This is a genomic window from Leptolyngbya sp. GB1-A1 (assembly GCF_039962475.1).
In the GTDB taxonomy this organism is placed as follows: Bacteria; Cyanobacteriota; Cyanobacteriia; order Elainellales; family Elainellaceae; genus Leptolyngbya_A.
On the sequence record NZ_JAMPLI010000006.1, the window covers coordinates 173,015 to 228,618 of the forward strand.

Sequence of the window (55,604 nt, forward strand, 5' to 3'; positions counted from 1 at the left end):
CCTGAGTACGCTGCTGGGATATGCTCAACTGCTCACCCGTAGCCCTAATCTGACTGCGATCGAGCGCGAATATCTAGAAGTTCTGAACCGCAGCGGCGACCACCTGACGCAAATTATTAACGATGTGCTGTCCCTTGCCCGGATCGAGGCAGGACGAGTCACGCTAAAGCAAAGCCCGGTTCATTTGCCCGATCTGCTGGGAAACGTTCAGTCAATCTTTCACATGCGGGCAAAGGCAAAGGGGCTACAGCTTCGCCTTGATCCTGCCGCTGATATTCCCACCTGGATCGAAGCCGATGAGGGCAAACTGCGCCAGGTGTTGATCAACCTGCTGGACAATGCGATTAAATTCACGCTTTATGGCAGCGTTACGTTGAGGGTCACGTTCAAGTCTCCTGCAATTCTTCAGTTTACCGTGATGGATACCGGAGTTGGCATGGCACCCGAAGACCTGAACTCAATTTTTGAAGCCTTTATGCAGACCGAGAGCAGCGAACGATCGCGTCAGGGCAGCGGCTTAGGTTTGACCATTAGTGCTCGTTTGGTTCAGCTTATGGGTGGTGAAATCAGTGCCGAGAGCCAGCCCGGAAAGGGAACAGCCTTGCAGTTTACGCTGCCTTATCAGCCAGCCCAGCGGCATGAGCAGAACCCAGCGACGCTTCAGAGCGATGGCAAGCAAATTTCCCAGCAGAATAACCGTTATGCCTATCTAAAAGTCAGACTCGCACCCGGTCAGCCTCCGTACCGCATTCTGGCGGTAGACGACATCGAAGCCAATGCCAATCTCGCTCAGCAGTGGTTAACCCTGGCAGGCTTTGAGGTGCAAATTGCCCACAGTGGGGTAAAGGCGATCGAACAATGGCAAACTTTCTCACCGCATCTGATCTGGCTGGATCTGCGGATGCCGAAAGTCGATGGACTAGAGACAACCGCTCGAATTCGTGCCCTGGAACAGCAGCAGCAGCGGCAAACTACGAAAATTATTGCGGTGAGCGCGACCGTGTTTGAAGAAGAACGACAGCGTGCCTTTGCTGCCGGATGCGATGACTTTGTCATTAAGCCCTATTCCGAGGAGGTTTTGCTGAATACGCTTCAGCAGCATCTTGGAGTGAAGTATTATTACGAACAATCCACAGCCGAGGTTTCAGCGAACTCAGTGAACTCAGCGAACGCTCGATCGGGTGCGATGCCTGTGCTCAATTCAGCAGATTTTCAGGGAATGCCTCAGGAATGGATTGCTCAAGTCAACTGGGCGGCGCGGGTTGCCCGGGATGAATCAGTCAGGCAGCTTCTTGATCAGATTCCAGCAGAGCAGCAGGCTTTGCGAGAAGCGATCGCCCATCTGGTTGACCACCTTCAGTTTGAGCAGTTAATCGAGATCACAGATGCCCTATGCTAGACAGCGACTCTTCCCCAGCCGTGCCGCCTTTGGGCAATGACAAAATGACGGGCGGCAATATCTTGATTGTGGATGATCTGCCAGATAATTTGCTGTTTCTGGCAACGCTGATAACCGATGCAGGCTACGATGTGCGAAAAGTTATTTCCGGGCAGATGGCAATCAGCGCGGCGCAGGCAGAAGTGCCCGATCTGGTGCTGCTCGATATTGTGATGCCGGGAATGAGCGGCTATAAAGTGTGTGAACTGCTGAAAGCCAATGCCATTACCCGCAACGTACCCGTAATTTTCCTAAGTGCCCTGGATGAGGAACTGGACAAAGTGCAGGCATTTCAGATCGGCGGTGTAGACTACATTACCAAGCCGTTCCAGGTGGTCGAAGTGCTGGCACGGATTGAAACTCATCTCAAAGTCGGCAGGCTCCAGGCTCAGCTTCAGCAGCAAAACGCCCAACTCCAGCAGGAAATTGATTCTCGTACGGCTGCCGAATCAGCGGTGCAAATGCTGAATCAGGGAATTGAGGAAGAGATTCAGGAGCGGATGACCCTGCTTAAAGCCAATCATGCCGAGCGACTCCAGCAAAAAACGCAGCTCGCAACCGCCCTGACCGAAGAGCATCAGCAAAATGCAATCAACCCTCAACGCCAGCTTATTTTATCCAGAGAATGGCAAATCACAATCGCTGCCCTTCAAACCGCAACTCAACGACTGCTTACCAGCAAAACCCCGCGATCGAAATCGGACGATCGCCATCTTGCCATCCTTGACGCAGCCACCCGGCGCATCCCGCAGCTCATGCAGCAAGCCTTATCCGCTCCCCTGGCTGTTTTCCCCACAGACTTTCAGCCGATCGCGATCGACCCAACGCAGCTTTGCCGTGACCTGATTGAACAGTTCTCCTCACCCGAAAATCTGCATCAAATTACCTTTGTCCCCTGGGGAAAAGCTCCCGGCAAGCTCTCGATCGATCCAGTTCTGATTCAGCAAGCCCTGCACCATCTACTTGATAATGCAATTTGCTACTCGCCCCCGGGTGGAACCGTGCTGCTGGAGCTATTTTATGAACCGACTCGACTGATTCTCCGCCTTCGGGATGAAGGCATTGGCATTCCGCCAGAAGAACAGGTGCAAGTCTTCAGCCCTTTCTATCGGGCAAGTAATGTAACGAGTAGCCCTTTTCCTGCAGGTTTTGGCATGGGCCTCGCGCTTGCTCAACAAGCGATCGACCTGCACCAGGGCACAATCGACCTTCAAAGCGAACTGGCACAGGGCACAACAGTAACGCTCACCCTGCCGCTCACCCTGGCAACCGAACCCTGATTTCTCGTCCTACCCTGAAAGAGATGAAGTTCGATCGCGCATTCGATACACTCAAAGACTGAACCTCCCATCCCCTGATCCTCTCACTCCCCTGATCCTCCCCTTTACTGACTCCCTCCCCGCCCGCTCCTGATGTACCTGAAAAGCCTTGACCTAAAACACTTTCGCAACTACCAGGAACAGCAGATTACCTTTTCTGCCCCTAAAACGATCCTGGTTGGCGATAATGCTCAGGGCAAATCGAACCTGCTGGAAGCCGTGGAGCTGCTGGCAACCCTTCGATCGCATCGGGCACTGCGCGATCGAGAACTGGTGCTGGAAGGAGAACCAATCGGACAAATCCTGGGCAGCCTGGAGCGAGACACAGGCACGATCGATCTATCGCTGATGCTTCGCAGCAACGGCAGACGCACCGTGAGCTTAAATGGGGAAGCCCTGCGACGGCAGCTTGATTTTTTGGGCGTGCTGAATGCGGTGCAGTTTTCCAGCCTGGATTTGGATCTGGTGCGGGGCAGTCCGAGCGAGCGGCGCGACTGGCTGGATACCCTGCTGACCCAGCTCGAACCCGTTTACGCCTACATTTTGCAGCAGTACAACACGATTTTGAAGCAGCGCAATGCCTTTCTCAAACAGCGCAGCGATGCCTTCGAAGGCGAAACCCCTGCCCCCGAACCCACTCAGCTTGCAATCTGGAATAGCCAGCTAGCGGCGATCGGCTCACGGGTGATTCGGCGACGGGCGCGAGTTTTGGAACGATTGGCTCCGGTGGCGCAATCCTGGCATGAAGCAATCAGCGATAGCAAAGAAATTCTGGAAGTGCGCTATTTGCCCAACGTGCATCTCGAAGCAGACGACCCGGACATTGTGCAGCAGACATTTTTGCAGCGATTAGAGCAGCGATCGATCGCCGAACTGCATCAGGGCACAACGCTGGTCGGACCGCACCGAGACGAGATCGAGTTTGCAATTAATCAAACTCCGGCGCGGCAGTATGGCTCTCAGGGACAGCAGCGCACCCTCGTCCTGGCATTAAAACTGGCAGAGCTAAAGCTGATTGAGTCGATCGTGGGAGAACCCCCCCTGCTGCTGCTGGATGATGTGCTGGCAGAGCTAGACCTGAACCGGCAGAACAAATTGCTTGAAACCATTCAAGATCACTTCCAAACGCTGATTACCACGACCCATCTCGGCTCGTTTGATGCCCAGTGGCTCAAGTCTTCGCAGATCCTCACGGTCAAAGCCGGACAAATTGTGCCTGAGCACTAACAAATTGTGCCTGAGCACTAGCAGATTGTGCCTAGGTACTCGTTTAGCGGCGTCCGATATCGCATCGCCCTGTCTCGCAAAGCCGTTGATTTCGCTCAGCCAGGATCGTCTTCAGGTTGGGTCGTCCGGTGAGCTGAAGTCGCCATTTTGCCCAGATTCCATAAACCGCATCCGCGATCCAGCCGACGATCGGCAGTTTGGTTATGGCATAAACCCAGCCCATACCCAGCACTTCATAGACGCGACGAAAAACTTCCACGTTTTGAATCACTGTGCCGTCGGGCAAAACGGCGTGAATTCGTGCCATTGCTGCTTCGTAATCTACACCACCGTGAAGCTGTGGGTCATAGTCGTCAGCCACTACATCCACAAAGGCAACCAACCCGCGATCGGCATCTTTGCGCCGCAAAAAGTTGACTTCGTGCAGACAGAGCGGACATTGACTATCGTAGAGAAGCTTAATTTTCCACGTGGGTTGCGCTTCAGGATTGCCTGCAAGATTAGCTTCAGGATTAGCCTCAGGATGGATAGCAGAATTCATTTGGAGGGTTTGCGGATTCGATGCGTGCAGGTTGGATGAGTGCATGGCAAAAGGCGATCGTCTTTTTCTGCATTCTGTCCTGTTTAGCAATGGATTTGCAAGAGCTGGTGTGAATTTCAGGAAAAACCTTGCGGCTCAAACTCCTCCCTGAGAACTAATAATTTATAGATTCAGTTCGGTACGATGACAAGAGGCTTCATTCACCGTTACACAGCATTTGCATCACGCATGTGATGTTTGATGAATCAGAAATTGAACAATCAAGTAAGGATTGAGTGAATACTGACAATGACTATCGCAATATTAGGCTGGGGATCGTTGATTTGGAAGCCGCAGAATTTACGCTATGAAGGTTCCTGGGAAACAGGTGGTCCCGTTTTGCCGCTCGAATTTTCCAAAATTGCTGAGAACAAGCGGCTCACAGTTGTGATTGATTCGCAAAATGGAGCAATGTGCCCAACACAGTTTGCAATTAGTACCTGTACAAACTTAGAAGATGCAATCGAGGATCTCAAACAACGCGAAGGAACGACCACAGAATATATTGGCTATATCGATCGAGCAAATAACCGAAGTTCGATCGAGGAATACCCAGCACAAATTAACGTGGATCAAACCGTGCGCGAATGGTGTGAGGCAAACCGAATTGCCGCAGTGGTTTGGACAGCCATTTTGCCAAATTTCCCTGATAAGATGGGCGTCCCGTTTTCGATCGATGCTGCGCTGCGTTATTACCAGAGTTTATCGGCAGCGGATCAAGCCAGCGTGATGGAATATATTGACAAAACTCCGGCTGAAACTGATACGCCTTTGCGTTGCCGAATGCAATGTCAAACTGTTATCCGCTAAATCCATCCATTGCAGATCTCACAGTCACGGATCTCACAATTGCAGATCTCACGATCGCAAATAGCTGGCTCCGTTGACATCCACGATCGCCCCGCTGAGAAACAGCGATCCCTCTGCAGCTAGGAACAAAATCGTGTGTGCAACTTCCTCCGGGGTAGCGACTCGTCCAAATGGGCTTTGCTGACGGATCGCTTCTCCCGCAGGACTTTCCAACACCGATCGCGCCATTTCCGTTTCCACAAATCCGGGTGCAACTGCCATCACGCCAATTCCATAGGGCGCAAGGTGCTGAGCGAGCGATTGACTAAGCGCATTTAATCCTGCTTTGCTAGCTCCGTAGGCGTTAGCGATCGGCTCTCCCCGAAATGCCCCGCGTGACGAGACGTTGATAATTCGTCCCTGTTGTCGATCGATCAGGTGACGCGCCACGCAATACGCTACATTTGCCGCCCCGATCAAATTCACGCCGATCGCCTCCTGCCAAATCTGCTGCCAATCGGTATAAGACGTTTGATTCAGCGGATGAAGCTGATAGACGCCAGCATTGTTCACCAGAATGTCGATCCTGCCGAGTTTGGCGATCGTTTCATTCACCATCTGTTCGATTGCGACTGGGTCAGTTAAATCTGCCTGCACCAGAATGTGACCCTCTCCTGCAAGCTCCTGTTTCACCTGGGCTGCGGCTTCCGATCGCTGACCATAATGTAGGGCGACGGTCGCTCCGGCTGCAGCAAAGGCGATCGAGGTTGCGCAACCAATGCCGCCCGATGCTCCGGTAATGAGAACTGTTTTGTCAGAAAAATCTTTCATGATATTGCGTCCTTTCCGAAGGGGGAGCCGGGCATCACGCACTCAAACAAATGCAAGCCAAATCGCTGTGATAGCTCCTCGCAGACCCTTACGCCTCTGGCGCTATTGCCTCTTGCATCCAGTAAGGGCGAGAAAACTGCAATTCCCAGGCGATCGGGCACAACCACAATAATGCCGCCGCTCACCCCGCTTTTGGCAGGCAGTCCCACTTTGTAAGCCCACTCTCCGGCAAAATTGTACATTCCGCAGGTGTACATAACGCTGAGGATATCGCGGACATAGCAGGCCGGAACCGCCTGAACACCAGTCAAAGGATTTTTGCCGCGATTTGCTAGGGTTGCTGCCATTGTTGCCAGGTCGCGACAGTCTACGAGCAGCGAACACTGCTGAAAATAAAGGTCTAATGCTTCGTCGATTTTCTCGTCGATCATGCCGAAGTTGAGCATGAGATGCGCCATTGCTCGATTGCGGTGCCCGGTTGTGCGCTCCGACATAAACGTGGGCATATCGATATAGGGTTCGTGTCCGATGTATCGCTGAAACATGGTCAGCATTCGATTCAGACGATCGGTTGCGCCGTTGCCCTTGATCAAACTGGTAGTCGCGATCGCTCCGGCATTCACCATTGGATTATAGGGACGCTTCGACTGTTCATCTAAAACGATCGCATTAAACGCATCTCCGGTTGGTTCTACACCAACTTTTGCCAGCACCCGATCGCGCCCATGATCTTCCAGTGCTAATCCATGCACAAACACTTTAGAAATGGATTGAATTGTGAACTGCTGCTCCCGATCACCCACGCCAAACTGCTGCCCATCTACCGTGGTGACGCAAATGCTAAACCAGTCAGGATTCATCTTCGCCAGTTCGGGAATATAATCTGCGATTTTGCCTGACTGTAGCGATCGATACTGAGCATAAAGCTCTTCCAACACCGATTGCAGCAGATCAATTGAAATTGGGGCAGGGGCAAAGCTGGGAGTCAAGCGAATATCGGGAGTCAGGGTCATAAGCTCGGTGTAAAGCAGGTGTTACCATTCTCCCATTTCTTTTTCTTCTGATTGCGTTTTTTATTGCAGAATCATGGTTCACTTGATTCCTGCGATCGTTCCCATTCCGGTCTCGCAACAGTACTTTTTTAATTGCTAAACGAATTAACATAACGTTAATTTTTTGTTTCTCTACCGAGCGGCACATCTCAATTTCAGTCCTTCCGCATAAGCTTGTAAAATGAGCTATGTAGATACTCTCAAATACACTGTTAAACAATACCAAAGCGGCAGAATTAGCCGTGATGAGTTTCGCGCCTGGCTGAAACACAGTTTGACCCTGCAAATGAGCATCCGCATCGAGCAAACCACCAAACGAATGCTGCAAAGCAAAATTCAGGCGGTTCGATCGCTGTTCTAAGTTAAAAATTTTTAAGAGAGCTTTTTAAGAAAGCATAAGCTGGGCTGGCAAAGCGTAACTCATGCAGCTTTGGAATTGCTGCGCTACTCAGGTACGTTACAACACTCTAGCAACTGCTGAGCAGGAGCGGTGCAGAATTCAGTCAACCGCTCAGATATGGCTCCGGTTAGCGCAGGCAGAATAAAGCTTAGGCAGGACAAGGCTGGCAGGACAAGAGGCTGGCTTTTTCCTCAACGCAGATTCCTGGACACAGCGTTTCTCCCTGTCGCCTGCTTCAAACTATAGGGGCTAGCTATATCAAATTTGAGCATTTTAGAGATTTGGAGAAATTGCAGAATCGTATCCCAGTTCTTTAGATAAACAATACTGCCAATTTTCCTGATCAGGGTGAGGCTGCGGTGTAGTTTGAAGAAGTGCGGATTTTCTAATCTAGAATTGCTAAGATCTTGCGGGATTTTGCGATCGATCTGGAATAGATTGCTGAAATGATGAGGTTTTACTCAAGACTTCAGTTCAACGCTTCCCGGTTTATCGTGTTTGACTGTTTAACTGAGCTTTTTTAGCTGCACTTTAGTTTTAGTTGCACTTTGTTTTAGCTGCACTCTGTAAAACCGTGAATTCCAGCAATTCTAAGGCAATGTCTCTCGAAGCGTGCATCCGACAAGCCCTAGAGCAGGGCGAACTCACTCCTGGTCTAGAAATCCGTATTGAGCAAATTGTAGAGCAGGGCAACCTGACTGAGCGCGATCGGCAACTGCTGCAATTGCTGCAAGATGCGATTCAGGACGACTGTATTCGCCGAGCATAGGCTTTTGTCTGCCTAGCCCGCCACGTCTCGCATCCGCCATTTCCAGATGCAGCTTGACACCAGATTTGTCACGATATGGGCCACCACGGGAACGAGCAAATTTCCGGTTTCTAGCGCGCCCCAGCCCAGCACTAGCCCGATCGTTGTTGCCCAAATCATATATGACCACTGCTCGCGGCCGCTAAAGTGCATTACACCAAAGCACAGGCTTGAAATCAGCAGTCCATACCAGTTCAACCCCACCGAGGGCAGCATCACCCCCCGAAACAGTAGTTCTTCGCTCAGTGCTGGCAGTAGCCCCAGCCAGATCAGATCGGGCAGGGCAAGCGGCTGAATAATCAGGGCTAGATAGTAATCTGCACTCTGACGATAGCCTGCCCAGAGCCGATAAGTAATCGAGCTAGCAGCCGTAATGCCAACGCCCAGCCCCACGCCCCACAGGGCACTTTGGATCGACCAATCCAGCGGCAGCAGCGCAACCGGATCAAGCAGTAGCCAAAGCCGCGAAGCCAGCAGCAGGACGATCGCCGTCACGCCCATTGCAGTGAGAACCTGAACCCGGCTTAAAGGTTCAACATCGGGCTGAGGAGTGGGGTTAGAAGGTGGCTCAGACACAGTTTCTTTAGGGGAGCTGGGATGGGAATAACGAGCAATTTTTAACAGCAATCTACTGCAATCTGGTATGCGAATAAACCCTCGGAAGGGTTACAGATTGCCTAATGATTATCTAATTTCTTGAAGAAAATTTGCTTTTGGGGAAGCTGCAATGCACTCCTGAAGATTGGCAATCTGCGATCGAAGACTTGCCGGATTGAGCCCCGCCCGATGCGCCACCAAAACGCCCAGGGCTTCGAGGTAGGAATGAACGGCGATCGTTTCAATTCCTAAGGCTTCAGCCGGAACGTTTAGACTCGTCTGGTTTTCTTGCACAGTAATTATCTGGGTGGAAGTCTGGCTCAGGCTCAGCACTGCACTGCCGCCGCAGGCACTTGCCGGAATCACCAGCGCATCGACTTCATTTGCCCAAATTGCCCCTGTGGAAGGCATCGATTCTCGTGAAGTTACAAACTGCGGCGCACGGCTCAAGCCGACCAGCACACAGGGCAAAAACGTATAGCCCAATTCTTCAGCTGCCGATCGGGGCGAAAGGGTCGGGTCAATTGGCAGGGGCGACAGGGCAGGCGCGTGGGCACAGGGAATCTGAAACGTCCGCACAATCAAGTGGCTGATCACCGCTTCGGCTCCTGCCAACGGGTCAACTCCCTGCCCATGCCGATATTGCATCAGTGCCTCAGTGCCCGGATCGTCAGGAAATCGGGCGACGATCGCTACGGCTTCTGCTTTTGCCTGGGTGATCAGCTTTTCGACTGCCCGCAGCAAACTGCCCGGATTTTGAATCGTGCCCCAAGTCGCACCGGATTCTGCCGTCCGCAGTTCCACGCCGAGCGGAGCATCCGTGACCACATAATCTGTCACCGTCAGACCCAGAGTTGCTCGTGCCGCATCTGCCACCTGCAAATGACGCAGCCGTAGCTCGGGTTCAATGCCCTGATCCAGCACCAACCCCACCCGGTTTTGATGCACCGGACGCAAGCCCCAGCTTCCCGCCGCAAACTGATCCAGCCCGTAGCCCTCCACGTAGAGCGCGTTTGGCAGCGACCAGTACAGCGACGCGCCATTCATCACGTTGGGATGGGTAATGAGGCGATCGGCAACTTGAGCCATTGCTTTTGCAACAGGCAGGGCATCCCCGGCATAGCCTCCGATCGCCGCCCCAATGCCCGTCGGTACAATTAACATCACCGTATAGGGACGAGAATTCACGCTCACACCGTTCTAGTTCAACTCATTTAAACCGTAGTAACCGACGAAAAAGGAATCGCAAACTGAGTCGGGCTCAGCACAACGGCTTCGATCTGGGCAGTTTGACGATCAGCATCCACCCCCGCCACCGCCCAACGCAACGGCTCACCTTGCACCTGCAAAGCCTTCAGGATCGACCGTTGCAAGTCCGCAGGTTCCGTGAGCGAAACTTCGATCGTCACAAATCGCGTGATCACTTTTTCTTGCTTTCCTGAAACTGCCCGAACTGAAGCTGATACACCGTGTCTTCTTTCTCAGTTTCAACTTTCAGATCCGATCGCGGATACGACACACACAAAAGCGCATATCCCTGCTGCTGCAAAGCGGGACTAATGCCCATCCCATCGGTCTGATCTACCGTGCCTTCTAAAATTTGGGCAGCGCAGGTCGTACAAACCCCGGCACTGCAAGAATAGGGCAAATCCAATCCGGCAGCCTGAGCCGCTTCGAGGACGGTCTGATTTTCGGGCACGGTCAGGGTGTGGGCTGTGCCTTGGTGATGAAGTTCGACAGTGTAGGCTTGACTCATAGGAATGCGATCGATTGCGTGACTTGCATTAAAAACGGCATTGATTCGAGACTGGAGGCGTAAATGCCCCAGTGATCTAGACTAGCGCAAGCCGATCGCTTTCACGGAGTAATGTAACTGCGATGTAATGGCAATCGAACGGATATCAAGACGGATATACAAGATGGTTTGAGGCGTAGCAGAAATCCTGCATTGCCCCCTAAACCCCCCAACTGATTGTTTGCCGCTCTTAAAGAGCGAGGGGGGACTTTGAGCAGTGGGAACCTGCGGTTACAAAAAGAATGCCTGCAATGGTTCGGTTCCACCGAAATCAGTTCGCTTAGGGGGCGGTTCGGAACAGCGATCCTGCTATCCTTGGGGGAAAGTGCGACGGAAGTCATCGATTAAATCATCAATTTCCTCGATCGCCTGATTGACATCAATCCGCAGGGTTCCTAAATCAGGTTGCTCTAGCAGGCGCAGCAGCGAATCACGCTGGCTCTCAATCTGCTTAAATCGATCGCGCAGAGTTTGAGGATCGATCGGGGTTTCAGAATCAGGCATCGTTCGTGCTCCGTAGGCTCATGGGCAGGCTCAGAGACAGGCTCTGGTGAAAATCCGCTGGAAAATCATTCAGCAACGACACACCTAAATGGTGAATAATTGTGAAGGGAATTCCAGGACTCAACTTTATGTTACGTCAAATTTCTCTCGGCGCATTGGGCTTAACCGTGGGCAGCATTCTAACCGTGGTTGGATTTGCCGCCTACTTTTCGGGCAATCCCACACTCAACCTGATCGGCTTTTTCTATGGAATTCCAGTTTTGCTGGGTGGTTTAGCCCTTCGTGTTGCCGAACTCAAGCCCGTTCCCTACAGCCAGCCCGTTACCCCCGATCTGCTAGACCTACGAAAAGAGCAGGCAACTGCCACCCAAAACCAGATTCGATCGGATGTCACCCGCTATCGCTACGGACAAAAAGCGCACCTGGACACCTCGTTAGACTATCTAGGGCTGGAGCCCACTAACGAAGAACGTCCCGATCTGATTGGCATCCGGGAAGAATCGCGCAACGGAGCATACACGCTGGTGCTAGAGTTTTATTCGCCCCTTATTTCCTTCAACACCTGGAAAGAGAAACGGGAAAAGATCGAGCGATTTTTTGGACCCGGACTGTACGCTGAAGTCGAACAGCCAGAAGAGGAAAGAGTCGATTTGGCGTTAATTCGGCAGAGTGAGCAGGCAATTACCCCTTCGGGAAACTCCGAAGCAACCGAGCCAGCCAGCTAAAAGTACTTTGGAAATGGATTTGTTAAAACGACGAGCCGGGCTGCTGCAAAAATTCGATTTCTTCGGGTGTACTGAACCTGCCCAAAATCGCGTTGCGGTGGGGAAAGCGTCCAAAGCGCTCGATCACATCTCGATGTTTAATCGCGTAGTCGAATGTGTCCTGTAGCTCTGGAGCGTCGGCACTTAGCTTTTCAAACAGGGCAACCGATCGCATCTGGTTTGGCAACATTTCGCTGTGTTCAAGCGGCAGGTATACAAAAATCCGCTGAAGGGGTGCTAGCTCTTGATCAAATTTGCGATCGATCGCAGTTTTCGCCACGGCTAGAGCTTTGAGATCGCTCGCAAATGCCTGGGGTGTCCCCCGATAAAGATTGCGCGGAAACTGATCGAGCAAAATCAGCAGAGCTAGTGCCCCTTGCGACGTGCGCTGCCAGGAGTCGAGCTGTCCGGCGGCGGCTTGCTCAATCAGCGATCGAAACCGTTCAGCAATTGCGCGATCGAACTCAGGAGCTTTGCCAAACCAGAGCTTGCGGCGAGCAGCATAGGATGTATCCTCCCCAGGCGCACCAAACCAGAAAGTGAGGACTTCGGCGGCGGCAGGCTCCAGAGTCAGATTTTGGCTCATTGCGGCATCCGGTTAATCGAAGGCTGAGAAGAAGGGAATGGAGCAGCCGGAGCCGTTTGAGAAGGCTGCCCCTGCGGATTTTGCTGAGAATTTTGCTGGCGCAGTCGCTCTAGCTGACGGGCACGAAAATCAGAAGCGGCAGAGTTAATCGTACGCTGCTGTTCCTGGTTAAACTCCGACATGCTGGGCATGGATCCCATTTGCAGCCGATGGAATAGGTCATACATATCTAAACCATTTGTGCCACCAAAGGAGTCACTGTTTTGATCGCTGCTGCCCAATCCCGGTAAAGCCTGATTTGAGCTGGTCTGAGCAGAAGCAGGCAGGGCACAGAGTCCGCCGATCGCGCTCAAGCTCACTAAGGTAAAACAAACTCGTTTGAATGCTCCGTTCATATCCTCACCTTGTCACCGAAAATTGACTTCAAGAATAGCGTGGTTGCTGGGATAGGAGACGAATTCTCGCTTAAAAAGCTCCCAATCTGGTTTCAGGCTCGTTTGAGCAGTGGCAGATTCCCTAGCTCCCCCAACATCAAGAGATTTTGAAACAATCGGAAGCCATTGGGGGATGCCATTGGAAGATGAATTATGCAAAGCTGCGGCGCAGCAAAGGACGAATGCTCAGCAGGGCGATCGTGCTAAACCCAAGCAGAATCAGCAGGGCAGTCCCCAGCGAAATCGACGCGAAGGGCGTTTGCATGACGATGCTGCTGAATAGCCAGTCTTTGTGCGTGTAGACATAGCGAATTGGCTCGATCGCATAACTGAGCGGGTTCAAACTTGCCACCACCTGCAACCAGGTCGGCATAAACGAGAGCGGAGCTAGCGCGGTACTGGCAAACAGCAGCGGCAGGTTGGTCACAAAAATCACGGCAATTAGCTCAATGTGTCCCGGCAGCGCAAAAGCAAGCCCCAGACTAAGAGCCGTCACACCTATCACCAGCGTCAGCACGATCAAAATTACCAGTCCAAGTCCCAGTGGATCGGGCAATCCTGCTCCTAAAGCCGCATTCATCAAAATAATCACGCTTGTCTGCACCAGGCTCAGCGTGGCGATAAACAGCGCAGAAGCCAGGACGATCGAAAACCGCGAAGCCAGCGGCGCAACCAGCAATCGGTTGAGGAAGCCAAATTCGCGATCGAACATGACAGGCAATCCGGCGTTGAGCGCGCCGCCAAAGGCAGTAAACACAATCACCCCAGCCGCGAGAAACTGCCCGTAGTTCGTGCTTTCACCAAACAGTCCTTTCGGCGCATTCTGAAACAATGCCCCAAACAAAATCAGCCACATCACAGGCTGAATAATTCCCGCAATGAGAGTCGAAGGGCGACGCTGAAGCTGAATAAACAGCCGACGAGTCAGCGCAGCCGTCTCCTGAACGAAATCACTGAATCCAGAAGCGGGGGCGTTTTCCCCGTTTGGGGAAGTGCTTTGCATCGGTTCAGCCGTTGCCTGAGATTTGTTCAGGCTAGAAGGAGTAAGGGTTTGACCCATCTGAAATTGCCTCCCAGTTCAGATTCTATTCCTGTTGCATCAATCTAAGTTCAATGTCTTTAGACTAACGCATCTTCTGGAGCGGGATAAGCGTTTGAGCAAGCGGAAAGGGGGCGATGACCGTACTGGGTTGGGAGGGGGCGGGAAGTTTCGGGAATGGGGGGGCGATCGGGTGTAGGTCAGATTCAGTGAATTACTCATGCTCCTTCGAGGCGTGCCGCGGTGCGCCTTTTTAGCTGTGGTTTTGAAAGGAGTCTGAGGCGAGGCAGAAAGCTGGCTATTGTACCCTGCTGTGGTTCCTATTGGTCCAGGGGGTTAGAGCGAGCGGGGGGCTGGTTTAAGGGGGCGCTCAAATCGCTATCCGAGTCATCACTTGCGGTTGGAGCAGGGGCGATTTCCTCCTGGCTCGATCGGATCGAAGTGCTTTGCCCCGCCTCAGGCTTTTGCTCGACTTGGGCAGCGCTTCCTTCAGCGTTGCGCTCTGTGCTAACCATCCCTTCGGGAAACCGTGAGGCGATCGGGGTAAGGGTCTGGGCAATGGCAGCATCCTGCTCAAGCTGCCGGGTCGAGGAGACCAGACCGCTCAGCCCGTTGACGAGACTGCGAACATTGTCCCGAAAGCGGGGATCGCCTGTGAGTTCGTCCAGGTCGGCGGTGATTTTTTGGGCATTTTGAAACGTTGCCCGCGCTGAGTCGAGGGTTTGCTGAAGCAATAGGATATTATCGGCTGTGCCGACAGCATCGGTGAGGTTTCTCAGGGTCGCTGACGCCTGAGCTGCATTGGCAGAAAGAGTTTGCAGGTTTTGGACGAGGTTGTTATCGCTGCCGCCAAGGGCTGGAGAGAGCTGACCTAAAACCGACTGAATCTGGGTGCTGGTAGTGCTGATGCTGTTGAGCGTTGAGACGATTGTTACCCGATTGGTATTGAGCAAGTCGCTCACCTGAGCCGCCGTAAGAGCTGTCTGGTCAGCAGCGCGTCCGATCGATCGGGCAGAGAGGGCAGCTTCTCGCGTCACAGACCCCACTTCTTGCTGAAGCGATCGGGAAAGGATAGCGACTTCTCTGGTCAGGGTAGCGACCCCGGTCGCAGCCCCGGCACTGTTGCGCGTGAGCTGACGCAGTTCGTTAAAGAATCGGGGATCAGAAAAGGTGTTAGCAAAGCGAGTGGTGGCATCGAGAAGCTGGTTAAAGGTGACTCCGCCTTGTCCCTGAAGTTTGTCACCGTTACAAACAATCACCTGGCTATTGCAGTCTGCTCCCAGAGGGTCAGCGTTGGCGAAGGCGGCTGGGATATCTTGCTGAGGCGTGATTTCGACGACGCTCTCTCCAGTGAAGCTGGTTTGATAAACGGCAACCAGAGAGTTTCGGGGAATCACGACAGTTGTGGGGGAAATTTCCAGATCCAGCTCAACTAGATTGGCAGAGGCGCGAATGGTCTTGGTTTGCCCCACCTGCACCCCGCGATATTGCACCTGCGCGCCTTCCTGAATGCCGGACACTGTAGGAAACCCGACCGTAATAATGTAGCTGCGGCGACCGGGAGCAAAGCCCCGAATCCACAGAATTAGCCCGCCCAGCAAAGCCAGCCCCAGCAAAATGAGCAAGCCCACAGAACCTTCTCGAACGGTACGCGATCGCATGATGTGCCCTCTGATGCCAATGGAAAATACAGGTAGATGACCGATCGCCAATCTAAACTCTCATCTGGCTGGCAATCTAGCTATAGGCTTCCCGAAAGTCTATTGTCCATAGTGGATGGTCTTTCGTCCACCGTTTTTTAAGGATGTGCAGCATTCTGGCAACACGGCAAGTCTGCTTTTAGCCAGCAATCTGAATCGGTCCGTTAATACTGCCGCTAAAGAACTGACGCGCTACAGGATGATCGGTCGTATCGATATCGGCTGGGGTTCCCTGCCACTGGATTTTGCCGTGATACAGAAACACAATCCGATCGGCAGTGCGGCGAATGGTGCTGTCCTGGTGGGTGATGATAATGTAAGTGCTGCATCCACCCCTGGCGCGCTGGAGTTGGCGAATCAGGTCTTCGATCACGGTGGAGGCGATCGGGTCAAGTCCGGCGGTTGGCTCGTCGTAGAGAATCACTTCGGGACTAGAGGCAGGGTCATCGGGATCGTCCATAATCGCTCTGGCAAAGCTGACTCGCTTGCGCATCCCCCCAGAGAGTTCGGCTGGAAATCGATCGCCAATTCCTGGCAAACCCACCATTTCCAGCTTTTCTTCGACGAGCTGCCGAATCCGCTTGCGGGATAGCCGCGAGTGCTGATACAGCAAAAAGCCCACATTTTCTGCAACAGTGAGCGAATCAAACAGGGCAGCGTTCTGAAACACCATGCTGATATTGATCGGATCGGGATTGTCATCCACGGAGCCTTCACGCCGCTGTCCCTGAACGTAAATTTCGCCTTCGTCTGGCAGCAGCAGTCCAGCAATCACGCGCAGAATAGTCGATTTTCCGGTTCCAGAAGGACCAATAATCGCGAGTGCTTCACCCCGCTTGATCGGGAGGTCAATGTGATCCAGGACGACCTGATCACCAAAGGCTTTTGTGACTCCTTTGAGTTCAATCAATGGTTCAGCCATTTTCCGAGTAGAAGCGGACAGGAAGGACGATCGCGGGTCTATAGTCAGTCATCAATATGGATTGAATTGACCAAATCTAACAAAATCGGGCAAATAAAATCGGGCAAATCATCTGAACAAACTGGGCTGCGGTGCCTTCTCTGTCTCAAGCGAGAAGTTTTTCTAGCACAGGAGAGATATGAGAAATAGAATCAGTTGTACGGATGACGATCGCTACTTCTCACTCAGTGTTATTCTTCAGGCAATCCGCTTGCGGTTAGGGGGCAATTACCCGAAGGAAAAGCTGCTTCGCATTGATTCCAACAGTCCTTGCGGAATCCTCAGTCTTCCTTTTGTAGTCTAAGCGTTAAGGGTTCATTGTTGGTTGAGCGTTGACTCCTACGGCTGAATGTACGGCTAAAGGGTTCCAGGCGATCGCCTTGCAGGGAAGCTGTTCTACCTTGTCAAAGAAACCTCGCCAAAGAAACCTTATTACAAAGCTGCCCTAAGAATTATCTCAGGCGGAGAAACTCCTGTTCCATTCCGGTAAAGCGTTGCTAAAGTAACTCTGCTGAATCTTAATACGTCATTCGCTGAGTACATCCCTAAACTCTGCCTGAAGTTTCTGCATTATCTTCTGGCACAGGCTGCTTGCTCTATCCTGTTTCTAATTTCTTGCTTCTACTTTGCCTCTACACTGCTGATCTCACTGTTTCCCTAAATTTAGCTGGCTATGTTAATGGCTCTTCTCAAACAAGCACTGCTGGTGCTTAAGCAGGAATCCCGCTACCGAACTCCCAATCGGGTGGGGCAATGGGTTAAGTGGCTGGCTCCTGGTTTATTTGTCAAACGCTGGCTCTTGATTAGCGCGAGTGGACTGGTGTTTGTGGTGCTGGGCTTGGCGATCTGGTCAAGCTTGACTCCGGTTTATTACCTGATCGAGCTAACGCGAGACTCACTGCGAATCATCACGACGCTGATTCCGAACTACATTAGTGGTCCTTTGGTGATTATTGGTGGGATGCTGCTAGTGCTGTGGGGACAGTCGCGCAGCTTTAATGCCATTACTGAAGTGCTGATGCCAGAGGGCAACGAGGAACTGGTCGATCGCCTGATGAATCATCGACGGTTAAATCGCGGCCCCAAAATCGTGGTAGTAGGGGGCGGCACGGGTTTATCGACGCTGCTCAGAGGCTTAAAAGCGTACAGCGCAAACATTACGGCGATCGTCACAGTTGCAGATGACGGCGGATCTTCGGGCAGACTGCGGCGCGAAATCGGCGTTTTGCCACCGGGTGATATTCGCAACTGTTTGGCGGCACTGGCGGACGAAGAAAAACTGCTGACCGAGCTATTTCAGTATCGGTTTCAGGCAGGGGATGGGCTGAGCGGACACAGCTTTGGCAATTTGTTTCTGACAGCGATGAGCGAAGTCACGGGCGGCAACCTGGAGCGGGCGATCGCAGCCATTTCGCAGGTATTAGCCGTACGCGGGCAAGTTCTTCCGGCGACGCTCACCGATATGCGACTTTGGGCAGAAATGGCAGATGGACGGCTTATCGAAGGCGAATCAAATATCCCCGAAGCAGGCGGCAAAATTGTTCGCATTGGCTGCACTCCTGCGAATCCTCCGGCTTTACCTAAAGCGATTCAGGCAATCCAGGAAGCCGACTACGTTATTATTGGTCCCGGTTCGCTCTATACCAGCATCGCGCCTAATCTTTTAGTGCCGAAGATTGCCCAGTCGATTGCCCGTTCTAAAGCACTGCGAATCTATGTGTGCAACATCATGACCCAACCAGGGGAAACCGACGGCTTTACGGTGTCTGACCATATCCGCACGATCGATCAAGTGGCAGGTGCACTGCTGTTTGATGCAGTACTGGTGCAGCGGCAGTCCCCTTCGGCAGGTTCGCTGATTAAATATGCTCAAGAACAATCCCATCCGGTTTATTTCGATCGCGAAGCCGTCATGCAGCTTGGGCGACGGGCGATCGTGGCAAATGTGATGGACGAAGACGAACAAACCGGATTAGTGCGCCATGACCCCGATCGGCTGGCACGAATTTTGCTGCGGTGGTACAGCCGGGTAAGCGGGTAGCGAATTCTCCCGTTTACTTCTCTTATTAACTTTTCTTATTAATCTGATTGACTTGCGCTGACTTCTGATCAACTACGAAAGGGTTGGACTACAATGAGTACCGCGATTACGCGCCAGTCCTTTGTGCCTGACTCATCATGTCTCAAGACCTTATTCGATCGCTTGTCTGGATGGATTACCGTCTGGCGGTGCTGTTTACCGTGCTTCTGCCGCTGATTCTTTTAGTTTGGGCACTGTTTGCCAAAGTGGAACCTGCCATGCGACTGCTGATCATCTACTGGCGAGTAGCAAGCTTGCTGGCGATCACGGTGTATCTGATGACTGGGAATTTGCCGATTAGCTTTATTACAGGTCTGCTGGCACGGGTGCTGATTCCGATCAGCTTGTGGTTCTGGGTCGATCTAAACGAGGAAATTTCTGAACTGCGCAAGAGCGGCTTCAAGCTGGCATTTTCTGCCTGGAGATGGGCGGTTACAGTTTATTGTGCGCTGGGTGCGCTGGCGAGTCTGCCCTTTTTGCAGTGCGCGTTTTCTCAGGCGACGTTTGCCAGTCCTTTTTGTCAAGTGTGGCTCCAGCCTGCGATCGGCTATCACGCCTTTTTCCACCCCCGCTATACGTCCGGCTTCCTGGGCTTTCTGGGCGTTGCAGGACTGGTCATCTACGCGCTGTACCTGATTTACTTCGTCTTTGTGCGGCTCGGCAAACAAGGGCGATCGGCAATCGAGCAGTAAAGGGCTTTGGCTCTGCGACCTGCCGCAATGCTTTTCAACCATTCCCTATCCCATCGCCATTCGATCGCCATCACCATTCGATCGCCGAGCGCTCCTGTACCACCTGCTGATAAACTGCCTGAGTCTCGACCGCCAGTTTGTGCCAGTTAAACCGCAAATCCAGATCGGTGTAAGCGTTTTCAACCATCTGCTGCGCGAATTCGGGATGCTGAAGGATTTCGATAATGCCCCAGGCGATCGAGTCCGCGCTGCCTGCATAGGTCACCATCCCGGTTTTGCCGTGCTGCACGACTTCGGGAAATCCGCCTGCGTTAGAAACCACGACCGGAATGCGGGCGGCAAAGCTTTCGAGTGCCACAATGCCAAACGGCTCATACAGGCTGGGGAATACGGCACAGTCGGCGATCGTGCGAAACTGATTTAGCTCGTCTTCTGCCATAAATCCAGCGAAATAGCATTTGTGCCAGATACCCGTCTCCCAGGCTTGCTGCTTCAGGCTATCGGTGTTGCCACCGCCAATAATCACAAACTTGACTCGTCCACTCATTGCCCCAATCACCTTTGGAGCGGCTGCCAGCATCAGACTGACTCCCTTCTCGTAAGTAATCCGCCCGACATAGTAAACAATCTTTTCCTGATCGGCGGCAAAGCGACGGCGAAACCGCCAGTAGTCAAACTCTCGCCGGGGTTCCTGCCGTTTGAGACAGATGCCGTTGTAAATCACATCCATTTTGTCTGCCGCACACCCAAAGACACGCACGAGTTCCTGCCGCATATACTCAGTGCAGACGATCACACGCCACGCTTCGCTGATTAGCCTTGCTTCTTTGCTGTGAATATAGCGGTGGGTATCATTATGCAGTCCGTTCCAGCGTCCGTGTTCTGTGGCGTGAATTGTGGCAATCATTGGTACTTTGAAGATGTGCTTCAGGGCGATCGCTGCATCTGCCACTAGCCAATCGTGAGCGTGGATCAGATCAAACGGTCCGTCTTCCTGCAGTAGCTTGCCGCCGTGCTGACCCATGCTGTCATTCATCCGGGCAACCCACTGGAAAAAGTTTTGGCTCTCTCCCACTGGAACCCGATGCACGGAAATGCCATCCACCACTTCGTAGCGAGGAGCCTGTCCGAACTCCACCGTCAGCAGGTGAATCTCATGCCCCAGCTTGACCAGCTCTGGATATAGCTCTGCTACATGGCGCGAAATTCCTCCCACAATGCGCGGTGGAAACTCCCAAGCCAGTACCAGAATTTTCATACCTGACAAACCTCGCGGGAATCGCAACAATCGCAGTAGCCGTCAGTTCGGGACGGGATGCAGGAATAAAACCCGTGCATGCGAGAAAGGGTTTTCTGCTTTCCTTATATCCACCAAAGCGACGATCGCTACAATTGCAAGATAAAAAACAAAAGGGGATAAAGCCTATTCTATTTCGACTTGTTCACTGTCTTTTGTCGAATCAGGCTGACGAGTAAATCGGGCATGAAGTCGGAAGGGCAGCAGACGATTTAGCGGAATAATGAAGTAAAGTTGAAGACGTACGGCGATTTGGCCCCATTGGAAAAGATAGGGCTATTTACTGTTTAGTTTTTATTGGTCTGGTTTTTATTGGTCTAGCGTCTGCAATTTGCATGGAGGCACTGCCGTCTCAGATGATAATTTCCGAGGCTCCGCTTCAGCTTTTGCTGTTTGTGGATAAGCGACCCAGTTCGGGCGAACGCATTCGTCAGGTCAGAAATTGCCTTAAAGCCCTAGCAGCTAGCCATTCCAGTGAGCCTTATACGCTTCAGATCGTCGACGTGAGTGAGCAACCTCACCTGGCAGAGCACTTCAAGCTAGTAGCAACTCCCTCTCTCATCAAGATTCATCCTGAACCGCAGCAAATTCTGGCAGGAAGTAATCTGGTCGCCCAGATCGAAGATTGGTGGTCACGCTGGCTGCGATCGGTTGAAGATTATCTGGAATCGTCTCGCCTGGCTGAGGTGCAGGACAGCGAAAAACTAGAGCAAATTCGCTCCATCAAAGAATCGGCGGAGCTACTCAAACTGTCCGACGAAATCTTTCGGCTTCAGCGTGAGAAAGAAGAGTTTCAGGCACAGCTTCAATTCAAAGATCATCTGATTGCAATGCTGGCACACGATCTGCGAAATCCCCTAACTGCGGTGTCGATCGCCCTTGAAACCCTGGAACTTGGCAGCACTGCAAAATCAGACGGCGGATTTCGGCTGAAGCCCGATCTGTTTGCCCAGTTGGTTCGCCATGCCCGCACCCAAACCAAAGCACTCGATCGCATGATCACCGACATTTTGCAGGCAGCCCGCGAACGCAACTCCGAATTTCGGATGCAGCCGCAAAAGCTAGAGCTGGGGAAACTCTGCCTGGAGGCGATCGAGCATTTAGGCGATCGAATTGAGGCAAAAGTACAGCAGATTTCGACCGATATTCCCTCGGATCTGCCCTACGTCTATGCGGATGCCGAGCGGGTGAAGCAGGTGATTGTCAACTTGCTCGACAACGCCATTAAATATACCCCCGAATCCGGCACGATCTCCGTGGCAATTCTGCATCGCACCACTCAAAAAGTCCAGGTGAGCATTAGCGATAATGGTCCTGGCATTCCGCCCGAAAATCAGCAGCACATTTTTGAAGATCGGTTTCGGCTTGAGCGCGATGAAGGAAAGGAAGGCTATGGCATTGGGCTAGCCCTTTGTCGCCGCATTGTACAGGCACACTACGGGCAAATCTGGGTCGATTCCGAGCAGGAGCAGGGAAGCTGCTTTCACTTTACGCTGCCCGTTTATCGGCTTAACCCCTCCCCGTGAATTCCTGCTAAATCTCTACTGAATTTCTAAATTCAAAACATATCGCCCAACCTGGAGCTGATTCGTCCACAGTTCATACTCCACCCGAAACTGTTGCGGAATCGGCTGACTAGAGAGCGTAAGGCTGCGCGTAAAATTGCGAAGGCGAATCGGCTGCTGACGCGCATCGTCGTTTTGAAGCCAATAGCGGCTCACCCCGTAAACGCCCTGTTCCCAAAAGTGGCGATAGCTAAATTTGCCATTACCCTGCATTGTCATCGTAACGCGATAGGGCGACAGCTCTAGCCATAGCAATCGAGGCGTTCTCGGCATTGCATTTTCTGATTCCCGATCGACAGGATGATCGTCAAAAGCATGACTTTCAAAAGCATGACCGTCAAAAGCATCAAACCCCTGCACTAAGGGTTCGGTCATCAGCAAATGAAACCGCTCTGCGTCTTTTTGATAAAGTGTTGCCTCCCCCTCGACCACTGACCATAGCGGCAAATCGTAGGACATGAAAGACAAACAGACCGGATGGCGATGTTGAGTCAACATAGCAATGAAGAAAGCGATGAAGAGTAAAAGAAGACACGGGCGACAGGGTAATCAAATGATTCCGGAAAGAGTTAGGATGACTAGCGTGCTTATCGTCAGTCTATCCCAATGCCTACCGACGCTATCAACCTGAACCGTACTGAACCCCATCATTCGCTGACGATCGCCCCTCCCAGCGAGGGGTTTGCGCTACGGGGACGAATCCAGATTCCGGGAGATAAGTCAATTTCCCATCGGGCGTTGATGCTGGGTGCTCTGGCAAGCGGCGAAACCCAAATTCAAGGGCTGCTGCTAGGCGAAGATCCGCGCAGTACGGCAAGCTGCTTTCGGGCAATGGGCGCAACGATTTCTGAACTTAACACCGATCGCGTCACGGTGCAGGGCATTGGCTTAGGGCAGCTTCAAGAGCCAATCGATTTTCTCGACGCAGGCAATTCGGGAACCACAATGCGGTTGATGCTGGGGCTGCTGGCGTCCCATCCCGGACGGTTTTTTACCGTGACGGGTGATGCTTCGCTTCGATCGCGTCCGATGTCTCGCGTCATTAAACCCCTTCAGCAAATGGGGGCGCAAATCTGGTACCGAGCGGAGGGCTATGCGCCGCTCGCCGTTCAGGGACAAACGCTCCAGCCGATTCACTACCAGTCGCCGATCGCCTCTGCCCAAGTAAAATCCTGCATTTTGCTGGCAGGGCTGCTTACCGAAGGCAAAACGACCGTTACCGAACCTGCTCTCTCGCGTGACCACAGCGAACGAATGCTGCGGGCATTTGGGGCAACTATCACGGTTGATCCCGGAACGTGCAGTGCAACGGTCACTGGACCTGCTCAGCTTCACGGGCAAACCGTAATTGTCCCAGGAGACATCAGCTCCGCAGCCTTCTGGATGGTAGCCGCTGCGATCGTTCCCGGTTCTGATTTAACAATCGAAAATGTGGGGGTCAATCCAACCCGCACTGGCATTCTGGAAGTTTTACAGGCGATGGAAGCCGATGTGACGCTGGAAAATCAGCGCGAAGTTGCCGGAGAACCCGTTGCCGATGTGCGAGTTCGCTATGCACCGCTTAAAGCCTGCACGATCGCCGGAGACGTAATTCCTCGACTGATCGACGAAATTCCAATTCTGGCAGTCGCGGCAACTTGTGCCAGTGGCACCACTCTGATCAAAGATGCCGAAGAGTTACGGGTTAAAGAAAGCGATCGCCTCGCAGTGATGGCAGCCCAACTTACCCAGATGGGAGCCAGCGTCACTGAATTACCCGATGGTTTAGAAATTACCGGACAAACCCCCCTGACGGGAGCCGAACTCGATAGCCACACCGACCACCGAATTGCAATGAGTCTGGCGATCGCTGCCCTAATTGCCACTGGCAAAACGACGATTCATCGAGCGGAAGCGGCTGCAATTTCTTACCCGGATTTTGTGCCGACGCTGCAACGGGCATGCGGGTAGGGGGGTTTATGGATGAGCCAATGGGGGACTTGAGGATTGGATAATGCTTGTTTTTCGGCGACGAAGACGTTTTTCTGTCATTGGTCTTCTAAGCTGGCTTTATCTGGTAGCTCTGCTGGTATGGTTTAGTCTCCGCCTCTTATTCTTCGATCGATTCTGGTGGTTAGCCTTGCTGAATACGCTGGCTTTCTATCTGTTTGTGCCGATCGTGGTCTTCTTGCCCCTATACCTCTGGTCTCGTCAGCGACAGTTGCTCCTGGGATTGCTCTTTGCCTGCCTGCTCTTTCTCAGTCTGTTTTATCCGCTGTTCAATCCCTTTGCCAAAGCCGCGCTGCCCGCTCCGGCACAGCCTACCTTAAAAGTCATAAGCTTCAACCTGCGCTGGGATAATCAGAACTATGGCAAAGTTGCTCAGATGATTCGCACTGCTCAGCCCGATTTAATTGGCTTGCAGGAATTACAGCCTGGTGAAGTGTCCAACCTGGCAGCAGTACTCGCACCTGATTACCCTTACCGCGCAGTGCATCCGGTTGATTTGTTCCACACAGTTGCGCTGTTCAGCCGTTTACCGATCGACAGCATGACCGCCCTGCCTAACCCGCCCTGGAACGGGGGCTGCAAGTCACAATCCACGATAAGAACGATCGACCGCTCAATGTGCTGGTCACGCATCTTGCCCCCAACAATATGCCCCTTTTCCCGCTGAGTCGATTTGCTGCTGAAACCCGCGATCGCTACAGCCGTCGAGCTGCCGAGACTGCCTCTCTTCAGACGCTTGTGCGGTCACAATCACTGCCAACTCTGATGCTGTGCGATTGCAATATGACCGATACCTCCGAAACCTATGCCCAGCTTCGCCAGGTGTTCAAGGATAGCTTTCAGGAGCGCGGCTGGGGCTTGGGTCATACCATTTCAGTAAAAGGCATCCCGTTTCCGGTGCAAAGAATTGACTATATCTGGCATACCGATGAGATTCAGGCGATTGACGCATTTGTAGGACCAGACGCAAACTCCGACCACCTGCCGATCGTTGCCACCCTTCGCTACCCCTAACTTGCCCGATCGCCTAACCCGCCCGCTCGCTACAGAGGAGAATCATCGTCGTTTTAGGCAACGGCGGGATTTATACTAACTCTGGTAGGAATGATCACAGCGAAAGCTGATGTGAGCTTCATGGCAGACGCAACTCCCTCGATTCAGTTTTTTGAAGGTATTTCTGAGGAGCTGAGCGGTATCAGTTTTCGCCGCAATCGTGCCACCGGAGTTCGCAGCATTCTGATGACCTTTAAAGGCCTGCGATCGATCGATCGCTTCCAAAGTTATACCAATCGATTTGCCGGAGGAATGTCACTCAACGACAGCGAAGGCAATATCAACATCGAGCCAGCCTCAGTACGCTTTGTGTTTGGCGGACCCGAAGGCGATGATTTGGAGCGAGTCGAATGTGTGCTGCAAGTCGATCGCGAAGATCACTGGGAACGGCTGATGCGCTTTATAGAGCGATATGCTGAGGCAAATGAAATGACATATGGAGAGTCCCGCAAGGAGTAGCGCATGAAAATTGCAGTGACCGGAGCAACCGGATTTATTGGCAGTCGTCTGGTTGAACGGCTTCAAACAGAGGGACATTCCGTGGTGGTGCTAACGCGCAACGCCGATCGCGCCAAGTCGCTTTTCCCAGTCTCTAAATATCCCAATGTGGAAGTCGTCGCCTATCAGCCTCTGCAATCGGGAACCTGGCAGCAGTTAATTTCAGGCTGTGATGGCGTGGTGAATTTGGCAGGTGCGCCAATCGCCGAAAGCCGCTGGACGCCTGAACGCAAGCAGGAAATTATGGATAGCCGGAAAGCAGGCACTGAAAAAATTGTGGAGGCAATTGCTCAGGCAAATCCGCGCCCGTCTGTGCTGGTCAATTCCTCGGCGATCGGCTACTACGGCACGAGCGAAACGGCAACCTTTGATGAAGCCAGTCCGGCAGGAAACGACTACCTGGCAGAAGTATGTCAAGCCTGGGAAGCCGCCGCGCAAAAAGTGGAGGAGTCGGGGACTCGGCTGGTGATCCTCCGCACTGGAATTGTTCTCGGTCAGGGTGGGGCGATCGCCAAGATGCTGCTGCCCTTCCGAATGTTTGCCGGAGGACCGATTGGTAACGGTCGCCAGTGGTTTTCCTGGATTCACCTTGAAGATATGGTGAATTTAATTCTCAAGGCACTGACCCAGCCCGAAATGAGCGGAACCTATAACGCAACGGCTCCAAACCCGGTACGAATGGCAGAACTCAGCCAGAGCCTTGGGGACGCGATGAAGCGTCCATCGTGGCTACCTGTGCCCAATTTCGCGCTGGAGCTAATGCTTGGCGATGCTGCAAAGGTCGTCCTGGAAGGACAGCAGGTTTTGCCAAAGCGAACCCAGGAAAGCGGATTTGCGTATCAGTACACAACGGTCAAACAGGCATTAACCGATGTGGTGCGCGAAGACTAGGATTGCAGATTCAATCCATTCATGATCTAGATCATCATGCTTTAGATCAGGTCGTTTGAGTTGCGAAGGCGAATGAGCTGGCGGCGCATTTGTGGGGAAGCTTCGACTTCGGAAACTTCCTGCACGTTAACCTTGGATTGCATCGGCTCTAAATACTCATCTGCCCCATAGGAGAGGGCATCAAGCAAAATCTCCAGGAGCCGATCGCGATCGAGCAGGGTGTGTTTTTCCTCAATCAGGCGAAACTTAAGGTGAATTTCGCAATCATAAACTGTGAACTCTGAGTCGGTCGGGTGGTGCTCAATGGAGTCGGTCTTCATCTGAAAAGATAACCGCCCAAAGGCGGGAGTGAGGTGAACTAGACGATCAGGTTAAACACACGCATTGGGTAATGGTTTTTAGAGGCGCACTTGTCTGAAGCAGGCTTTGCAGGACAGTAAAGGCAAATCAGAGGGATAGCGAGGCTTTGCTAAAGTGCAGGAAAACTGCTTATGGCTTAAATTCACTGCTAAAGCTAGTCTTCCCAAAAGGCAAACAAAGCAAACCAATTCACCTGCTAAAAACAAATCGTTAAATTGTCCTAGTTTCTATAAATAGCACCATTTCTTAGAAGTACAGGCTAGCAATCTATAAAGTCTCTATGAGGTCATGAAACTCAACTTCATCACTGCTTTAAACCCTGCTACCAGACGATCGATTACAAGCAATTGAAGAATCCGTCCAAGCTAGCTTCCATAAAGCTTCTAGCGATTGCCAGGTCGCCGGAACCGGGGAATGCAGTGATCCCTCAAAATTCCATCCTGAAGGACAACCAAACTTTACCAAAAAGACCTGATTCGGAAAAATTTTGTGTGTCAGTTCTACTTTCTAAAATTGGCTAATACTGAGAGAACAAGTCAGCTTAATGAACTAAATAGGTTTCACTCAATGACGTTTCCCACATGTTCTTCCAGGACTGGAAAGGCATTAAAACCAGCTTTGATCTAGTTTGAATTTTTACTTGCAATCCGTAGCAACACCAGGAAAATTGGGCATTGCTGAATGGAAATCGGATTTTCGATAGGGAGTTCTGCGCTAGCAGTGGTTTGCAGATCACCCTTACAGAATTCATCTATCGGAGCAGCAATGCCGAAAATTGCGATTGCGCCATCTCAATTCATCTCACATCAGATGAGATTGTAAGCGAATTCGTAAGGTTTCGAGGATTGACGTGTTGCGGCTTTGTAAAGCTAGCTCCACTGTTCTGGCGGCTGCGTAAACTGTTCTAGTGTGAGCAAATGAATTCGCTCATCCTGCTGTGCAACCGCTCGATCGCCTGCGGTATTGTAGCCCCAATCCGCCAGAAATAGCTCAACATTCTGCAAATCAACTTGAGGGGCAATGGTCTGAAGCGTTTTCAGCCGATCTTCAACAAACCAGATCAGGGGTTCAGAAGCAGCCGCTGACTGCTGGAGCTGGCGCAGGGTTTGCGCTTTGGGCTGGCGAACTGATTTGCCGAAAATTCGCGACGCAGACAAATTCACGCCTGCCTGAGCAAGCAACTGCTGGACAAAACGATCTTCTTTCGTCGTCACAATAAATAGCTCAATGCCCTCTGTAATAATGCGCTGAAGCTGTAGAGTGACACCTGGATAAAATCGGTGCAGCGATAGCCAGCCTGCCAGATCCAGCGTAATCCATTCATCGCGGACGCGATCGACGACCTGCTCGACCTCCACCGGAACCAACCCTTCGGTTTGTACCAGATCCAGGCAAATCGCGCTCCAGTTCCGCAAGATCTCTGCTTCGGGCATTCCTTGCAGGATCGATCGCAGGACACAGGGCATTTCCCAGCCCGTTTCAACCACAGGACGCAGACGATAAAAAATTTCTGCCAGTCCTTCTGGCGGCGTTTTGTCCCCAGCCAACCAGATGCGGCAGTATGCTCGCCATGCGGTTTCAAAATACTCCAGCAGTCCGTCGCAAATCACGCCATCAAAATCAAGTGCAAGCAGGGTTGGCTGTTTCTGGGTCATAACAAATTACCCCTGCTGCGCTTCTTGCTGCACTGATGTTTGAATCCAATCCCCTAAGAGGGCATTGACGCGATCGGGAGCTTCATCCTGGGGACAGTGACCTACGCCCTCCAGCGGAATGAACTGCTCCACAACAGGAAAATTTGCCAGATTGCGCCCCAAGTCCACAGGTTCCCAGGGGTCATCGGTTCCCCACAAAATTAACACTGGGCAAGAGAGGCGTTCTAGCAGATCTTCGGGTAAGGGACCATAGGAATAGCGCGTGAAAGCAAGAAACACATCTGCCGCACCCGGATCAGCCGCCGGAGCCATGAGCAAATCGACCAATTCATCGGTAACAATTTCCGGGTTGATATACGCCTTTTGCAGAATTTTCCGCACTGTTTTTGGGCGGGCTATCAGGCGAAAGAAATTTTGCCCGACCCACCGTACAGACAGAACGCTCTGCAATAAAGGAGCACCGACCCGTCGATACCAGGGCAATTGGGCACGCCGGCGATCGTGCAGAAGCCGTAAAGAGCAGTTGAGCAGGGCAACTTTCCGGGCAATTTCAGGATGATCTGCCGCTGCTTGCATTGCCGCAATACAGCCGACCGAGTTTCCTACCAGAAAAGCAGGCGTACCGACGACCTCCTTGCAAAAATCGGCAATCTGCTGTCCCCACGTTTCAAAGGTGTAGTCAATTTCCTCACCAGGCTTCGGTTTTGCCGAGTTGCCAAAGCCAATCAGGTCGATCGCATATACTCGCCCAATGTCTGCCAGCACCGGAATATTTTTGCGCCAGTGTCGCCAGGATGCACCAAAGCCATGAATCAGGACGATCGCAGGCCCAGTTTGCCCTTGAGTTTGATAACAGATGGGAAAACCGCGCCACATCCAGGTCTGAGGGGCAGCCAGGAGAGCAGTTGGGGTCAGCGTCATAGCCAGGAGAAGTCTAGAAGGATTACGATTTATTACTTCTCTTATTGTGATACGAGTTTTCTAATTTTCAATGCGCCAGGGGATACAGTCTTTCAAAGGTCATGGAGGATCACGAGATGGTAACGGCTCACCGAGAAGGTTCTATTTTTTAGCATCTCCAGTTCGGCAGCGAAGGGCAAGTGGACTAGAACCGATCTGCTCAAGCCATTGCTCAAGCGATAAAAAAGCCCTCACCCGATCGGCAAGGGAATAAATAGCCGTGACGAACAATGTGCAGCAATGCGAATGAAAAGGGGGTGGCCATTCGTCGCGGATTATTCAGCAAGGGCAGTGCGAAGCAGTTTCCCCGATAGAGCCATCGGCTCATTTCAAATTAAGTGAATATTTCACCGAAACTACGATTCGAAATCCTTAGCCAAAGCGACCGCTGACGTAATCTTGAGTTGCCTGCTGCCGGGGCGAATTGAAAATATTCTCGGTGCGATCGTACTCCACCAGATAACCATAGCGACTGCCGCCGTTCCCTGCCTCAGCATTAAAGAACGCAGTGTAGTCCGCTACGCGAGAGGCTTGTTGCATATTGTGCGTGACAATAATGATGGTGAACTGCTTTTTCAGCTCGTGCATCAGATCCTCAACCCGCAGCGTTGAAATCGGGTCAAGGGCGGAGCAAGGTTCGTCCATTAAAATGACTTCCGGTTCGATCGCGATCGCCCGTGCAATGCAAAGCCGCTGCTGTTGGCCCCCAGAAAGCGACAGACCGCTGGCCTTTAATTTGTCTTTGACTTCATCCCACAGCGCAGCACCCCGCAGGGATCGCTCTACCAGTTCGTCCATATTGCCTTTATAGCCGTTAACCCGCGCACCAAAGGCAATGTTTTCGTAGATCGACTTGGGGAAAGGATTGGGTTTCTGGAACACCATTCCAATCCGACGACGCACTTCGACCGGGTCTACTCTCGAGTCATACAACTCCGTGCCCTGATAGGTGATTTTGCCTTCGACTCGCGCTCCCGGAATCAAATCGTTTAAACGGTTATAGCAGCGCAGCAGGGTACTTTTGCCGCAGCCCGAAGGACCGATCAGCGCAACCACTTTGTTTTTGGGAATGTCCAAGAAAACATTACGAACTGCCTGAAACGACCCATAGTAGATGGACACATTCTCAGTGCGGATAACCACATCGTTACCCACAGAACTCGGTCTAAATTCGGACTGTGCTGGAGAATTCGTCATAGTGAATGAAGAAGAGTGGTTTAGGCGTAGAACTCTGCGCGCTTAAAATCGGAATAAACATCAACCTTCTTAAATCGATCGTAACTTTTGCTTCAAAAAAGCAGATCTACAAATCAAGTGAACTAAACGAATGAATTCAAGGAAAAGCTCGTTGATGGAACGCTAATAAACCTTACGGCGAGTTGCGACTCGTGCCACAATACTGACCACCAAAATCAAACCCACAACGACCAATGCTGCAACCCACGCAAGCTCCTGCTGGTTCCTGTAGGGTGAAATTGCGAAGTTGTAAATCAGAACCGACAGCGTTGCCGTAGGCTGCCATGCGCCTCTGACATCATACTGGTTAAACAGAGCAGTAAACAGCAGCGGAGCCGTTTCACCCACTGCTCTTGCCAGTGCCAGCGTCACGCCCGTTGCAATAAACGGTAGGGCAGCAGGCAAGATAATCTGAGAAATCGACTGAAAATTTGTTGCGCCAATGCCAACTGCCGCCTGTCTTACATCCGGCGGAATCGACTTCAGCCCTTCCTCGGCGGTGCGGATAACGATCGGTACCATCAAAACCGCCAGCGCAACGCCCCCTGCCACTGCCGAGAAAGTACCCGTTACCAGGACTACGATACCGTAGGCAAACAGTCCAGCAATAATCGACGGTACACCACTCAGCACATTAGTACAAAACCGTACAAACTGCGACAGCTTATTGCCGCGCCCAAACTCAACAGTATAAATTGCCGTCAAAACGCCGAACGGAACACTAATCAACGCACCAATTAAGCTGGTAAGCAGTGTTCCCACGATCGCATTGCGAAACCCTCCCCCATCAACTAGAGGCGGCGGCGGCAGCTCAGTCAACACGGCTGGACTCAGACGGCTAAATCCGTTGGAAATGACTGTGTAGAGAATCGAACCCAGCGGCAACAGCGAAAGTGCAGCGCAAGCCCCAACCAAACCCGTCATGATTTTGCCGACCAGGTTTCGGGTGGGTGACGGCACAAAGAGCGAATCGTCTGAAACATTAAAAGCTGAATTGGCGCCCCGATCGCGTGGAATCGTCATAAATTTACTGGAGTCACTGCAAAGAACACAACCTTACTCAACTTCCTACTCAACTTCCTGAAAGCGGCTGATGATGTACTCTGCCAGGATATTCACCGCCAGCGTCAGCAGCATCAGCACCAGTGCCGCAAAAAATAGCGAAGAACGCTGTAGCCCACTTGCTTCGCCAAACTGGTTTGCAATCAGCGCGGCGATCGTCGAAGCAGGCGCAAAAAACGAAACATTTACCCGGTTTGCATTCCCGATCAGCATGGCGGCTGCCATCGTCTCGCCTAATGCCCGGCCCAAGGCCAACATCACCGAACCGATAATGCCTGATAGACCCGCAGGCAAAAGCACTTTGAGAATTGTTTCCCAGCGCGTTGCCCCCAGCCCGTAAGCTCCTTGACGAAGCTGCGGCGGCAGAGAGACCAGCGTATCGCGCGAGATAGCAATAATCGTCGGCAGAATCATGATCGCCAGCACCAGTGCGGTGACAAACATCTGGCGCGTCGAGGGCGGCGTTGAAAAGAAAGGAATCCAGCCAAACACGCTGTGAAGTCCACGCAGTAGGGGCAGGATTGCGGGAATCAGCACAAAAATGCCCCACAGCCCGTAAACCACGCTGGGAATTGCAGCCAACAGCTCAACCAGAAAGGCGATCGGAGTCAAGATCTGACGGGGCAAAAAGTCTTCGCTCAGGAAGATTGCAACGCCGACCCCGACCGGAACCGCAAACAACAGTGCCAGAATCGAGCTAACGATCGTGCCATAAATCTGCGGCAGTGCCCCAAATGCATTTTCAACCGGGTTCCAAACTGACTGAGTTAGAAACCCTAAGCCGAACTGGGTAATGGCTGGAAAGGCAATGCCCAGCAGCGAAAAAGTAATCCAGACCAGAACTGCACCAATCCCCACTGCAAGGATCAGCGTCAGCCAGTAAAAAATGCGATCGATTAAGCGCGTGGCGTGAAACTTGCTTGAGGCTTGAATTAACGATTCTTCGGGAGCAGCAGATGGCGAAGTCATAACTTTAAGAAAAGAGCTGGAGTAACAAAAACCAGATGACTAAATCTCACAAAGAATCTCAAGGTCAACTTCGACGATGGCTCAATTTAGCCATTTACCAGCATACCGCAGGCTTTGCCCCCAGAGGATTTGCCCTGCTTGAAACCAAGCAGCCGTTGAGCCATCGACATTCAGACAAACTGCATCGAATTCATTGAGCGAGTTGCCTTGAAACTGCACCATCAATTTGATTTCAACTGAACCTTCGATCGCAGCAGACAAGACTTTTGTTCGCCAGGATTTGTCAAGAAGGGCAACCGTCTACTCACCGTCCAGGTTAACCATTCGGAAAGCAACGATCGCCCTTGACTTGACTTACTTCCTTGACTTACTTAATGGTGGCGACTTCTTCCTTCACACGACCTGCCAGATCCGGATCGGCTGGGAGATAGCCCAGATCGCTGGCGGCTGTTTTGCCGTTGTCCAGCGTCCAGTTGACCACGTTCTTGATCGCTTCACCCTTTGCTGCGTCCTGGTACTGAGGATAGAGCAGCAGCCAGGTTAGCGTGGTGATCGGGTATGCCTGTTCATCGGTCGGGTCGGGAACCAGCAGCGCGAAGTCTTCCGGCACAGTTTGACCCTTGAAGGCTAGCGCACCTGCTTCGGGAGTTGGCTCGATGATGTTGCCAGCCTTGTTTTCCATCGCAGCCATCGATAGCCCATTCTCTTTGGCATAGGAAAACTCGGTGTAGCCGATCGCGCCCGGAGTTTGCTGAATTTGAGCCGTTACACCTTCATTGCCTTTTGCACCCGTACCTACGGGCCACTCCACCGACTTATTGGCTCCCGCTTTCCACTCAGGGCAGGCTGCCTTCAGGTGGTTGGTAAAGCCGAAGGTCGTGCCGCTGCCGTCCGAACGGTGAACAAACTGGATTTGTTCATTGGGCAGATTCGTTCCCTGATTAGCAGAAGCGATCGCCGGGTCGTTCCACTGGGTAATTTCTCCCGTGACGATGCCGCAATAAACCTCGCGGGGCAATTTTAGATTGTCTACGCCTTCCAGGTTGTATGCCATCACGATGCTGCCGCCAGTCACCGGAACCTGAATCGCGTCAGCTCCGTACTTTTCTCTAAACTGTGCTTTTTCTTCGTCCTTCAGAGGCTGATCGCTGGCTCCAAAGTCAACCGTACCTGCTAAAAACTGCTCAACACCTGCACCGCTACCCACCGACTGATAGCTAATTTGGGTGTTCGGATTTTCTTTGTTGTAGTCTGCAAACCAACGCTGATAGAGCGGAGCCGGGAATGATGCACCAGCACCGCTGAGGCTGACTGCTGCACCGCTATTGCCTGCTGCCGGGCTTGCCGCAGGAGCCGTTGCCGAAGGACCTTCATTGTTACTGGGAGCGCAAGCAACAGCAACCGACATAGAGAGGGCTGCCAAGGAAGCTAAAACTGCGCGTCGCTTAAGCCGTAGTAGGGATGTCATGAGAAATGCTCAGGGTAAAAACTCTGGATAGTTTCGCCTGCATCCTACTGTCTTTAGATAAAGGAATTGTTAATACGTAGGTTAAGATGAGTTTATATCTTTAGATAGAAAAATATTTACCCCTTCCTACAGACCCATTAACCCTTGCACTAGCCCTGTTTCTCTTCCGTAAGAGCTATCTCTTCTACTTCCCTCTACTCAAGGCTGTAATTAGTAGAAGCTGTAATCGGTAAAGGCTCTAACGAGTGGAAATTCAGCTAGTTAGCTTAGGATAGTGGGCAGTGTAATCAACAAGACCATGTACCACGTAATCTATGACGGAAACTGTAACCTGTGCGTCAATCTGGTTCGACTGCTCGAAACGTTAGACCAGGGCAACCAGTTTCTCTATGTGCCAATGCAGAATGAGGAAAGTCTGAAAGCAGTTGGCATTTCTGCAAAAGACTGCGAGCAGGGCATCATCCTGCTGAATGCGAACGATGTCAAACAACGCTGGCAGGGCAGTGACGCAGCAGAAGAAATCGGCAGACGGCTGCCCTTTGGAGAAATCTTTGTTGAGGCATACCGCGCTCTTCCGGGGGCAAAGTGGCTTGGCGATCGGGCGTATGAGCAAATCCGAGACAACCGCTACACGCTGTTTGGTGCAAGAGAAAACACTTATCGATCGCCTTATCCCGCCTGCGAAACCGGGAAATGCGAGGGAACGGTGTATGATAATGAAGCCTAATTTTTAACATATCTGGTTTGGAGGGATCGCCATGCTGACGCTGAAGATCGTGGTCTACATCGTCGTCGCTTTCTTTGTCGGTCTGTTTTTCTTTGGTTTCCTGTCAAACGACCCGGCGCGGAACCCCAGTCAACGCGACCTCGAATAATCGAGATTCTGGAACCCCTCAGGCTTTGTGCCTGTCCAATAAACAAGATATCGCTTTACAAGCTGCTATCCCTTTTGTAGAGCGAGTCGCTGTCGAAGACGGCTGAAGTCCTGAGTGAGGGCTATCCGTCCTTACTGTTGCGCTGTAAGTATGCCCTATCCGGTTCCGCCACCCCTACCGCCAGTCGTTCACCATGTCACGCCAAATGCTTCTCCTGCCGTTTCGCCACCGATCGCTCCTGATGCGATAGAGCCTGTTTCGTCTACGGATTTGCGGGCGGAAGCGCGTGTAGATGCTCGATCACTGGGTGGTGCGATCACCGTTGAACTCGCTGAACCCGCACAGCCCGACGCTCAAACTAAGCCGGTTCAAACCGAACCGAGCCCACCTGAGCCAGCGCGCAGAGAACGATCGATCGCATCGCAGTTTCCCCAAGAGGTCGTCGCTCAAGCAGAAACGCCATCCCCTGTTCTTCCAGTGAATCCACCCGGAACGGGTTCTAGTCGAGCCTCGATTCGCCCGGTTGCTGAACTGGATGCGCTGATTGCAGTAACTCAGGCGCGATCAACTGTGCCTCGGAACGAGCCTGCGCTTGAAGTCGAAGACTTTGCGCGATCGGGTCAAATTTCCCCCCAGCGTCCGTCAACTGCACCCTCCACTCCGCTCCCCCCTTCGGTGGAATCTGCAACGGCAAATGGGCAGTCCCCAGCAGAGGCGGCTGCGCCAGGAAGTTCAGACTCCGGGCAAGTTTTAACCATTCCGGGTCAAAATGAGGCTCCTGCCGTCCCCGCTGGCGGAACGGGAGCAGATCAAAGACAGCCCGCGAATCAAACGCCAAATCAGGCTGCACAAACTGTCCCGGAAGTTATCGAACTCTCTGCCGATCGCCAGGAATATGACGAGCAGCGACAGGTGTTTCGCGCCGAGGGGAATGTTGTCATGCGGTTTCGGCAGGCAATTCTAACCGCCGATCGCGTTCAGGTGAATATCCCCAATCGCTTAGCTGTGGCAGATGGAAACGCCGCTCTGCAACGCGGACAGCAAACCCTGCGCGGAGAGCAGTTTACCTATAATTTTGGCTTTGACCGGGGATCAGTGCTGCAAGCCAGAGGCGAAGTTAATCTCGGTGCTTCGACCGATTTTGATGCGAATCAGCGTCCTGTTGTCGGAAGTCCGCTCAGTTCTGCTCAGTCGGTGGGAGCGCAAATCACTGAGACTCAGCCGCTTCAGGCAGCAGGCAGTGGCGGGGGGCTGATCTTTGGAGTGGCAACCGGAGGTCAGGCTGCACCCAGTCAGCAGGGAGCAACGCTGTCTCGTCTGCGCTTTGAAGCCGAGCAGCTTCAGTTCAACGGGCAAAGCTGGGAAGCAACCAATGTGCGACTTACAAACGATCCCTTCTCGCCGCCGGAGCTAGAAGTGCGATCGAACCGCGTCACAGTAACGCCCCTGTCGCCCACCAGTTCAGAAATTCGCGCCCGCAATCCCAGAGCCGTATTTGACCAGGGCTTAGAGCTGCCCCTCTTGATCGATCGCGCTGTAATAAGCCAGGAGCGACAGAATCCGGGTTTATTTAATATCGGCTACGACGAACGCGATCGGGGCGGATTTTTTATCGAGCGTGCCTTTAATGTCGTTTCGAATTCGATCGTAGACTTTAGCCTGACGCCGCAGATCTTGGTGCAAAGGGCAATCGAGGAAGACGGGTTTCTCTCGGGTTCATCCTATGGTCTGATCGCCAGCCTCACCGCGACTCCCACCCCCACCACCTCAATTGTCGGAAATGCCGTCTTTACCAGTCTGGATCTTGGGGATCTCGAAGATACGTTCCGGGCAAGTTTGCGCGCACAGCAGCGTATTTTTGCCAATCACACGGTGGCAGTGGAATATAGCTATCGCGATCGGCTATTTAACGGGTCGTTAGGCTTCCAGAATGTGCAAAGCAGTCTGGGATTGGTGATTACTTCACCAGTTTTTACACTGGGTCAAACGGGAATTCTGTTGGACTATCAGGCTGGCGTTCAGTTCATTAATGCCCGCACCGATCGAGATAGTTTATTGCGGGAACAAAACGTCGATCCGCAGGCAGACGAAGAAGATAGGCGCGTTGATTTGACTCGTTATCAAGCGACTGTCTCTCTATCGCGCCCAATTTTGATTTGGGCAGGAACGCCGCTACCAGCCACGCCGACCGAGGGCTTACGCTATACTCCCAATCCCGTTGTACCCTATGTTGCTGTGACTCCCAGTATTCGTGGGGTGTACAGTGCTTACAGCAACAATGAAACCCAGGCTAGCGTGAATGGATCGATCTCGCTGTCAGGGCAATTTGGTCATTTTTCGCGCCCGTTTTTGGACTACACCGCTTTTAACATTTCCTATTCGCGCGTTGCACTCAGCGGAGAGTCGCCCTTCCTGTTCGATCGCGTTGCCGATGTACAGGTGCTTAGCGCAGGCATCACGCAGCAAATTTACGGTCCGGTTCGGTTTGGTGTGCAAACTGCCTACAATCTTGACAACGGAGACACTATTGATACGGTCTTCACCCTAGAGTATAGTCGCCGTACCTATTCGATTACAGCTGCCTACAGCCCAAGGCGAGAAGCTGCTTCGATCGTATTCCGCCTGTTTGACTTTAACTGGACGGGTGATCCGGGTCCGTTTTCGGGCTTAAATTCAGAAGATAATGTGATTGATGGCGTACAGCAACAATAAATCCTTCCGGTTGATAGTTGGCGTTTCCCTGCAAGACTTGAGAGACTAGAAATGCAATTGCAAGAATGTTTGTTCAAGCAATGCAAAGTAGTTTCCCCGAAAGAAACTGCTCCTGACCCTGTCTCCCCCTGCCACAGCCATGAATCAACTGGCAAAAGAAATCTCAGCAGAAGTGACGGAACTGATTAGCCGCTACGGATTTGACCTGGACGGATATTCGGTCAAGGCACTGGTCGATTACTGGATGCAGCAGTATCCTGCGCTTTGGATTCGCCTGGCAACAATCGAGGCCCTGTATCAAGGACGCTATAAAGCAATCTCGATCGAGCAAATTTTAAACCTGTGGCGACGGCGGACTCGTGCGGTCTACCACTTCAACGGCGAATTTGAGCGCATAGTTAGCCTTCGTCCGATGCTGAGTGCCGGAGACCTGTCCAGTTCAGCTTTGCTGGGGGTGAAAACGGCTCAGCCCTCAATAAAGGGGACTGCAATCGATGGGACTGCTGAAGAATTCAGAGCCGATCGCAGCGAAACTCCCCAGGCGGGGGCGATCGATGGCTCGGTTCAGGAGAATCTCAGTGGGAAAAATGCCACAGCTAATTCCCCCGCAGAAGGTACTGCTCTGCATCAAACAAGCTGGCTGCAATTGCCGAACACAACGCAAAACAATTCCACCTCTGGAATCATCAGTTCAGAAGAAATTCGCCATGCGATCGTGAGCGAACCCCCACCCATTGACCAGTTCACACCGACGCTGGAAGTTTCTGATTTCTACTGGCGGCTCAAAGCCGTTGTGCAGGCAAGGGGCGCAGGCGCAGTCGAAGAAATCGGCAGAAGAAACTAGGTTTCGAAAATGCTTGAAAATTCATCATTGTCCCCGGAACCGCCGCTTTAAGCCTGCTAGCCTGAAGGCGAAAGGCAGGATTTTGAAGTGAATTAGGAGATGGGTGAACGATCGCCGCTCCTGGAAAACTCAATTCTGTCCGAATGGTTTCAAAGCCTCCCGTTTATGGGGACAAAACCAGAAAGTGAAATCGAGGGGGCAATGTAGGAAAGCTGCCCCTGGATTAAACTTCTTCCTCAGCCAGGGACTTGGAATCAGGCTTCGGTCGGGGCTGGGCTGGTAGCGGCAGTGGTTGAAGCGATCGTCGATTGGGGCTGTGCGCCACCCATACGGATTTCTGAGCAGAAAGATGCCATGCTGAAACCGCCAAATCGCTTCAGGATGCTGGTTCTCAGGCGCAGATTGGGGCTGGCAAACCAGAGCCGCTCTTCAGAATACATCGTTTCGTATTCGGTGATGAGCGTCAGCGCGTCGTCACTGCCCATGATGTAGCGTCCTGCCACTGGAGCTTTTTCAGCGTAGCCCTGTTCGCGCAGAAGCTTGCCCTCGTTTGATTTTTCAGCATCGGCGATCGGCACTAGCACCGTCGAGCCAGCGTGCTTTTCTTCGTCCCATTCCATTGTGCCGTCCCAGCTCACCCGTGCTCCGCAAAGTGCCAGAGCCGGATCGACTTCGTACTGCTGACAGAGTTTGACGACAGCCGGGTCGTCTTTGGGCAGTATCTCGATCGTCAGATTTGACTTGCCACTTTCCGACTGTTTAAACGCCAGGTGATGGCTTGTGCGCTGGGAAAACCATTTTCCTGAACTTTGCTGAAAAAACTCTGTAATATCCATGAGGGGCTGAAATTTAACGAAGTTTTACAAGATTCTCAGAAGCAATACTCACTATCTTAAAACATAAGACATTAGGACGAACTTGCACTGGCAGGATTAGCGAGAATCGCGCAGCAAACAGGTTGCGTCCAGCACGATCAAATTTCCGTCACGTTGCACGGTGCAGCGTTGCCGTTGCCTTGCCAGGGCAGGAGTTCCCTGTTGCAAATTGGCTACCGCCTGCTCGATCGCCTCCGGGTATTGGCGAATCCAGGTATTTTTTAGAAATTCTGGACGAAAAGAATCGCGGCTCACTACCCAAAAATCAATGCCATAGGTGCGAATGACGTCGGTTAAAGCAGCGCGATCGAGGCTGTATTGTGCCCGAATCAGATCATTCGCTCTTTGGCGAAAGGGAGTGATATAGCCGTCGTGATACGGAATCGCATATTCGCGCCCTACCAGAATCGGTCGCTTGGCAAAGGTCGGAACAAAGTCGATATCTTGTACCAGGGAAGCAATTATTGTGTCTTTGGGCTGCTGAGCAAAAAACTGGTAAAGCTGGGGGTTTGGTCCTGTTTTGTAGTTCACCTTCATAAAAGGGTAGGCGTAGCTGGGATACAGCAACAGAGTCACCGTCGTTACCCCAATCAGTGCCCAAGCAATTGCCTTTATGCCAATCTGCCGCGATCGTTGTAGCCCGTGCAGCAGCCCATCGAATGCCACCGTCAGGACGATCGCCGCCGCATACACCAAGACAATTCGCAGCGTATAGGCACTATAGCGACTGGGCAGATGGAGCCGGAACAGCAACAGATGCGCCATCATGAAGAGTCCGAGGGCAACGATCGTGATTTGCAGCAACATCAGAGGTTTGGTCTGACGCAGCAGCGGTAATCGGTTTCGCAGCGGTTTAAGGTACAGCAGCGGCAGCAAAAAACCGATTGCCAGCAGAAACGGTTTAAACGTAGGAAACAGCCCGCCTCGAAAGCTAACCAGCCAGAAATAAAGCGGATCGGGATAAAAGAAAGGATTGCGTCCGCCGACGTAAAAGTCGGGCAGTTGTTTTGCCTCTGCTACGCTCACTACCGGATCAAATTGCGTCGTCACCAGCGCATAGGGCAGCAGCACCAGAAACGCCACCAGCAAACCCGCCCCGCAAAACCAGTAATCCCAGCGATTTTCAGAGAGCCTCAGTCGCCCTGATTGCCAGCGCAAGGGTAGCCACAGCAGCAGTCCGGCAAACACAAACACAAACTGCGGATAAAATAAGCCTTCCAGCGCGATCAGGATGAGACAGGCAAGGAGCGATCGCTTCAGCAAAAAGTGCAAAAACGCCAGAAATATCGGCAGCATAAAGGCTCTGGGCGTTGCCGAAGCCAAGTCATCCTGACTCCAAAACAGGTAATTGAGCAGCAGACAGGCAAGAAATCCGGTCAAGGGAACGGGAAGCAACTGAAGCGCAAGCCGAAAGCCGTAGTAAGTAGCAATCAACCCCAGCAGGGGCGGGAGCAGCTTACTCAGCAATAGCGGATCAATGCCGATCGCCGCAAACACCCGATAGAAGCCGCTGTAGCCCCAGGGCGCAACCGACTGAAAATAATCTGCAATCCAGTCATCGGGAAACAACTGGGGGTCAAGAAATCGCTGCATCCAGAAAATATGCTGCCGGGCGTCGTCCTGCACAATGTAAAAATTCGCAAATGCTTTTTGCAGTCCCAGAATGCCAAACAGGGCAGCAAAGGTCAGGCTCAAACTCAGCCAGAAGCGCGTCTGCGAAACCGAAGGGTGAGCAGGAATTAGCCAGGTGTGGAGACGTTTAGCAAGCATGGATTCAGGAGATGACGATCGATTGAGAGGATGTTTGATGCAGTGTGAGGGGTTTGACATTGCCGCCTAACTCCCCTCATGCTGGGGGACTTTTGGGGAACTTTGAGTATTGAGAGCAGGCTCGGTTCCCGCCAGAATTGACCCAGGGGAGCAGTTCGGGGCATAGCCATAACTTTTCAAACATTCTCTTTTCTTAGACGGGCGATCGGCTCCGTTTGCTTCCCCCTTTTGCGATCGCCCCTGGCAATCCGGTAAACTTTGGGGGATTTTAGCAGTTTGCGACTCCGGGAGAAAGGGTCAGTGGTGGCAGAACCGATGCGAAGCAGCTCCCCCGATGGGGCAATCGGGATCAGGACAATTGGGAAAGAGTGGCGATCGTTGCCTGCCTGGTTGCGCTATGGCGTGGTTGCGCTGCTGGTCATTGGCATTTTCTTTCGGTTTTATCATCTCGATCGCAAAGTTTACTGGATCGATGAAACTAGTACCTCGCTGCGGACACTGGGCAACACACGAGTCGAAGTTTTGCAGCAAGCTTTTACCGGAGAAGTGCTCAGCGTCGAGGAGTTTCGGCAGTATCAGCGTTTGCGTCCTGAGAAAGGATGGGGAGACACGCTAAACGCCCTCACTGGAACGGCAGAACACACGCCCTTGTACTTTTTGCTGGCGCGGCTCTGGGTTGGGTTTGTCGGGCATTCGGTCGGAACCATGCGCTTCCTGACAGCAGTATTCAGCGTTCTGGCGATTCCCTGTTTGTACTGGCTTTGTCGCGAACTGTTTGCAAATCCGGCAGTTGCCTGGACTGCGATCGGGCTGTATGCAATTACGCCGATTCACGTTTTGTTTGCTCAGGAGGCGCGTCCCTACAGTTTGCTCACGGTGTGGGTGCTGCTGTCGAGTGCGCTGATGCTGCGGGCTTTGCGTTTGGGAAGACCAATCCACTGGATTGCGTATGGAGTAACGGTCGTCGCCGGACTTTATACCCAGCTTTTGTTTACTTTTGTGCTGCTGGCGCAGGGTTTGTATGTCCTGATTGTGGAAGGAATTGGTAAACGGCGGATCACTGGCAATCTCACTGCATTTCTACTCACGGCTTCAGGTGCAGTCATTAGTTTTATTCCCTGGATTGCGCTGCTGTTTATTCGCCAAGAACAAGTAAGCGAATCGACTTCTGCATTGATTGGAAATCAGCCGCTATCTGCCATGATCGATCGCTGGGTGTTTCACCTGAATCAGGCATTTCTCGATCGCGATCTGGCTTCTGCAAATCTCCTGATTGTTCTTTTAGCTGCGTTTGCGCTGTATTTTTTGATTCGTCATACGCCGCCTCGCACCTGGCTATTGATCGGGCTATTGGTAAGCGTCACATTTCTTTGTTTGGCAATTCCTGATTTGATCAACGGGGGCCGCCGATCGCTGCGGATTCGCTATTTATTTCCGTTTATCTTAGGCATTCAGATTACATTCGCGTTTTTATTCACCACGCTGACCACTGAGCGTCGAAAATGGCAGCAAAAAGTGGGTCAACTGCTCTTAGCAGGGTTTGTGATTGCAGGAATTATCGCTTGCAGTGTCAGTTCTCAGGCAGTGGTTTGGTGGAATAAGAGCAATCCGCGCAGTGCCTATTACCCGATCGTTTCAGAAATGATTAATCAACAGCCAAATCCTCTGGTCATTAGCGACGGGTCGGTTTCCGATACGCTGGCATTTAGTGCATGGCTCCGCCCAGACATTCGATTGCAGCTTATTGAAGATTTCCGCAATCTGAACATTGCTGAAGGGTTTGATCCAATTTATCTGCTCAATCCTGAACCCAATAATCGAAAAATTCTGCGATCGGACTATCGCCTCAAGCTAGTCTACGAAGACCGCACTGATCCAGACGATCTTGAAGAACGCCTGTGGACGGTGGAGAAAAGGCGATCGAACTAGGGCTGAACTTCAACCAGTGTTCCAATTGCAACCTGTGCATAAAGTGCCTGAGCATCGGCATCGCGCATTCGGAGACAGCCATGGGAAACTGCCTGCCCGATCAGCTCTTCTCGATTGGTACCGTGGAAGCCGATCTGATGCACACCGTCTGTCCAGAAGCCGACCCAGCGAGAGCCAAGGGGATTGTCAGCGCCCGAGAAGAAGAGTTCGCCCGTGAACGGATGTCGCCAGATCGGGTCTTTTTGCATTGAGATAATCCGAAAACTGCCAACCGGGGTTTCCCAGCCTTCACGCCCGACTGCGATCGGATAGCTCGCAATTTCCTGGTCATGTTGATGAACCACGACCTGACGATCGCCTAGACGCACCACTAGCCTGGTTTGGGCAGCGATCGGGTCAGGATTGAGGGCAGATTGCAGCGTTGCAGCGAGTCCGGCACGAGTAGGATTAACGGGTCTAAAGGGGGCTTCTTCCTGAGGCGGCAGCGTTGAGATGGGCGGCAAAATAGGGGATTCAGGGTCAGCTTGAGACAATTGCCAGTCGGTAATGACGAGCAGGGCAGCCGTCACAAAACTAAGAATCATGAAACTTTGTTTCAGAGACTCAAACCGACCGTTCATTCCTCATGCCGAACTTTTAGGTTTCTCTTTTTATTCTAGTGGCATGGATTTGGGGCAAGACAGGCTCTAAAGACAGGCTCTACTAAAGTCGCTGGATCACGGCTCTCAGCCCGCTCTGATTGAGCAGCCGAGCCGCGTCCTCGGCGTTATCTCGATCGCTAAACGCTCCCACCTGCATCAGTGGTCTCCCTCGACCCGAAATCAGAAATGCACTGGGAATGAGCGATCGCACCAATGCCTGAACTCGCTCACTGCCTGCCTCCACTACCACGCGATAGCGCAACATCGATCGCTCCGGACTGGACACAGCACTGCCTGCATTCCAGGATTGTCCAGCAGAAACGTTAATGCGCGGCATATCTCCCGTATTCCCAATCGGTGCATCTCCATCGGGAACAGGCAAAACGTTGGACTGAAGCGTCAGTCGATCGTCGATTTCAGGTTGGGCGCTCGGGACGGCAGCCAGTTGAGGCAAAGGCGGCGGCGCAGGCAGGGACAGAGACGACTGCATTACCGGAATGGCAGGGGAACTGTTTTCAAAAGGAGTAGCAATGCCAGCAGCAAACGGCTGAGGCGCACGGAAAGGAACAGACACAGGAACCGCAGCCATTAAAACGGGTTCAGAAGACGACGGCAGCGAGGGCATTAGCGAGGGCATCAACGCCTCTGGCGGCAGGTTCAGCGAATCGGCAGGACTCATCCGCACTCCAGAATTTTCGGGCGGCGGCACTGGAATCGGAATCGAGACCGCTGGATCCGCTTCAGCGATCGCCTCAGGTTGGGCACTGTTTTGCGTCGGCGAGACGTGATCTGCCCGTAAAGAGCCTGACACCGCAAAACGTGGGGCAGCGATCGATCGATCAGCGTTAATCTCCCTCGGCGGCAGTTGACCAATGAGCGCGGTAGCCACCAACGTCGAACGGCAATCGGTAAAATCGGTTGAAACTGTTGAAGCAGAAGGAATTGAAGCAGAAACTGGAGTAGGGGGAATTGGAGCAGCACTTAAAGCAGAGGGATCGGCAGGATGAATCATTTCGATCGATTGCAGTTCTGGGGTCTGCCCTGTTTCTGCGGGTTGAACAAAACCCTGATCCGCCTGCACAGCGGCAATTTGAGTAACAATCCCATCAAAATCAACTCTGCCCGAAACCTGCTGGGCGGAAAGCTGGTTACCTGCGATCGGCACGGTTTGGCTTGTGCTGGCAGCGTTCACATCCTGTCTGCGGTTTTGCCGAAACTGATTTTGTCCTGCATCCTCGGCCGTGCCTAAGTCAGGCTGGGCGTTATTCACGGCAGCTACCCCGACTTCGCTGCTGTGTTCGATCGCATTTCGTCGTAAAACCGGATGTGCGCTGTCTTGCACCAATACACCAGTTCGATTGCGGCGGATTTGATTCTGAACGATTAACGGGGCGGCAGATTGGGCGATCGTGATTCCGACCTCGGCTTGTTCAAAGAAATTTTGCCGCACTTCCGGTTGGGCAGTTCCGGCGATCAGGAGTCCGGTTGCCTGGTTCTGGCGAAAGCGATTTTGCTGAATTGCCGCCAGTGCATTGCCCGTAACCGTTATGCCTGACGCCTGACTGCCTGAAAACGTATTGTGGGCGATCATTGGATTGCTCGACTCGATCCAGAGTCCGTGACCCTGGGGATTGGTGATCGTTATGCCAGTAAGCAGCGTATTCATTGCGCCGATTAGCGTTACGTTCTGCGAACCCTGGCTAGAACTTACAAACTCGCCGCCGCCGCGGATCACAATGCCCTGTCCTGCTGTGCTGGAATCGCCCTGAATCGTGATGCCCGATCGCATCTGGAGCGGGAAAACTTCGCCTGTCTCGGCACTATAGAGTCCGGGAGAAAGCAAAATTACGGTGTTAGGCTGTGCCACTTGCAGCGCATGGTGGATCGTGCGAAAGGGCAATTGCTGACTGCCAGAACCCGGAATATCTTGACCGATCGCCGGATTGACGAATAGAAAGGTTTGGTTGCGCTGGGACAGCGAGCCTGGTGCACTCGGCTCGATTTGGGCGGCGGCTGCATTGTTCCAGCCATTAAGCAAAGCCAGGGTCAAAGCGATCGTCAGCGATGCACAGGTCAATCTTGTACAAGTCAACCCCGCATCTAAAAACGGCAGGAGCGATTTTTGAGCTTTGGAGCCACTTTGAGCGCGTGAAGTCATCAAACGCATGGATTCTTTCCCAACACCAACGGATATGGACAGCAGCCTTGCCCGACTTGCCTGGATCACTGACCTGAATCAGGGACCGGAATAAACAATCCTGAATAAACAATCCCCAATCACTGACCTGAGTAAACAATAAGGAAAAATTAGCAGCGATTAACGCCAAGTTTAGCGAGCGTTCTGCAAATTCTCCGAATTCAACTCTGCCTATAGCGTTCTAGAGGATTAGTAATGAACTAAATTCTGCCTGATTTTCTGAAAGTAGTGACAGGATAAGGTAAATTTTTTTTGCTGGGGCAATGGTTCGACGAGCAAAAATTCTACTGAGACGGTGGCTCTGCTGCGTACGGCTGAGGCTGTCCTGTTAGGATGACAAATAGCTAAAAGGTGCTTACAAGGTACTTAATAAAGTGTGAGTCGCGACCCGAACCGCCCCCTACATGATTCAAGATTGGGAGACTTTGAGCTGGAATGGAGTCTGAAGTCCTTTATTGAGAGACCTTGAACCCAATCCCGGAGCGGAAATCCTTCAGAGTTGAGAGGGTGGGGCAAATGCAGCACGATGGATACCTACGGTGGATACTTCTAGAGCATCCTCTTCGAGCGCACTGGATTCGATCCCACAATGGGCGGAACAATCAACGCAATAGGCAGCAGGATGGGCAGCAAGATGGGCAGTAAAGCGGGCAGTCAGAACGAAGGCTATCAGTCAGCCGTTTATCGGATTCTCGATGCTAACCTCGATCGCGCCCGTGAAGGGCTGAGAATTATCGAAGAATGGTGTCGATTTGGACTGAATCAGACGCAGCTCACCGAGGAGTGCAAGCAGCTCCGGCAGGAACTTGCCCACTGGCACAGCAACGACCTCCGCGCCGCCAGAGATACCCCAAACGATCGCGGCACCGACCTCACCCACCCTCAGGAAGCCGAGCGATCGAGTGTGGCCCAGGTGCTTCAGGTCAATTTTTCCCGCACTCAGGAGGCACTGCGCGTTCTGGAAGAATACGGCAAGCTTTATTCGGGAGACATGGCAGCTGCTTGCAAGCAAATGCGCTACCGGGTGTACACGCTCGAAACTCGGCTAGGCGGCTATGAGCGACAGCAGAAGCTAAGACAATCGACCCTGTATCTTGTGACATCGCCTTCTGATCATTTGCTCGAAGTGGTCGAAGCGGCATTACAGGGCGGACTCTCTCTGGTGCAGTATCGCGACAAAGAAACCGACGACCTCACCCGGATCGAGAATGCGAAACGCCTGAAACAGCTTTGTCATCGCTACGATGCGCTGTTCATTATTAACGATCGCATTGATCTTGCACTGGCAGTAGACGCAGACGGCGTGCATCTGGGACAGGACGATGTGCCGATCGCCTTTGCCCGTCAGCTCTTGGGCAGTCAGCGCATTATTGGACGCTCTACCCACAGTCCCGAAGAAATGCACCGGGCGATCGAAGAAGGAGCCGATTACATTGGTGTGGGTCCAGTATATGAAACGCCCACCAAAGCAGGCAGACCCGCCGCCGGACTGGAGTATGTGCGCCATGCCGCTGCTCAGGCTGCGTTGCCCTGGTTTGCGATCGGAGGCATTAGTGCAGACAATTTAGACGCAGTGCTTTCTGCCGGAGCCGAGCGAGTTGCCGTTGTACGGGCAATTATGGCAGCCGAGGAACCTACCCTGATGACCCAGTATTTTGTTTCGCAGCTCGATCGAGTGCAAACGCTCCGCGCTCATGCGATTTCTTGAGGATTCAAGTCACGATGTCCCCCACCCACCTCATCACCCTGCAAGTCAACGGAGAGCCGCGCCAGTGTTCTGCTGAAACGCTCTTACCCGATTTACTGACTCAGCTTGGCATGAATCCACGGCTCGTTGCAGTGGAATACAACGGTGAAATTTTGCATCGCCAGTTTTGGACAGAAACGAAAATGCAGGCAGGCGATCGGCTGGAAATAGTGACGATCGTGGGGGGAGGATTACGCCATTAAGTACGGTTATCTCCGCTAAAATCCACCTTAAGCCTGCTTATCCCCTTAAAGAGAAGGCGGTAAACTAAAAGGGTAGCGACTTTGTAACATTTGGTTAACTTTTGGGAGCAGTAGCAGCGTTCAATCCATTATGCTGTGCGCCTGCACTAATCCTGAACCCAGCCAAAGCCGATACGATTACTCATCAGCTTGGATAGGCACGGGACTATGTTCAACAAACTGTTTGCATTAATTAAGCCTGCTTTAAAACCTTTTCTGATTGCCAGTTTGGTGATTACGATCGCCTTTAGCCATGCCGGCGGCGCACTGGCAGCAAGCGGAGGGCGTGTGGGTGGCGGCAGCTTTCGCGCTCCGACCCGTACAGCTCCGGCTCCCAGTCGCCCCTATGGAGGTGGGGGTTACGGTGGATATGGCGGCGGTGGCGGCTACTACCCTGGTGGTGGATTTGGGTTTCCCTTCATACTGCCCTTTTTTGGCTTCGGGGGCGGTGGCTTATTCAGCATCTTGATCTTTCTTGCGGTCGCAGGCTTCCTGACGCGGGCACTGCGGGGAGCAGCGCAAGGCGGTAACGACAACAGCGACGGCTATGACGGCTATGATTCTTCGGTGACGGTAGCAAAAGTGCAGGTCGGTCTACTGGCTCAAGCCCGCGATCTGCAAGCCGATCTGAACCGGATTGCCACTAATGCCGATACAGGCAGTTCTGAAGGCTTGGCTCAGGTGCTTCAGGAGTCTACGCTGTCACTGCTGCGTCACCCCGAATATTGGGTGTATGCGTCGAGCAACGCTGAGCAAGCTAGTCTGCAAGCTGCCGAAAACCAGTTCAATCGGCTGGCGATCGCAGAACGCAGCAAATTTGCCGAAGAAACTCTCTCGAACGTCAATCGTCAGTTGCGTCAATCCACCCTGCGGCAGCAGCTTCAAGGTGCGGGCGGTGCCCTAGAGCTATCCCGGGATCCGGGCGAGTATATTGTCGCAACAATCATTGTGGCAACGACCGGGCGTCTTCCCCTACCCACAATCAACACCACTCAAGATCTGCGGCAGGCGTTGAGCGTTCTTGGTTCTGTTTCGAGCGATCGGCTTCTGGCTCTGGAAGTGCTATGGACACCACAGGCAGAAGGCGACACCCTGAGCAGCGACGAAATGATTGCTGAGTACCCCGATCTGAAGCGAATTTAGTACGCTAGAAGATACGGGATGCAGTGGGGGCTGAGTCTTCAGTCCCCTCTCTTGTGTGAAGCATTGTTTGACATGAATTTTGTATGATTAGCTACCTGAAGGGCACGGTTGCTGGCGTGCAGAAGATCAGCAACAGTCGGGTGATTTTGACGATCGATGTAAACGGGATTGGCTATGACGTGCAGGTAAACGCCAGACTCACGCAGCAGCTCCCACCCGTGGGCGAAGATGTCCAGATTTTTACCCATATGCAGACGCGAGAAGACCAGACAGTGCTGTTTGGGTTTGGCTCCCCGTCAGAGCGAGATTTGTTTCGCCAGCTGATCAGCGTCACGGGTGTTGGTCCGCAGGTGGCGATGGCGTTGCTGGATGCTCTGGGCTTGCAGGATTTGGTGCAGGCGATCGTGGCAAGCAACATTCGGCTGCTGTCTAAAACGCCCGGTGTGGGCAATAAAACTGCCGAACGGATTGCCCTGGAACTCAAAACTAAGCTGGCAGAATGGCGAATGCAGTCGGGCTTGGGGTCAACCCCCAGTGCGGCTCCGGTTGCCGCTGTGCAAGAAGATGTCGAAATGACCCTGCTGGCACTGGGCTACAGCAGCGATGAAATTACCCACGCACTGCAAGCGGTTGGACAAAGCACCGCTCTTTCTAAATCGGACAATGCAGAAGCCTGGATTCGGGAAGCGATCGCTTGGCTGAGTCGGATGTAGGGTAGGGTATCAGGCATACGGCTAAGAACGGTACAAGCTATTCCTGTAGCGGCTTTTGGTACATCCTGGGAATGACCCTTGCTTCAAAACAAAATCCCTCGTAGAGAGCATGAAGTTCAGCGAAGCGACCGATATAGTAGCGATGGAACGTTAACAGGGAGCGGACATCAGCGAACCGCCTCAGTTACGGGAGAATCAGTTACGAGAGAAGCGGTAAGCCGATCAGCGTAACGTGCCCCGCTGAAGGTTGCAATCCGAGGAAGAGTGGCTTCTGCGGTCTGGTATCCCGGTTAGCTACCTCAATCTTTCCTATAGCGAACCTGTAAATCAACTGTCAGCTTATTGTTAGTAGCGATTCAGATTCGCCTGTTGTTAGTAGCGATTTAGATGAGCCTGGAAACTTCATGAATAATCAAGTACTCACTCGCGGGCAGATGGAACGAAGCCTCTCGCAGCAAATTCAGTTGCTCTATCGCACTTTTTTGGGACATCAACCCAGTAAGGTCTTCTGCCAGCTCATTGATGAAAAACTTACGATCGTGATCGAAAACTCCGTGACCCAGCCCGAACAGCTTTTGCTAGAAGAAGGACACCGTCCGCTTGCCAAGCAGGTGCGCGAGGATCTGAATCATTTGATTGAGCCACGCATGCGGGAAGTGATTGAATCGGTTTTGAGTACCAGTGTCTTAGACTTTCTGAGCGATGCTACGCTCGAAACCGGGAGAACGGGCGTGATTGCAATTCTTCAAAATCCACCCGAAATTCGACCATCCGCTTCACGCCGTGTTAGCCACACGCGATCGAAAACTATCTCCGCGTAGCCTGACAGCAGTGGAAGTTTATCACTGCCTGCAAATCGTCTAGCGTAAACGGCTTGCTGAGATAATCATCAAACCCCTCTGCCAGCAGCCGCAGCCGATCGTCAGCTCTGCCGAGGGCAGTAATTGCCACGACAGGGATAGGGCGGGTTGAGGCGCTTTCCCGAAGCTGACGCAGCAGCTCAATACCGCTTTGCCGAGGCATGACAATATCTAGCAAAATCAGGTGTGGCTGAATGCTTTGGGCGATCGAAACTAAATCTATCCCATTCGTTCTGCCAACAAATCCACAGTTGAATAGCTCCAGCGAGTACTGCAATAGCAGCAAATTATCTTTATCATCATCGACAACTAGCACGAGCGGCTTAGAATTCGAGTCCGAAGTGGCTGAGCTTCGAGGAATTGCTACATTTTGGATCGTCATCTAAGACTCCGCTAAAGTGCATTTCGATTAGAAGGCAGGCTGTTAGGCAAAGAAGACCATAATGCGGGGAATGGCTTGCTACCGAATGAGCAGCAGTTGCACTTAATAAAGCTTAATCACTTATAAAGCTCAATACTAAAGCCTAATACGATACTGCTAACCCAACAGACCAGTTATTTTTAGAGGGAATACGATCGCGCCCAGCTAATCAAGCGTGCATTTGTGTAAGCCAGAATACAAATTTAGCGGCTTTTGAGGCTCAACAGAATAGATTTAAGGTTTGTGTAAACATTACCTGAGTATGACTAGAGGGGCTTTTTGAGGCAGCTAATTAGCGGCAACTGATTGAAGCTAGCATAAGCCTGCTACAGGGAGAAAGTTACAGCCGGGAAGCATCAACAGATTTGAGGGGCACCCATTCACCCTTTTCTATTCTAACTGGCTCTCTTCATTTAAGCTTTACATCCATCTAAGGGGGGTGTAAATCCCTGCTAAGACCTTATCAGATAACGGCTTTTCTGCTTCAGTCTGTGTTTGAAACGACGCAACTCAAAAAACTTTACCTAGAGTAACCTGCTTGAAAATCGCTCCCGCCTCAGATTAAGGTAGAAACCAAGTTGAGTTCTCTTGCGTTAGTGGAGATGAAAGGGTGGGCGATTTTGACAGAAAACAGCTTGAGCAACTAAACGCGATCGGCGAATACTTGCAACACATCCGTCAGGATCAGGGTCGATCGCTCGATGACATCTCCGCCAAGACCTACATTCCCCTACGGATTCTACGAGCCCTAGAGGGTGGGCAGAGCACAATTCTGCCGGAAGCCGTTTTTGTACAAGGGTTTATTCGCCGCTATGGAGACGCGCTGGGGCTAGATGGAATGACGCTGTCGCGCAGTTTTCCAGTCGAGCGTGAAGCGATCGGTTTCGAATCGCCCGAACGAGAACAAGCAGAATCAACCCAAAGTCTGGTCGAAACCCGCGTTCCTGATTCATCTAGACCCGATCGCCGCAAGCGGGAACCCAACTCGTCCAATGCGAGGCAGCTCCCCCTGCGGGATAATCGTCGCAGTCCAGTGCCGCTGATCATTGCAGGGCTGCTGGTTTTAGGAGGGCTGGCTTACGGTTTGTCTCGCCTGCTGTCTAGGCCTCAACGGTCTGAGCCTGCAATCACCACTGCGCCGACTGCACCCGCCGCGACTGTTCCTGCTTCTCCTACTGCTCCTGCAGCTTCTCCTTCTTCCACGCCGATCGCTTCTCCCAGTCCGGTTTCCCCGGTAGCTAGTGCTCGCGCAGCCATTTCTTCTCCATCCAGTTCTTCCGCGACCAATTCCCCCATTCGTGTGGCAATGAATATCACCGCAGATGCTTGGGTACAGGTGATCGCCGACGGCCGCGTAACCTATGAAGGAACTTTGACGAAGGGCACACAGCGCAACTGGTCAGCGCAAGAAGAGCTAACGATCGTATCGGGTAACGCTGGCGGAGTATCGCTGTCATACAACCAGGGAGCTGCAAAGACAATGGGTTCAGCGGGAACCGTAGAGGAAATCACCTTCACGCCAAACAGTAATGCTGCAAATCGTAATTCTGCTGCTAGGGGCAACGCTGCCTCGAACTAGGAGCGTTAAACTGGGTAAAAGCCTGGGAAGAAAAATTAATTCGCAATTTGCGATCGTTTGGCGTTGCTAGTTTCGCCACTAGGTTCGCGGCAAATTTCATCACTAGCGCTAACAGTTAACCTCTACCAGCTAACTTCAAAACTTTCGCAGTTGATTCCGAGCGCACATGGCTAAACATACGCAGGCACATCTTTCCCGTACGATCGAAAAGAGCAAACCCAACAGCGTTAGAGACATGACTAAACGCCAGATGGAATACTACATGGGGGCAAAGCTCATTGAGATCGGCATCGATCCCCAAGCAGTGATTTATCGCTGGTCAGTTGAGGAGCGGGGAATTAGCGAAGTGTGGACGTATAGTGCGTATTGGGGCGATTCAAGAGAGAAGCTGCTTCAGCAGGAGCAAAACAGCTAACCGATCGCTTTCGTTTCACTAAAACTGTCTGCCTTTTGAAGCGGCGGCTGAATAGCCTGGCACAAGCCCATAGCGGCAACAATTGCTTGACCTGAGCTCTTTGAAGCGATCGTTAGGGTCGCAATATATTGAGAAAGATCGTGCAGTGCGTAGAGTAGGTTGACCATGGTTCTGCCATCGTTTGGATTAGGTGACGTTTTAACGGTGACCCGTTGCTTTCTATCGAAGCAGTGTACTGAAGAACGGTAATTTGATCGGGAGATTATCGCCGGAACAATAACAATCGCGATGATTGCAGCCAGGATAACTACATCGACTTCTAGCCGAGCCATTCTGAAAGAAACGGCGATCGAACCGTGATCAAACCCTAATCAAACCCATTCATTAAAAATGAACCGAATGTTGAATACTGATTAAAAATACTATTTGTCTTTGCTCAGCGTTGTATCGTTATTCATTGAGAACTGAACGGTGGGTTTAGCAGGTTGAACGGCTTTTTCAGTGGCAGTATTCAAGTTGTGAGGTCTGGCACCCGTTTGATAAGGAATTCGTGAGTTCATGCAATAAGCTCCTAATTAATCGTTCTGATTATTTTGTAATGAAATCTTACCTAATGAATTGCAAATTGAAGGTTCGGTTATTTCTACCTTGGCTTCAATCGGCAAACGATTTGTGAATTAGATAAGCGCTGTAAATTCATTTGACTTATTTATAGTTTGAGATATGGGAACCTAAACGCAAACTTACTTTAGGCGGGTTTGTAAACGGCTCTTGTACACCTGTAAAGGTACGCGAATCGATATACCTATCCTGATTTCTTCCTATTAGTACGCTTAAGCAAGCGATCGATTAAAGATAGGGCGAATAATTCATCAAAAGTCGTATGCCGATCGGCTTAAGCAGCAGCTTGGTCAGCGTCATGACTTTTCAAACGTCCTGGAAATCGCGTTTTGAGCATACGGCTGCTTTGTAGCACGGAGTGCCTGCACCGTTTCAATCACCCTTGCAGCAACGCGATCGACTTCTGCTACGGTGTTAAACCTGCCGATCCCAAACCGGATCGAAGCATAGGCAAGCTCAGGCGATCGACCCAGCGCAGTCAATACATGGGATGGAGCCGATTTTGCAGAAGCGCAAGCAGACCCTGATGAAACCGCCGCAAACGACTGAATGCCTAACAGCAATGCCTGTCCGTCTACGCCTTCGACGCTGATGTTTAGATTTCCCGGCAATCGCTGCGTTGCGTGTCCATTCAGATGAATGCCATCTAGGGGCTGAAGCTGCTGCCAGAGCCGATCGCGCAAATCCTGAATGCGCTGGGACTCAGTTTCTCGATCGGCAAGGGCAATCCGCACCGCTTCGGCAAACCCAACAATCTGAGGCGGATACAGCGTTCCCGATCGCAGTCCTCGTTCCTGTCCGCCGCCGTGAAGTTGAGCCGCAAGCTGGACTCTGGGCTGCCGTCTTCGCACAAAAAGCGCCCCAATTCCTTTAGGTCCGTAAACTTTATGCGCCGTAAGCGACATCAAATCAATTTGCATTGCTTCCACATCGAGCGGAATTTTGCCGATCGCCTGAGCTGCATCGGTGTGAAACAAAACCTGCTGCTGCCGACAAATTGCCCCGATTTCTGCCAGGGGTTGCAGAACGCCGATTTCATTATTGGCTGCCATCACTGACACCAGCACCGTATCCGATCGAATTGCCCGGCGAAGCTGTGCCAAATCGATGAATCCATCCGGCTGCACGGGTAGATAAGTCACCTCAAACCCCAGCGACTCTAAATAACGGCAGGGATCAAGCACTGCGCTATGTTCGGTCTGGACAGTGACCAGATGCTTGCCTTTCGCAAAATACGCCTCTGCTACGCCCTTGATTGCCAGATTGTTTGCTTCGGTTGCCCCACTCGTGAAAATGACTTCTTCTGGGGATACGCCGCCTATTCCAGCAGGGGAACTGCTGCACAACGCTGCTGCCAGGGTTGCTCTTGCCTGTTTGACCGCCGCTTCTGCTTCCCAGCCATAGGCGTGCAAACTGCCCGG

58 protein-coding genes (2 of these 58 running past the window's edge) are annotated in these 55,604 nt (G+C 52.2%); 28 read left to right on the top strand and 30 right to left on the bottom strand.

What is annotated here, in order from left to right; all coding sequences use genetic code 11:
• From NDI45_RS09155 to recF, 3 genes are all read left to right on the top strand, one after another.
• On the top strand, positions 1-1,399 hold the 3' portion of the coding sequence (locus tag NDI45_RS09155; RefSeq protein ID WP_348247116.1) for an ATP-binding protein. Its footprint begins 1,028 nt before the window's first position; only the last 1,399 of its 2,427 coding nucleotides appear in the window; the start codon falls outside the window, past its left edge; it ends in the stop codon at positions 1,397-1,399.
• Positions 1,393-2,718: a response regulator gene (locus NDI45_RS09160; protein ID WP_348247117.1), complete on the top strand. Its 1,326-nt coding sequence runs from the start codon at positions 1,393-1,395 to the stop codon at positions 2,716-2,718. Before NDI45_RS09155 ends, NDI45_RS09160 begins: the two co-directional genes overlap by 7 nt.
• 132 nt (positions 2,719-2,850) lie before the next feature.
• The gene (gene recF, locus NDI45_RS09165) at positions 2,851-3,984 is read left to right on the top strand and encodes a DNA replication/repair protein RecF (RefSeq protein WP_348247118.1); all 1,134 of its coding nucleotides are present in this window, start codon (positions 2,851-2,853) and stop codon (positions 3,982-3,984) included.
• A gap of 43 nt (positions 3,985-4,027) precedes the next feature.
• On the opposite strand, the gene NDI45_RS09170 is transcribed toward recF, so the two are convergent.
• Positions 4,028-4,525 (bottom strand): DUF393 domain-containing protein, encoded by a 498-nt coding sequence (locus NDI45_RS09170; RefSeq protein WP_348247119.1) that lies wholly within the window; start codon positions 4,523-4,525, stop codon positions 4,028-4,030.
• 288 nt (positions 4,526-4,813) lie between these two features.
• On the opposite strand from NDI45_RS09170, the gene NDI45_RS09175 reads away from it, so the two are divergent.
• A complete protein-coding gene (locus NDI45_RS09175) occupies positions 4,814-5,374 on the top strand; it encodes a hypothetical protein (protein WP_190790343.1) in 561 nt (186 codons plus the stop codon).
• 48 nt (positions 5,375-5,422) lie between these two features.
• On the opposite strand, the gene NDI45_RS09180 is transcribed toward NDI45_RS09175, so the two are convergent.
• Entirely contained in the window at positions 5,423-6,184 is a 762-nt protein-coding gene (locus NDI45_RS09180; protein ID WP_348247120.1) for an SDR family oxidoreductase, read from the bottom strand.
• The gene (gene glsA, locus NDI45_RS09185; RefSeq protein WP_348247121.1) at positions 6,181-7,197 is read right to left on the bottom strand and encodes a glutaminase A; all 1,017 of its coding nucleotides are present in this window, start codon (positions 7,195-7,197) and stop codon (positions 6,181-6,183) included. The genes NDI45_RS09180 and glsA overlap by 4 nt, the downstream gene beginning before the upstream one ends.
• A 220-nt stretch (positions 7,198-7,417) precedes the next feature.
• Between glsA and NDI45_RS09190 the strand changes: the two genes are divergently transcribed.
• On the top strand, positions 7,418-7,597 hold the full coding sequence (locus NDI45_RS09190) for a hypothetical protein (protein ID WP_190794602.1): 180 nt from the start codon (positions 7,418-7,420) through the stop codon (positions 7,595-7,597).
• Positions 7,598-8,210: 613 nt separating this feature from the next.
• The gene (locus NDI45_RS09195) at positions 8,211-8,405 is read left to right on the top strand and encodes a hypothetical protein (RefSeq protein ID WP_190794601.1); all 195 of its coding nucleotides are present in this window, start codon (positions 8,211-8,213) and stop codon (positions 8,403-8,405) included.
• A gap of 12 nt (positions 8,406-8,417) precedes the next feature.
• On the opposite strand, the gene NDI45_RS09200 is transcribed toward NDI45_RS09195, so the two are convergent.
• The 5 genes from NDI45_RS09200 to NDI45_RS09220 all read right to left on the bottom strand — a co-directional run bounded on the left by NDI45_RS09200 (position 8,418) and on the right by NDI45_RS09220 (position 11,340).
• The gene (locus NDI45_RS09200; RefSeq protein ID WP_347277934.1) at positions 8,418-9,020 is read right to left on the bottom strand and encodes a CPBP family intramembrane glutamic endopeptidase; all 603 of its coding nucleotides are present in this window, start codon (positions 9,018-9,020) and stop codon (positions 8,418-8,420) included.
• Positions 9,021-9,128: 108 nt separating this feature from the next.
• Positions 9,129-10,229, bottom strand: a complete 1,101-nt coding sequence (locus tag NDI45_RS09205) for a DUF3326 domain-containing protein (protein ID WP_348247158.1) — start codon at positions 10,227-10,229, stop codon at positions 9,129-9,131.
• 26 nt (positions 10,230-10,255) lie between these two features.
• Entirely contained in the window at positions 10,256-10,465 is a 210-nt protein-coding gene (locus NDI45_RS09210; RefSeq protein WP_190794599.1) for a hypothetical protein, read from the bottom strand.
• A complete protein-coding gene (locus tag NDI45_RS09215; RefSeq protein WP_190794598.1) occupies positions 10,462-10,797 on the bottom strand; it encodes a 2Fe-2S iron-sulfur cluster-binding protein in 336 nt (111 codons plus the stop codon). The genes NDI45_RS09210 and NDI45_RS09215 overlap by 4 nt, the downstream gene beginning before the upstream one ends.
• Before the next feature lie 348 nt (positions 10,798-11,145).
• Positions 11,146-11,340: a hypothetical protein gene (locus tag NDI45_RS09220; protein ID WP_190794605.1), complete on the bottom strand. Its 195-nt coding sequence runs from the start codon at positions 11,338-11,340 to the stop codon at positions 11,146-11,148.
• 128 nt (positions 11,341-11,468) lie between these two features.
• Between NDI45_RS09220 and NDI45_RS09225 the strand changes: the two genes are divergently transcribed.
• Positions 11,469-12,065: a DUF2854 domain-containing protein gene (locus NDI45_RS09225; RefSeq protein WP_348247122.1), complete on the top strand. Its 597-nt coding sequence runs from the start codon at positions 11,469-11,471 to the stop codon at positions 12,063-12,065.
• Positions 12,066-12,087: 22 nt separating this feature from the next.
• Here NDI45_RS09225 and NDI45_RS09230 read toward each other — a convergent pair whose 3' ends face one another.
• The 5 genes from NDI45_RS09230 to NDI45_RS09250 form a co-directional block, all read right to left on the bottom strand.
• Positions 12,088-12,690: a DUF924 family protein gene (locus NDI45_RS09230; protein ID WP_348247123.1), complete on the bottom strand. Its 603-nt coding sequence runs from the start codon at positions 12,688-12,690 to the stop codon at positions 12,088-12,090.
• A complete protein-coding gene (locus NDI45_RS09235; RefSeq protein WP_348247124.1) occupies positions 12,687-13,085 on the bottom strand; it encodes a hypothetical protein in 399 nt (132 codons plus the stop codon). The genes NDI45_RS09230 and NDI45_RS09235 overlap by 4 nt, the downstream gene beginning before the upstream one ends.
• Positions 13,086-13,275: 190 nt before the next feature.
• The gene (locus tag NDI45_RS09240) at positions 13,276-14,127 is read right to left on the bottom strand and encodes an ABC transporter permease (RefSeq protein ID WP_348247159.1); all 852 of its coding nucleotides are present in this window, start codon (positions 14,125-14,127) and stop codon (positions 13,276-13,278) included.
• A 356-nt stretch (positions 14,128-14,483) separates the two neighbouring features.
• The gene (locus NDI45_RS09245; RefSeq protein ID WP_190794603.1) at positions 14,484-15,824 is read right to left on the bottom strand and encodes an MlaD family protein; all 1,341 of its coding nucleotides are present in this window, start codon (positions 15,822-15,824) and stop codon (positions 14,484-14,486) included.
• A 178-nt stretch (positions 15,825-16,002) separates the two neighbouring features.
• Positions 16,003-16,785, bottom strand: a complete 783-nt coding sequence (locus NDI45_RS09250) for an ABC transporter ATP-binding protein (RefSeq protein ID WP_190794593.1) — start codon at positions 16,783-16,785, stop codon at positions 16,003-16,005.
• A gap of 712 nt (positions 16,786-17,497) precedes the next feature.
• On the opposite strand from NDI45_RS09250, the gene NDI45_RS09255 reads away from it, so the two are divergent.
• Entirely contained in the window at positions 17,498-18,865 is a 1,368-nt protein-coding gene (locus tag NDI45_RS09255; RefSeq protein ID WP_190794592.1) for a gluconeogenesis factor YvcK family protein, read from the top strand.
• A gap of 137 nt (positions 18,866-19,002) precedes the next feature.
• Positions 19,003-19,596, top strand: coding sequence for a DUF3177 family protein (locus NDI45_RS09260; protein WP_190794591.1), 594 nt, complete (start codon positions 19,003-19,005; stop codon positions 19,594-19,596).
• Positions 19,597-19,666: 70 nt separating this feature from the next.
• Here NDI45_RS09260 and NDI45_RS09265 read toward each other — a convergent pair whose 3' ends face one another.
• A complete protein-coding gene (locus tag NDI45_RS09265; protein ID WP_348247125.1) occupies positions 19,667-20,854 on the bottom strand; it encodes a glycosyltransferase family 4 protein in 1,188 nt (395 codons plus the stop codon).
• 374 nt (positions 20,855-21,228) lie between these two features.
• On the opposite strand from NDI45_RS09265, the gene NDI45_RS09270 reads away from it, so the two are divergent.
• Positions 21,229-22,419, top strand: coding sequence for a histidine kinase (locus tag NDI45_RS09270; RefSeq protein WP_190794589.1), 1,191 nt, complete (start codon positions 21,229-21,231; stop codon positions 22,417-22,419).
• 15 nt (positions 22,420-22,434) lie between these two features.
• On the opposite strand, the gene NDI45_RS09275 is transcribed toward NDI45_RS09270, so the two are convergent.
• The gene (locus tag NDI45_RS09275) at positions 22,435-22,956 is read right to left on the bottom strand and encodes a hypothetical protein (protein ID WP_190794588.1); all 522 of its coding nucleotides are present in this window, start codon (positions 22,954-22,956) and stop codon (positions 22,435-22,437) included.
• Between the two features lie 108 nt (positions 22,957-23,064).
• On the opposite strand from NDI45_RS09275, the gene aroA reads away from it, so the two are divergent.
• From aroA to NDI45_RS09300, 5 genes are all read left to right on the top strand, one after another.
• A complete protein-coding gene (aroA, locus tag NDI45_RS09280) occupies positions 23,065-24,408 on the top strand; it encodes a 3-phosphoshikimate 1-carboxyvinyltransferase (protein WP_348247126.1) in 1,344 nt (447 codons plus the stop codon).
• Between the two features lie 43 nt (positions 24,409-24,451).
• The gene (locus NDI45_RS09285; RefSeq protein WP_348247127.1) at positions 24,452-25,114 is read left to right on the top strand and encodes an endonuclease/exonuclease/phosphatase family protein; all 663 of its coding nucleotides are present in this window, start codon (positions 24,452-24,454) and stop codon (positions 25,112-25,114) included.
• A complete protein-coding gene (locus NDI45_RS09290) occupies positions 25,096-25,461 on the top strand; it encodes a hypothetical protein (RefSeq protein ID WP_190794585.1) in 366 nt (121 codons plus the stop codon). Before NDI45_RS09285 ends, NDI45_RS09290 begins: the two co-directional genes overlap by 19 nt.
• 120 nt (positions 25,462-25,581) lie before the next feature.
• Positions 25,582-25,959: a photosystem II reaction center protein Psb28 gene (psb28, locus tag NDI45_RS09295; protein WP_190794584.1), complete on the top strand. Its 378-nt coding sequence runs from the start codon at positions 25,582-25,584 to the stop codon at positions 25,957-25,959.
• A 3-nt stretch (positions 25,960-25,962) separates the two neighbouring features.
• Positions 25,963-26,889, top strand: coding sequence for a TIGR01777 family oxidoreductase (locus NDI45_RS09300; protein ID WP_190794583.1), 927 nt, complete (start codon positions 25,963-25,965; stop codon positions 26,887-26,889).
• A gap of 41 nt (positions 26,890-26,930) precedes the next feature.
• On the opposite strand, the gene NDI45_RS09305 is transcribed toward NDI45_RS09300, so the two are convergent.
• From NDI45_RS09305 to pstC, 6 genes are all read right to left on the bottom strand, one after another.
• Complete coding sequence (locus tag NDI45_RS09305) at positions 26,931-27,209, bottom strand: Npun_R1517 family heterocyst differentiation transcriptional regulator (protein WP_190794582.1); 279 nt, start codon at positions 27,207-27,209, stop codon at positions 26,931-26,933.
• A 909-nt stretch (positions 27,210-28,118) separates the two neighbouring features.
• Complete coding sequence (locus NDI45_RS09310; protein ID WP_190794581.1) at positions 28,119-28,904, bottom strand: HAD family hydrolase; 786 nt, start codon at positions 28,902-28,904, stop codon at positions 28,119-28,121.
• Between the two features lie 6 nt (positions 28,905-28,910).
• Positions 28,911-29,825 (bottom strand): alpha/beta fold hydrolase, encoded by a 915-nt coding sequence (locus NDI45_RS09315; protein ID WP_348247128.1) that lies wholly within the window; start codon positions 29,823-29,825, stop codon positions 28,911-28,913.
• A 411-nt stretch (positions 29,826-30,236) separates the two neighbouring features.
• Positions 30,237-31,061, bottom strand: a complete 825-nt coding sequence (gene pstB / locus NDI45_RS09320) for a phosphate ABC transporter ATP-binding protein PstB (protein WP_348247129.1) — start codon at positions 31,059-31,061, stop codon at positions 30,237-30,239.
• A 162-nt stretch (positions 31,062-31,223) separates the two neighbouring features.
• Positions 31,224-32,123, bottom strand: coding sequence for a phosphate ABC transporter permease PstA (gene pstA, locus NDI45_RS09325; RefSeq protein WP_348247130.1), 900 nt, complete (start codon positions 32,121-32,123; stop codon positions 31,224-31,226).
• A gap of 45 nt (positions 32,124-32,168) precedes the next feature.
• Positions 32,169-33,131 (bottom strand): phosphate ABC transporter permease subunit PstC, encoded by a 963-nt coding sequence (gene pstC, locus NDI45_RS09330; RefSeq protein WP_190794577.1) that lies wholly within the window; start codon positions 33,129-33,131, stop codon positions 32,169-32,171.
• A 35-nt stretch (positions 33,132-33,166) separates the two neighbouring features.
• On the opposite strand from pstC, the gene NDI45_RS09335 reads away from it, so the two are divergent.
• Positions 33,167-33,328 carry a hypothetical protein gene (locus tag NDI45_RS09335; protein WP_190794576.1) on the top strand — a complete coding sequence of 54 codons (162 nt, stop codon included), beginning with the start codon at positions 33,167-33,169 and terminating at the stop codon, positions 33,326-33,328.
• Positions 33,329-33,498: 170 nt separating this feature from the next.
• Here NDI45_RS09335 and pstS read toward each other — a convergent pair whose 3' ends face one another.
• Positions 33,499-34,599 carry a phosphate ABC transporter substrate-binding protein PstS gene (gene pstS, locus NDI45_RS09340; protein ID WP_348247131.1) on the bottom strand — a complete coding sequence of 367 codons (1,101 nt, stop codon included), beginning with the start codon at positions 34,597-34,599 and terminating at the stop codon, positions 33,499-33,501.
• Between the two features lie 298 nt (positions 34,600-34,897).
• Here pstS and NDI45_RS09345 point away from each other — a divergent pair, with 298 nt between their 5' ends.
• The 4 genes from NDI45_RS09345 (at position 34,898) to NDI45_RS09360 (ending at position 39,030) form a co-directional block, all read left to right on the top strand.
• Positions 34,898-35,326: a DCC1-like thiol-disulfide oxidoreductase family protein gene (locus NDI45_RS09345; protein WP_348247132.1), complete on the top strand. Its 429-nt coding sequence runs from the start codon at positions 34,898-34,900 to the stop codon at positions 35,324-35,326.
• Between the two features lie 31 nt (positions 35,327-35,357).
• Positions 35,358-35,474: a photosystem II reaction center protein I gene (locus tag NDI45_RS09350; protein WP_190794573.1), complete on the top strand. Its 117-nt coding sequence runs from the start codon at positions 35,358-35,360 to the stop codon at positions 35,472-35,474.
• Between the two features lie 150 nt (positions 35,475-35,624).
• Entirely contained in the window at positions 35,625-38,186 is a 2,562-nt protein-coding gene (locus tag NDI45_RS09355; protein ID WP_348247133.1) for a DUF3769 domain-containing protein, read from the top strand.
• A 139-nt stretch (positions 38,187-38,325) separates the two neighbouring features.
• On the top strand, positions 38,326-39,030 hold the full coding sequence (locus NDI45_RS09360) for a hypothetical protein (RefSeq protein ID WP_190790117.1): 705 nt from the start codon (positions 38,326-38,328) through the stop codon (positions 39,028-39,030).
• A gap of 254 nt (positions 39,031-39,284) precedes the next feature.
• On the opposite strand, the gene NDI45_RS09365 is transcribed toward NDI45_RS09360, so the two are convergent.
• Both NDI45_RS09365 and NDI45_RS09370 read right to left on the bottom strand, forming a co-directional pair.
• Positions 39,285-39,866: a phycobiliprotein lyase gene (locus NDI45_RS09365; RefSeq protein ID WP_190790115.1), complete on the bottom strand. Its 582-nt coding sequence runs from the start codon at positions 39,864-39,866 to the stop codon at positions 39,285-39,287.
• A gap of 96 nt (positions 39,867-39,962) precedes the next feature.
• Entirely contained in the window at positions 39,963-41,675 is a 1,713-nt protein-coding gene (locus NDI45_RS09370) for a hypothetical protein (RefSeq protein WP_348247134.1), read from the bottom strand.
• A gap of 315 nt (positions 41,676-41,990) precedes the next feature.
• Here NDI45_RS09370 and NDI45_RS09375 point away from each other — a divergent pair, with 315 nt between their 5' ends.
• On the top strand, positions 41,991-43,604 hold the full coding sequence (locus NDI45_RS09375) for a glycosyltransferase family 39 protein (RefSeq protein ID WP_348247135.1): 1,614 nt from the start codon (positions 41,991-41,993) through the stop codon (positions 43,602-43,604).
• Here NDI45_RS09375 and NDI45_RS09380 read toward each other — a convergent pair.
• A complete protein-coding gene (locus NDI45_RS09380; RefSeq protein WP_348247136.1) occupies positions 43,601-44,188 on the bottom strand; it encodes a L,D-transpeptidase in 588 nt (195 codons plus the stop codon). The two genes, NDI45_RS09375 and NDI45_RS09380, sit on opposite strands and share 4 nt — an antisense overlap.
• Positions 44,189-44,306: 118 nt before the next feature.
• Positions 44,307-46,412, bottom strand: coding sequence for a DUF1565 domain-containing protein (locus NDI45_RS09385; RefSeq protein WP_348247137.1), 2,106 nt, complete (start codon positions 46,410-46,412; stop codon positions 44,307-44,309).
• Between the two features lie 664 nt (positions 46,413-47,076).
• Between NDI45_RS09385 and NDI45_RS09390 the strand changes: the two genes are divergently transcribed.
• From NDI45_RS09390 to NDI45_RS09410, 5 genes are all read left to right on the top strand, one after another.
• A complete protein-coding gene (locus NDI45_RS09390) occupies positions 47,077-48,150 on the top strand; it encodes a thiamine phosphate synthase (RefSeq protein WP_348247160.1) in 1,074 nt (357 codons plus the stop codon).
• 14 nt (positions 48,151-48,164) lie between these two features.
• Positions 48,165-48,392, top strand: a complete 228-nt coding sequence (gene thiS / locus NDI45_RS09395) for a sulfur carrier protein ThiS (protein WP_190792333.1) — start codon at positions 48,165-48,167, stop codon at positions 48,390-48,392.
• A 207-nt stretch (positions 48,393-48,599) separates the two neighbouring features.
• Positions 48,600-49,574, top strand: a complete 975-nt coding sequence (locus NDI45_RS09400) for a DUF1517 domain-containing protein (protein ID WP_190792332.1) — start codon at positions 48,600-48,602, stop codon at positions 49,572-49,574.
• An 83-nt stretch (positions 49,575-49,657) separates the two neighbouring features.
• On the top strand, positions 49,658-50,287 hold the full coding sequence (gene ruvA, locus NDI45_RS09405; protein WP_190792331.1) for a Holliday junction branch migration protein RuvA: 630 nt from the start codon (positions 49,658-49,660) through the stop codon (positions 50,285-50,287).
• Between the two features lie 404 nt (positions 50,288-50,691).
• Entirely contained in the window at positions 50,692-51,108 is a 417-nt protein-coding gene (locus NDI45_RS09410; protein ID WP_190792330.1) for a DUF2294 domain-containing protein, read from the top strand.
• On the opposite strand, the gene NDI45_RS09415 is transcribed toward NDI45_RS09410, so the two are convergent.
• Positions 51,095-51,529 carry a response regulator gene (locus NDI45_RS09415; protein WP_190792329.1) on the bottom strand — a complete coding sequence of 145 codons (435 nt, stop codon included), beginning with the start codon at positions 51,527-51,529 and terminating at the stop codon, positions 51,095-51,097. The two genes, NDI45_RS09410 and NDI45_RS09415, sit on opposite strands and share 14 nt — an antisense overlap.
• Before the next feature lie 649 nt (positions 51,530-52,178).
• Between NDI45_RS09415 and NDI45_RS09420 the strand changes: the two genes are divergently transcribed.
• Together NDI45_RS09420 and NDI45_RS09425 are read left to right on the top strand one after the other, a co-directional pair.
• A complete protein-coding gene (locus NDI45_RS09420; RefSeq protein ID WP_348247138.1) occupies positions 52,179-53,147 on the top strand; it encodes a RodZ domain-containing protein in 969 nt (322 codons plus the stop codon).
• Positions 53,148-53,313: 166 nt separating this feature from the next.
• Entirely contained in the window at positions 53,314-53,562 is a 249-nt protein-coding gene (locus NDI45_RS09425) for a hypothetical protein (protein WP_348247139.1), read from the top strand.
• On the opposite strand, the gene NDI45_RS09430 is transcribed toward NDI45_RS09425, so the two are convergent.
• The 3 genes from NDI45_RS09430 to NDI45_RS09440 form a co-directional block, all read right to left on the bottom strand.
• Entirely contained in the window at positions 53,559-53,894 is a 336-nt protein-coding gene (locus tag NDI45_RS09430) for a hypothetical protein (RefSeq protein WP_348247140.1), read from the bottom strand. The genes NDI45_RS09425 and NDI45_RS09430 overlap by 4 nt on opposite strands.
• Before the next feature lie 90 nt (positions 53,895-53,984).
• On the bottom strand, positions 53,985-54,122 hold the full coding sequence (locus tag NDI45_RS09435) for a hypothetical protein (RefSeq protein WP_190792325.1): 138 nt from the start codon (positions 54,120-54,122) through the stop codon (positions 53,985-53,987).
• Positions 54,123-54,479: 357 nt separating this feature from the next.
• Positions 54,480-55,604, bottom strand: partial view of an aminotransferase class V-fold PLP-dependent enzyme gene (locus NDI45_RS09440; protein ID WP_348247141.1) — the 3' portion only. Its footprint extends 99 nt past the window's final position; the window shows 1,125 of its 1,224 coding nt (coding positions 100-1,224); its start codon lies off the right edge, out of view; the stop codon is at positions 54,480-54,482.

Excerpts from the sequence above, each read along its gene's own strand:
- NDI45_RS09160 (WP_348247117.1), top strand. The coding sequence starts at position 1,393 with ATGCTAGACAGCGACTCTTCCCCAGCCGTGCCGCCTTTGGGCAATGAC.
- recF (WP_348247118.1), top strand. The coding sequence starts at position 2,851 with ATGTACCTGAAAAGCCTTGACCTAAAACACTTTCGCAACTACCAGGAA.
- NDI45_RS09170 (WP_348247119.1), bottom strand. The coding sequence starts at position 4,525 with ATGAATTCTGCTATCCATCCTGAGGCTAATCCTGAAGCTAATCTTGCA.
- NDI45_RS09175 (WP_190790343.1), top strand. The coding sequence starts at position 4,814 with ATGACTATCGCAATATTAGGCTGGGGATCGTTGATTTGGAAGCCGCAG.
- NDI45_RS09180 (WP_348247120.1), bottom strand. The coding sequence starts at position 6,184 with ATGAAAGATTTTTCTGACAAAACAGTTCTCATTACCGGAGCATCGGGC.
- glsA (WP_348247121.1), bottom strand. The coding sequence starts at position 7,197 with ATGACCCTGACTCCCGATATTCGCTTGACTCCCAGCTTTGCCCCTGCC.
- NDI45_RS09190 (WP_190794602.1), top strand. The coding sequence starts at position 7,418 with ATGAGCTATGTAGATACTCTCAAATACACTGTTAAACAATACCAAAGC.
- NDI45_RS09215 (WP_190794598.1), bottom strand. The coding sequence starts at position 10,797 with ATGAGTCAAGCCTACACTGTCGAACTTCATCACCAAGGCACAGCCCAC.
- NDI45_RS09220 (WP_190794605.1), bottom strand. The coding sequence starts at position 11,340 with ATGCCTGATTCTGAAACCCCGATCGATCCTCAAACTCTGCGCGATCGA.
- NDI45_RS09225 (WP_348247122.1), top strand. The coding sequence starts at position 11,469 with ATGTTACGTCAAATTTCTCTCGGCGCATTGGGCTTAACCGTGGGCAGC.
- NDI45_RS09230 (WP_348247123.1), bottom strand. The coding sequence starts at position 12,690 with ATGAGCCAAAATCTGACTCTGGAGCCTGCCGCCGCCGAAGTCCTCACT.
- NDI45_RS09235 (WP_348247124.1), bottom strand. The coding sequence starts at position 13,085 with ATGAACGGAGCATTCAAACGAGTTTGTTTTACCTTAGTGAGCTTGAGC.
- NDI45_RS09240 (WP_348247159.1), bottom strand. The coding sequence starts at position 14,127 with ATGCAAAGCACTTCCCCAAACGGGGAAAACGCCCCCGCTTCTGGATTC.
- NDI45_RS09245 (WP_190794603.1), bottom strand. The coding sequence starts at position 15,824 with ATGCGATCGCGTACCGTTCGAGAAGGTTCTGTGGGCTTGCTCATTTTG.
- NDI45_RS09250 (WP_190794593.1), bottom strand. The coding sequence starts at position 16,785 with ATGGCTGAACCATTGATTGAACTCAAAGGAGTCACAAAAGCCTTTGGT.
- NDI45_RS09255 (WP_190794592.1), top strand. The coding sequence starts at position 17,498 with ATGTTAATGGCTCTTCTCAAACAAGCACTGCTGGTGCTTAAGCAGGAA.
- NDI45_RS09260 (WP_190794591.1), top strand. The coding sequence starts at position 19,003 with ATGTCTCAAGACCTTATTCGATCGCTTGTCTGGATGGATTACCGTCTG.
- NDI45_RS09265 (WP_348247125.1), bottom strand. The coding sequence starts at position 20,854 with ATGAAAATTCTGGTACTGGCTTGGGAGTTTCCACCGCGCATTGTGGGA.
- NDI45_RS09270 (WP_190794589.1), top strand. The coding sequence starts at position 21,229 with ATGGAGGCACTGCCGTCTCAGATGATAATTTCCGAGGCTCCGCTTCAG.
- NDI45_RS09275 (WP_190794588.1), bottom strand. The coding sequence starts at position 22,956 with ATGTTGACTCAACATCGCCATCCGGTCTGTTTGTCTTTCATGTCCTAC.
- aroA (WP_348247126.1), top strand. The coding sequence starts at position 23,065 with ATGCCTACCGACGCTATCAACCTGAACCGTACTGAACCCCATCATTCG.
- NDI45_RS09285 (WP_348247127.1), top strand. The coding sequence starts at position 24,452 with ATGCTTGTTTTTCGGCGACGAAGACGTTTTTCTGTCATTGGTCTTCTA.
- NDI45_RS09290 (WP_190794585.1), top strand. The coding sequence starts at position 25,096 with ATGCCCCTTTTCCCGCTGAGTCGATTTGCTGCTGAAACCCGCGATCGC.
- psb28 (WP_190794584.1), top strand. The coding sequence starts at position 25,582 with ATGGCAGACGCAACTCCCTCGATTCAGTTTTTTGAAGGTATTTCTGAG.
- NDI45_RS09300 (WP_190794583.1), top strand. The coding sequence starts at position 25,963 with ATGAAAATTGCAGTGACCGGAGCAACCGGATTTATTGGCAGTCGTCTG.
- NDI45_RS09305 (WP_190794582.1), bottom strand. The coding sequence starts at position 27,209 with ATGAAGACCGACTCCATTGAGCACCACCCGACCGACTCAGAGTTCACA.
- NDI45_RS09310 (WP_190794581.1), bottom strand. The coding sequence starts at position 28,904 with ATGACCCAGAAACAGCCAACCCTGCTTGCACTTGATTTTGATGGCGTG.
- NDI45_RS09315 (WP_348247128.1), bottom strand. The coding sequence starts at position 29,825 with ATGACGCTGACCCCAACTGCTCTCCTGGCTGCCCCTCAGACCTGGATG.
- pstB (WP_348247129.1), bottom strand. The coding sequence starts at position 31,061 with ATGACGAATTCTCCAGCACAGTCCGAATTTAGACCGAGTTCTGTGGGT.
- pstA (WP_348247130.1), bottom strand. The coding sequence starts at position 32,123 with ATGACGATTCCACGCGATCGGGGCGCCAATTCAGCTTTTAATGTTTCA.
- pstC (WP_190794577.1), bottom strand. The coding sequence starts at position 33,131 with ATGACTTCGCCATCTGCTGCTCCCGAAGAATCGTTAATTCAAGCCTCA.
- NDI45_RS09335 (WP_190794576.1), top strand. The coding sequence starts at position 33,167 with ATGACTAAATCTCACAAAGAATCTCAAGGTCAACTTCGACGATGGCTC.
- pstS (WP_348247131.1), bottom strand. The coding sequence starts at position 34,599 with ATGACATCCCTACTACGGCTTAAGCGACGCGCAGTTTTAGCTTCCTTG.
- NDI45_RS09345 (WP_348247132.1), top strand. The coding sequence starts at position 34,898 with ATGTACCACGTAATCTATGACGGAAACTGTAACCTGTGCGTCAATCTG.
- NDI45_RS09350 (WP_190794573.1), top strand. The coding sequence starts at position 35,358 with ATGCTGACGCTGAAGATCGTGGTCTACATCGTCGTCGCTTTCTTTGTC.
- NDI45_RS09355 (WP_348247133.1), top strand. The coding sequence starts at position 35,625 with ATGCCCTATCCGGTTCCGCCACCCCTACCGCCAGTCGTTCACCATGTC.
- NDI45_RS09360 (WP_190790117.1), top strand. The coding sequence starts at position 38,326 with ATGAATCAACTGGCAAAAGAAATCTCAGCAGAAGTGACGGAACTGATT.
- NDI45_RS09365 (WP_190790115.1), bottom strand. The coding sequence starts at position 39,866 with ATGGATATTACAGAGTTTTTTCAGCAAAGTTCAGGAAAATGGTTTTCC.
- NDI45_RS09370 (WP_348247134.1), bottom strand. The coding sequence starts at position 41,675 with ATGCTTGCTAAACGTCTCCACACCTGGCTAATTCCTGCTCACCCTTCG.
- NDI45_RS09375 (WP_348247135.1), top strand. The coding sequence starts at position 41,991 with ATGCGAAGCAGCTCCCCCGATGGGGCAATCGGGATCAGGACAATTGGG.
- NDI45_RS09380 (WP_348247136.1), bottom strand. The coding sequence starts at position 44,188 with ATGATTCTTAGTTTTGTGACGGCTGCCCTGCTCGTCATTACCGACTGG.
- NDI45_RS09385 (WP_348247137.1), bottom strand. The coding sequence starts at position 46,412 with ATGCGTTTGATGACTTCACGCGCTCAAAGTGGCTCCAAAGCTCAAAAA.
- NDI45_RS09390 (WP_348247160.1), top strand. The coding sequence starts at position 47,077 with ATGGGCAGTAAAGCGGGCAGTCAGAACGAAGGCTATCAGTCAGCCGTT.
- thiS (WP_190792333.1), top strand. The coding sequence starts at position 48,165 with ATGTCCCCCACCCACCTCATCACCCTGCAAGTCAACGGAGAGCCGCGC.
- NDI45_RS09400 (WP_190792332.1), top strand. The coding sequence starts at position 48,600 with ATGTTCAACAAACTGTTTGCATTAATTAAGCCTGCTTTAAAACCTTTT.
- ruvA (WP_190792331.1), top strand. The coding sequence starts at position 49,658 with ATGATTAGCTACCTGAAGGGCACGGTTGCTGGCGTGCAGAAGATCAGC.
- NDI45_RS09410 (WP_190792330.1), top strand. The coding sequence starts at position 50,692 with ATGAATAATCAAGTACTCACTCGCGGGCAGATGGAACGAAGCCTCTCG.
- NDI45_RS09415 (WP_190792329.1), bottom strand. The coding sequence starts at position 51,529 with ATGACGATCCAAAATGTAGCAATTCCTCGAAGCTCAGCCACTTCGGAC.
- NDI45_RS09425 (WP_348247139.1), top strand. The coding sequence starts at position 53,314 with ATGGCTAAACATACGCAGGCACATCTTTCCCGTACGATCGAAAAGAGC.
- NDI45_RS09430 (WP_348247140.1), bottom strand. The coding sequence starts at position 53,894 with ATGGCTCGGCTAGAAGTCGATGTAGTTATCCTGGCTGCAATCATCGCG.
- NDI45_RS09435 (WP_190792325.1), bottom strand. The coding sequence starts at position 54,122 with ATGAACTCACGAATTCCTTATCAAACGGGTGCCAGACCTCACAACTTG.